General features: G+C 54.4%; 59 protein-coding genes (2 of these 59 cut by a window edge). 40 read left to right on the top strand and 19 right to left on the bottom strand.

Going from position 1 to position 56,276, the window contains the following annotated elements:
* The 3 genes in view from WC598_RS02760 to WC598_RS02770 are tightly spaced (at most 46 nt apart) and all read left to right on the top strand, a layout consistent with a single transcriptional unit that may run on beyond the window.
* On the top strand, positions 1–2,079 hold the 3' portion of the coding sequence (locus WC598_RS02760) for an Orn/Lys/Arg decarboxylase N-terminal domain-containing protein (RefSeq protein ID WP_372959938.1). It extends 228 nt beyond the left edge of the window; only the last 2,079 of its 2,307 coding nucleotides appear in the window; its start codon lies off the left edge, out of view; the stop codon is at positions 2,077–2,079.
* Entirely contained in the window at positions 2,076–3,509 is a 1,434-nt protein-coding gene (locus tag WC598_RS02765; RefSeq protein WP_372959939.1) for an amino acid permease, read from the top strand. Before WC598_RS02760 ends, WC598_RS02765 begins: the two co-directional genes overlap by 4 nt.
* Positions 3,510–3,555: 46 nt before the next feature.
* Positions 3,556–4,017, top strand: coding sequence for a hypothetical protein (locus tag WC598_RS02770; RefSeq protein ID WP_372959940.1), 462 nt, complete (start codon positions 3,556–3,558; stop codon positions 4,015–4,017).
* Between the two features lie 239 nt (positions 4,018–4,256).
* On the opposite strand, the gene WC598_RS02775 is transcribed toward WC598_RS02770, so the two are convergent.
* The 3 genes from WC598_RS02775 to WC598_RS02785 all read right to left on the bottom strand — a co-directional run bounded on the left by WC598_RS02775 (position 4,257) and on the right by WC598_RS02785 (position 7,102).
* A complete protein-coding gene (locus WC598_RS02775; RefSeq protein WP_372959941.1) occupies positions 4,257–5,426 on the bottom strand; it encodes a hypothetical protein in 1,170 nt (389 codons plus the stop codon).
* 81 nt (positions 5,427–5,507) lie between these two features.
* On the bottom strand, positions 5,508–6,395 hold the full coding sequence (locus WC598_RS02780) for a mechanosensitive ion channel family protein (protein ID WP_372959942.1): 888 nt from the start codon (positions 6,393–6,395) through the stop codon (positions 5,508–5,510).
* Positions 6,392–7,102, bottom strand: coding sequence for a DUF432 domain-containing protein (locus WC598_RS02785; RefSeq protein ID WP_372959943.1), 711 nt, complete (start codon positions 7,100–7,102; stop codon positions 6,392–6,394). Before WC598_RS02785 ends, WC598_RS02780 begins: the two co-directional genes overlap by 4 nt.
* Before the next feature lie 190 nt (positions 7,103–7,292).
* On the opposite strand from WC598_RS02785, the gene WC598_RS02790 reads away from it, so the two are divergent.
* Together WC598_RS02790 and WC598_RS02795 are read left to right on the top strand one after the other, a co-directional pair.
* Positions 7,293–7,871, top strand: a complete 579-nt coding sequence (locus tag WC598_RS02790; protein ID WP_372959944.1) for a hypothetical protein — start codon at positions 7,293–7,295, stop codon at positions 7,869–7,871.
* Positions 7,872–7,920: 49 nt separating this feature from the next.
* Positions 7,921–9,066 (top strand): geranylgeranyl reductase family protein, encoded by a 1,146-nt coding sequence (locus WC598_RS02795; protein ID WP_372959945.1) that lies wholly within the window; start codon positions 7,921–7,923, stop codon positions 9,064–9,066.
* 19 nt (positions 9,067–9,085) lie between these two features.
* Here the strand turns inward: WC598_RS02795 and WC598_RS02800 are convergent, their stop codons facing one another.
* From WC598_RS02800 to WC598_RS02810, 3 genes are all read right to left on the bottom strand, one after another.
* Complete coding sequence (locus WC598_RS02800; RefSeq protein ID WP_372959946.1) at positions 9,086–11,338, bottom strand: PAS domain S-box protein; 2,253 nt, start codon at positions 11,336–11,338, stop codon at positions 9,086–9,088.
* A gap of 409 nt (positions 11,339–11,747) precedes the next feature.
* Positions 11,748–12,428, bottom strand: coding sequence for a DedA family protein (locus tag WC598_RS02805; protein ID WP_372959947.1), 681 nt, complete (start codon positions 12,426–12,428; stop codon positions 11,748–11,750).
* Between the two features lie 163 nt (positions 12,429–12,591).
* Positions 12,592–15,177: a calcium-translocating P-type ATPase, PMCA-type gene (locus tag WC598_RS02810; protein WP_372959948.1), complete on the bottom strand. Its 2,586-nt coding sequence runs from the start codon at positions 15,175–15,177 to the stop codon at positions 12,592–12,594.
* 216 nt (positions 15,178–15,393) lie between these two features.
* Between WC598_RS02810 and WC598_RS02815 the strand changes: the two genes are divergently transcribed.
* From WC598_RS02815 to WC598_RS02865, 11 genes are all read left to right on the top strand, one after another.
* Complete coding sequence (locus WC598_RS02815) at positions 15,394–15,825, top strand: metal-dependent transcriptional regulator (protein WP_372959949.1); 432 nt, start codon at positions 15,394–15,396, stop codon at positions 15,823–15,825.
* Positions 15,826–15,882: 57 nt separating this feature from the next.
* Positions 15,883–16,698, top strand: a complete 816-nt coding sequence (gene cbiQ / locus WC598_RS02820) for a cobalt ECF transporter T component CbiQ (protein WP_372959950.1) — start codon at positions 15,883–15,885, stop codon at positions 16,696–16,698.
* Between the two features lie 4 nt (positions 16,699–16,702).
* Complete coding sequence (locus tag WC598_RS02825) at positions 16,703–17,611, top strand: energy-coupling factor ABC transporter ATP-binding protein (protein ID WP_372959951.1); 909 nt, start codon at positions 16,703–16,705, stop codon at positions 17,609–17,611.
* Positions 17,612–17,724: 113 nt separating this feature from the next.
* A complete protein-coding gene (locus WC598_RS02830; RefSeq protein ID WP_372959952.1) occupies positions 17,725–18,375 on the top strand; it encodes an energy-coupling factor ABC transporter permease in 651 nt (216 codons plus the stop codon).
* On the top strand, positions 18,372–18,653 hold the full coding sequence (locus WC598_RS02835; RefSeq protein ID WP_372959953.1) for a hypothetical protein: 282 nt from the start codon (positions 18,372–18,374) through the stop codon (positions 18,651–18,653). The genes WC598_RS02830 and WC598_RS02835 overlap by 4 nt, the downstream gene beginning before the upstream one ends.
* A gap of 261 nt (positions 18,654–18,914) precedes the next feature.
* A complete protein-coding gene (locus WC598_RS02840) occupies positions 18,915–20,390 on the top strand; it encodes an RNB domain-containing ribonuclease (protein WP_372959954.1) in 1,476 nt (491 codons plus the stop codon).
* Between the two features lie 262 nt (positions 20,391–20,652).
* A complete protein-coding gene (locus WC598_RS02845; RefSeq protein WP_372959955.1) occupies positions 20,653–21,261 on the top strand; it encodes a chemotaxis protein CheC in 609 nt (202 codons plus the stop codon).
* A 171-nt stretch (positions 21,262–21,432) separates the two neighbouring features.
* Positions 21,433–22,125 (top strand): energy-coupling factor ABC transporter permease, encoded by a 693-nt coding sequence (locus WC598_RS02850; RefSeq protein WP_372959956.1) that lies wholly within the window; start codon positions 21,433–21,435, stop codon positions 22,123–22,125.
* A complete protein-coding gene (locus WC598_RS02855) occupies positions 22,125–22,427 on the top strand; it encodes an energy-coupling factor ABC transporter substrate-binding protein (protein ID WP_372959957.1) in 303 nt (100 codons plus the stop codon). The genes WC598_RS02850 and WC598_RS02855 overlap by 1 nt, the downstream gene beginning before the upstream one ends.
* A gap of 28 nt (positions 22,428–22,455) precedes the next feature.
* Positions 22,456–23,244: a cobalt ECF transporter T component CbiQ gene (gene cbiQ, locus WC598_RS02860; protein WP_372959958.1), complete on the top strand. Its 789-nt coding sequence runs from the start codon at positions 22,456–22,458 to the stop codon at positions 23,242–23,244.
* A gap of 10 nt (positions 23,245–23,254) precedes the next feature.
* Entirely contained in the window at positions 23,255–24,439 is a 1,185-nt protein-coding gene (locus WC598_RS02865) for an energy-coupling factor ABC transporter ATP-binding protein (RefSeq protein ID WP_372959959.1), read from the top strand.
* A gap of 123 nt (positions 24,440–24,562) precedes the next feature.
* Here WC598_RS02865 and WC598_RS02870 read toward each other — a convergent pair whose 3' ends face one another.
* The 3 genes from WC598_RS02870 to WC598_RS02880 all read right to left on the bottom strand — a co-directional run bounded on the left by WC598_RS02870 (position 24,563) and on the right by WC598_RS02880 (position 26,340).
* Positions 24,563–25,276: a TMEM175 family protein gene (locus tag WC598_RS02870; protein ID WP_372959960.1), complete on the bottom strand. Its 714-nt coding sequence runs from the start codon at positions 25,274–25,276 to the stop codon at positions 24,563–24,565.
* A complete protein-coding gene (locus WC598_RS02875; RefSeq protein ID WP_372959961.1) occupies positions 25,273–25,923 on the bottom strand; it encodes a TMEM175 family protein in 651 nt (216 codons plus the stop codon). The genes WC598_RS02870 and WC598_RS02875 overlap by 4 nt, the downstream gene beginning before the upstream one ends.
* Positions 25,924–26,169: 246 nt before the next feature.
* Positions 26,170–26,340: a hypothetical protein gene (locus tag WC598_RS02880; RefSeq protein ID WP_372959962.1), complete on the bottom strand. Its 171-nt coding sequence runs from the start codon at positions 26,338–26,340 to the stop codon at positions 26,170–26,172.
* 164 nt (positions 26,341–26,504) lie between these two features.
* Between WC598_RS02880 and WC598_RS02885 the strand changes: the two genes are divergently transcribed.
* From WC598_RS02885 to WC598_RS02910, 6 genes are all read left to right on the top strand, one after another.
* A complete protein-coding gene (locus tag WC598_RS02885) occupies positions 26,505–26,657 on the top strand; it encodes a hypothetical protein (protein ID WP_372959963.1) in 153 nt (50 codons plus the stop codon).
* Positions 26,638–26,799: a DUF4405 domain-containing protein gene (locus WC598_RS02890; RefSeq protein ID WP_372959964.1), complete on the top strand. Its 162-nt coding sequence runs from the start codon at positions 26,638–26,640 to the stop codon at positions 26,797–26,799. Before WC598_RS02885 ends, WC598_RS02890 begins: the two co-directional genes overlap by 20 nt.
* 167 nt (positions 26,800–26,966) lie before the next feature.
* A complete protein-coding gene (modA, locus tag WC598_RS02895; RefSeq protein WP_372959965.1) occupies positions 26,967–27,809 on the top strand; it encodes a molybdate ABC transporter substrate-binding protein in 843 nt (280 codons plus the stop codon).
* A gap of 28 nt (positions 27,810–27,837) precedes the next feature.
* Complete coding sequence (gene tsaA, locus WC598_RS02900) at positions 27,838–28,341, top strand: tRNA (N6-threonylcarbamoyladenosine(37)-N6)-methyltransferase TrmO (RefSeq protein ID WP_372959966.1); 504 nt, start codon at positions 27,838–27,840, stop codon at positions 28,339–28,341.
* A 17-nt stretch (positions 28,342–28,358) separates the two neighbouring features.
* Positions 28,359–29,132, top strand: a complete 774-nt coding sequence (locus tag WC598_RS02905) for an ABC transporter permease (RefSeq protein ID WP_372959967.1) — start codon at positions 28,359–28,361, stop codon at positions 29,130–29,132.
* Between the two features lie 13 nt (positions 29,133–29,145).
* The gene (locus WC598_RS02910; RefSeq protein ID WP_372959968.1) at positions 29,146–30,225 is read left to right on the top strand and encodes an ATP-binding cassette domain-containing protein; all 1,080 of its coding nucleotides are present in this window, start codon (positions 29,146–29,148) and stop codon (positions 30,223–30,225) included.
* Positions 30,226–30,240: 15 nt separating this feature from the next.
* Here the strand turns inward: WC598_RS02910 and WC598_RS02915 are convergent, their stop codons facing one another.
* Positions 30,241–31,092, bottom strand: a complete 852-nt coding sequence (locus WC598_RS02915) for an MBL fold metallo-hydrolase (protein ID WP_372959969.1) — start codon at positions 31,090–31,092, stop codon at positions 30,241–30,243.
* A 955-nt stretch (positions 31,093–32,047) separates the two neighbouring features.
* Between WC598_RS02915 and WC598_RS02920 the strand changes: the two genes are divergently transcribed.
* The 7 genes from WC598_RS02920 to WC598_RS02950 all read left to right on the top strand — a co-directional run bounded on the left by WC598_RS02920 (position 32,048) and on the right by WC598_RS02950 (position 38,312).
* The gene (locus WC598_RS02920; protein WP_372959970.1) at positions 32,048–33,205 is read left to right on the top strand and encodes an iron ABC transporter substrate-binding protein; all 1,158 of its coding nucleotides are present in this window, start codon (positions 32,048–32,050) and stop codon (positions 33,203–33,205) included.
* Between the two features lie 10 nt (positions 33,206–33,215).
* Positions 33,216–34,262, top strand: coding sequence for a methyltransferase (locus tag WC598_RS02925; protein ID WP_372959971.1), 1,047 nt, complete (start codon positions 33,216–33,218; stop codon positions 34,260–34,262).
* A gap of 29 nt (positions 34,263–34,291) precedes the next feature.
* Positions 34,292–35,365 (top strand): FecCD family ABC transporter permease, encoded by a 1,074-nt coding sequence (locus WC598_RS02930; protein ID WP_372959972.1) that lies wholly within the window; start codon positions 34,292–34,294, stop codon positions 35,363–35,365.
* Between the two features lie 2 nt (positions 35,366–35,367).
* Positions 35,368–36,174: an ABC transporter ATP-binding protein gene (locus tag WC598_RS02935; protein WP_372959973.1), complete on the top strand. Its 807-nt coding sequence runs from the start codon at positions 35,368–35,370 to the stop codon at positions 36,172–36,174.
* Positions 36,175–36,298: 124 nt separating this feature from the next.
* Positions 36,299–36,913 (top strand): FmdE family protein, encoded by a 615-nt coding sequence (locus tag WC598_RS02940; RefSeq protein WP_372959974.1) that lies wholly within the window; start codon positions 36,299–36,301, stop codon positions 36,911–36,913.
* 395 nt (positions 36,914–37,308) lie between these two features.
* On the top strand, positions 37,309–38,001 hold the full coding sequence (locus WC598_RS02945) for an energy-coupling factor ABC transporter permease (RefSeq protein WP_372959975.1): 693 nt from the start codon (positions 37,309–37,311) through the stop codon (positions 37,999–38,001).
* Positions 38,001–38,312: an energy-coupling factor ABC transporter substrate-binding protein gene (locus tag WC598_RS02950; RefSeq protein ID WP_372959976.1), complete on the top strand. Its 312-nt coding sequence runs from the start codon at positions 38,001–38,003 to the stop codon at positions 38,310–38,312. Before WC598_RS02945 ends, WC598_RS02950 begins: the two co-directional genes overlap by 1 nt.
* Positions 38,313–38,797: 485 nt before the next feature.
* On the opposite strand, the gene WC598_RS02955 is transcribed toward WC598_RS02950, so the two are convergent.
* Positions 38,798–39,595: a winged helix-turn-helix transcriptional regulator gene (locus WC598_RS02955; RefSeq protein ID WP_372959977.1), complete on the bottom strand. Its 798-nt coding sequence runs from the start codon at positions 39,593–39,595 to the stop codon at positions 38,798–38,800.
* A 220-nt stretch (positions 39,596–39,815) separates the two neighbouring features.
* Here WC598_RS02955 and WC598_RS02960 point away from each other — a divergent pair, with 220 nt between their 5' ends.
* A complete protein-coding gene (locus WC598_RS02960; protein WP_372959978.1) occupies positions 39,816–40,148 on the top strand; it encodes a hypothetical protein in 333 nt (110 codons plus the stop codon).
* A gap of 250 nt (positions 40,149–40,398) precedes the next feature.
* On the opposite strand, the gene WC598_RS02965 is transcribed toward WC598_RS02960, so the two are convergent.
* The gene (locus WC598_RS02965; protein ID WP_372959979.1) at positions 40,399–42,945 is read right to left on the bottom strand and encodes a PAS domain S-box protein; all 2,547 of its coding nucleotides are present in this window, start codon (positions 42,943–42,945) and stop codon (positions 40,399–40,401) included.
* Between the two features lie 158 nt (positions 42,946–43,103).
* Here WC598_RS02965 and WC598_RS02970 point away from each other — a divergent pair, with 158 nt between their 5' ends.
* The 8 genes from WC598_RS02970 to WC598_RS03005 all read left to right on the top strand — a co-directional run bounded on the left by WC598_RS02970 (position 43,104) and on the right by WC598_RS03005 (position 48,591).
* On the top strand, positions 43,104–43,340 hold the full coding sequence (locus WC598_RS02970) for a hypothetical protein (RefSeq protein WP_372959980.1): 237 nt from the start codon (positions 43,104–43,106) through the stop codon (positions 43,338–43,340).
* A gap of 407 nt (positions 43,341–43,747) precedes the next feature.
* Complete coding sequence (locus WC598_RS02975; protein WP_372959981.1) at positions 43,748–44,107, top strand: DUF134 domain-containing protein; 360 nt, start codon at positions 43,748–43,750, stop codon at positions 44,105–44,107.
* Positions 44,108–44,216: 109 nt separating this feature from the next.
* The gene (locus tag WC598_RS02980; RefSeq protein ID WP_372959982.1) at positions 44,217–44,933 is read left to right on the top strand and encodes a DUF169 domain-containing protein; all 717 of its coding nucleotides are present in this window, start codon (positions 44,217–44,219) and stop codon (positions 44,931–44,933) included.
* A 177-nt stretch (positions 44,934–45,110) separates the two neighbouring features.
* Positions 45,111–45,257, top strand: a complete 147-nt coding sequence (locus tag WC598_RS02985) for a hypothetical protein (protein ID WP_372959983.1) — start codon at positions 45,111–45,113, stop codon at positions 45,255–45,257.
* A gap of 16 nt (positions 45,258–45,273) precedes the next feature.
* Positions 45,274–46,869, top strand: a complete 1,596-nt coding sequence (gene atwA, locus WC598_RS02990) for a methyl coenzyme M reductase system, component A2 (RefSeq protein WP_372959984.1) — start codon at positions 45,274–45,276, stop codon at positions 46,867–46,869.
* Positions 46,870–46,911: 42 nt separating this feature from the next.
* Positions 46,912–47,805, top strand: a complete 894-nt coding sequence (locus WC598_RS02995) for an Mrp/NBP35 family ATP-binding protein (protein ID WP_372959985.1) — start codon at positions 46,912–46,914, stop codon at positions 47,803–47,805.
* A gap of 38 nt (positions 47,806–47,843) precedes the next feature.
* Complete coding sequence (locus WC598_RS03000; protein WP_372959986.1) at positions 47,844–48,182, top strand: hypothetical protein; 339 nt, start codon at positions 47,844–47,846, stop codon at positions 48,180–48,182.
* Positions 48,183–48,252: 70 nt separating this feature from the next.
* Positions 48,253–48,591, top strand: coding sequence for a cupin domain-containing protein (locus WC598_RS03005; RefSeq protein WP_372959987.1), 339 nt, complete (start codon positions 48,253–48,255; stop codon positions 48,589–48,591).
* A 135-nt stretch (positions 48,592–48,726) separates the two neighbouring features.
* Here WC598_RS03005 and WC598_RS03010 read toward each other — a convergent pair whose 3' ends face one another.
* The 3 genes from WC598_RS03010 to WC598_RS03020 all read right to left on the bottom strand — a co-directional run bounded on the left by WC598_RS03010 (position 48,727) and on the right by WC598_RS03020 (position 50,147).
* Positions 48,727–48,912 carry a hypothetical protein gene (locus WC598_RS03010; protein WP_372959988.1) on the bottom strand — a complete coding sequence of 62 codons (186 nt, stop codon included), beginning with the start codon at positions 48,910–48,912 and terminating at the stop codon, positions 48,727–48,729.
* Between the two features lie 136 nt (positions 48,913–49,048).
* On the bottom strand, positions 49,049–49,648 hold the full coding sequence (locus tag WC598_RS03015) for a PDDEXK nuclease domain-containing protein (RefSeq protein WP_372960077.1): 600 nt from the start codon (positions 49,646–49,648) through the stop codon (positions 49,049–49,051).
* The gene (locus tag WC598_RS03020) at positions 49,542–50,147 is read right to left on the bottom strand and encodes a DUF1016 N-terminal domain-containing protein (protein WP_372959989.1); all 606 of its coding nucleotides are present in this window, start codon (positions 50,145–50,147) and stop codon (positions 49,542–49,544) included. Before WC598_RS03020 ends, WC598_RS03015 begins: the two co-directional genes overlap by 107 nt.
* Positions 50,148–50,646: 499 nt before the next feature.
* On the opposite strand from WC598_RS03020, the gene WC598_RS03025 reads away from it, so the two are divergent.
* Positions 50,647–51,447, top strand: coding sequence for a phospholipase D-like domain-containing protein (locus WC598_RS03025; protein ID WP_372959990.1), 801 nt, complete (start codon positions 50,647–50,649; stop codon positions 51,445–51,447).
* Between the two features lie 834 nt (positions 51,448–52,281).
* Here WC598_RS03025 and WC598_RS03030 read toward each other — a convergent pair.
* Positions 52,282–53,790 carry an ATP-binding protein gene (locus WC598_RS03030; protein ID WP_372959991.1) on the bottom strand — a complete coding sequence of 503 codons (1,509 nt, stop codon included), beginning with the start codon at positions 53,788–53,790 and terminating at the stop codon, positions 52,282–52,284.
* Positions 53,791–53,973: 183 nt separating this feature from the next.
* Here WC598_RS03030 and WC598_RS03035 point away from each other — a divergent pair, with 183 nt between their 5' ends.
* A complete protein-coding gene (locus WC598_RS03035; RefSeq protein WP_372959992.1) occupies positions 53,974–54,162 on the top strand; it encodes a hypothetical protein in 189 nt (62 codons plus the stop codon).
* A gap of 105 nt (positions 54,163–54,267) precedes the next feature.
* Here the strand turns inward: WC598_RS03035 and WC598_RS03040 are convergent, their stop codons facing one another.
* The 3 genes in view from WC598_RS03040 to WC598_RS03050 are tightly spaced (at most 48 nt apart) and all read right to left on the bottom strand, a layout consistent with a single transcriptional unit that may run on beyond the window.
* Positions 54,268–55,077 carry a hypothetical protein gene (locus WC598_RS03040; protein ID WP_372959993.1) on the bottom strand — a complete coding sequence of 270 codons (810 nt, stop codon included), beginning with the start codon at positions 55,075–55,077 and terminating at the stop codon, positions 54,268–54,270.
* A 48-nt stretch (positions 55,078–55,125) separates the two neighbouring features.
* The gene (locus WC598_RS03045; RefSeq protein ID WP_372959994.1) at positions 55,126–56,217 is read right to left on the bottom strand and encodes a HigA family addiction module antitoxin; all 1,092 of its coding nucleotides are present in this window, start codon (positions 56,215–56,217) and stop codon (positions 55,126–55,128) included.
* Position 56,218: 1 nt separating this feature from the next.
* A protein-coding gene (locus WC598_RS03050; protein WP_372959995.1) for a type II toxin-antitoxin system RelE/ParE family toxin crosses the window boundary here: on the bottom strand, positions 56,219–56,276 show its end. It continues 275 nt past the right edge of the window; the window shows 58 of its 333 coding nt (coding positions 276–333); its start codon lies beyond the right edge, outside the window — the gene reads right to left on this strand; the stop codon is at positions 56,219–56,221.

Here is a 56,276-nt window from a genome sequence, read left to right on the forward strand (position 1 = left end):
AAGGAGACTCTTGCGCTCATCCATCAAATCCGTGAGCAGAGCGAGCATATCCCGATCTTCCTCATGGCTGAACCCACGAGCGAGACTCCGGCATCCTTGACGGTCGACATGATCCGGGAGATCAGCGAGTATATCTACGTCATGGAAGATACTCCCGAATTTATTGCCGGGCGGATCACCGCTGCGGCCAGACGCTACCGGGAACGTCTCCTTCCGCCGTTTTTCGGGGAACTGGTGAAATTCTCAGATGATTTCGAATATTCCTGGCATACCCCGGGCCATGCCGGGGGAACCGCATTCCGCAAATCCGCGGCCGGCCGGCTCTTCCACGAGTTCTTCGGCGAACAGCTCTTCCGGTCCGATCTCTCCATATCGGTTGGCGAACTCGGCTCCCTCCTCGATCACTCGGGGCCGGTGGGTGAAGCGGAGCGGTATGCCGCGAAGGTGTTTGGCGCCGACATGACGTACTTTGTCACGAACGGGACGTCGACTGCCAACAAGATCGTGTACTTTGGCCGGGTCACCACGGACGATATCGTTCTCGTGGACCGGAACTGCCACAAGTCTGCCGAGCATGCCCTCACGATGACCCATTCCATTGCCGTGTACATGATCCCGACACGGAACCGGTACGGGATCATAGGCCCGATTCCGCCGCAGGAGATGACACAGGCCGCAATAAAGAAGAAGATCGCTCTCTGTCCGCTGGTAAAAACGCTCAAAAGCAAAAAGCCCGTCCATGCAGTTATCACCAACTCCACCTATGACGGGCTCTGTTACCATGCAACAACGGTAGAAGACCTGCTCGGGAAAAGTGTGGACACCATCCATTTCGATGAGGCGTGGTACGCGTATGCCCGGTTCAACCCGCTGTACAGGGACCGCTTTGCCATGCGGGACGGGGCAAAGGACGAGAACGGCCCCACCGTCTTTGCAACCCAGTCCACCCACAAACTGCTCGCCGCCCTCTCCCAGGCATCCATGATCCATATCCGGACCGGGCGGGTTCCCGTTGATCCCGGGCGGTTCAACGAAGGGTTCATGATGCACAGTTCCACCTCGCCGCTCTATACGATCATCGCATCCCTCGACGTATCGTCAAAGATGATGGATGGTGCGTCCGGCCGGCACCTTACCACCGAATCCATTGAAGAAGCGATCCGGTTCCGCCGCACCATGGCCCGGGTTGAGCGGGAGATTGTTTCAGGGAAGACCAAAAAGGACTGGTGGTTCTCCATGTGGCAGCCCGAGACGGTTGCGGATCCGAAAACAAAGAAGAAAGTTTCCTTTGCCGATGCATCGATCGACACCCTCCGGGACAATCCTTCCTGCTGGGTGCTCCACCCGGGCGATTCCTGGCACGGGTTTACCGGGCTTCCGGACAACTACTGCATGCTTGACCCGATCAAGGTCACCGTGCTCATGCCCGGTGTGAACCCGGACGGGTCGCTTGCAACGTGGGGTATTCCGGCAGCGGTCGTGGTCAAGTTCCTCGACACGCGGGGGATCATCAACGAGAAGTCCGGCGATTACAGCATCCTGTTCCTCTTCTCGATGGGGATAACAAAAGGAAAGTGGGGCACGCTTATTGCCGAACTCTTCGAGTTCAAACGGCTGTACGACGAGAATGCGCCGCTCGAAGAGGTATTCCCCGATCTCACGAAAAATTTCCCGGCAGTATATGCCGGAAAAACCCTCCGGGACCTGGTGGACGGGATGCATGCCTTCAAAAAGGATTCCGGGATGTGCGACCTGCTCCAGAAAGCCTTTGCACTCCTGCCGGAACCGGCAATGACCTATGCCGATACCTATTCCCGCCTGGTGCGGGGCGATGTTGAACACCTCCCCTTGAAAATGGCAAAGGACCGGATCATCGCAACGGGTATCGTTCCCTACCCGCCGGGGATCCCCCTGCTTGCCCCCGGTGAGCGGACTGGCAGGCTGGACGAACCGGTGCTCCAGTACCTCTCCTGTCTTGAGGCATTTGACAAACGGTTCCCGGGGTTCGAGCACGATACCCACGGGATAGAAAACGTGAACGGTGATTACATGATGTATTGTATCAAGGAGAAGAAATGAGCAACGAAGCAGTATCCGCAAACCCCCTTGCCTCGAAAAAAGTCCTGGGCCTCTTTGCCCTCGCCATGATCAACGTGGCCGCAGTCTTAAGCATCAGGAATTTCCCGTCAATGGCAATCTACGGATGGTCGTGTATTGGCTGGTATATCATCGGGGCGGTCCTCTTCCTCATCCCGATCTCCCTTGCGGGGGCAGAGCTCGCAACCGGCTGGCCGCAGGGAGGTGGTGTCTACGCCTGGGTGAAACAGGCATTCGGGGAGAAAGGCGGTTTTACCGCGCTCTTCTGTGAATGGTCGAACAACCTTGTCTGGTTCCCGACCGTGCTCTCGTTCATAGCATCAACGCTCGCCTTTGCGCTGACCCCTGCTCTTGCGAACAGTTCCTGGTACATGTTCACGGTGATGATGATCGCCTTCTGGGGCACGACCGCGATCGCTTACTTCGGTGAGGAAGTCTCAACGAAGTTCGGCAACGTGGGTGTAATCCTCGGGAGCATCATCCCGTCGATCCTCATAATCCTCCTCGGGCTCTGGTGGTTCGGGTCCGGTGCAACCATAGTCCTCCCGCCGCTGAGCCTTGGAGCGATGGTACCCGTGATCAATTCCTCGACCCTGCCGTTCTTTGCAACGATCATCCTCCTTTTTGCCGGTATGGAGATGGCAGGATTCCACGCGCTTGAGACCAAAAACCCGCAAAAGGATTTCCCAAAGGCAATGGCCCTGTCGGCAGTCATCATCGTGATCTGCACGGTCCTTGCAACGCTTGCGATTGCAGTTGTCATTCCCGCAGACCAGCTCAATCTCGCCTCCGGGGTCATGCAGGCAATCGAGTACTTCTTCAATGCAGCCGGGGTCTCCTGGCTTGTCGCCCCCATGGCGGTGCTGATCACCCTTGGCGGGGTTGTCTCGCTTGCAGCCTGGCTCATCGGTCCGGCCAAGGGGCTTGGCATTGTTGCTGAGGAAGGGAACATGCCCCCCATGTTCGACCGCACCAACAAGTACGGGGCACCGGTGGCGGTCCTCGTGATCCAGGCGCTGATTGGCTCGGCTATCTCGCTCCTGTATGTCTTCCTCCCGTCCGTCAACCAGGCCTACTGGATCCTCTCGGCAATGACGGTTGAACTTCTCTGTATTGTTTACATCCTCGTGTTTGCATCCGTGATCAAACTCCGGTACAGCCAGCCGGATACCCCGCGTCCGTTCAGGATCCCGGGAGGTATGGCCGGCGTCTGGATTGTCGGCGGGCTTGGGCTGTTTGGCACGGTCTTTGCCTTTATCGTCGGGCTCATGCCGCCGTCGTACTTTGCCACGGGAGGATTATCGTATGTCGGGGCTGTGCTGTTTGGGACATTCATCCTTGCCGTCCCGCCCCTGGTATTCCTGAAACTGAAAAAACCCGGCTGGCTGAAAACCCCGGGTGAGCGGAGGTAATTGAGATGACCATGCTTTGTCTCACACTCAACAATGGAGGGCAATTATGAGCGGAAGTATTACCCTTGAACACGGCCTGATGGTTTTTCTCGTCGTGATGTTCCTGATACCCTGCGGTATCATCATTCTTGTATCCCAGGAAGCAGCCTATTTCCCGGTTTCCGGTGAACCCGTCGTGGACGCTGCAAACCTGACCGGTATCACTATTACGAGCGTCAAGGCCACTCACTGGAACCTTACCGGTTCATCCGGGGGTAAGACCTATGTCCTTGCAGATACCAACGGAAATACCCTTACTCTCTCAACCCAGACGTTTGAAAGTGCAGAAGCCCGCGATGCCGCCATCCGGTTGTATAATTCACACCCGGTAGGCCGCGGCAAACCTGTGAGCAGTCTGCATATTGTCGGGCAGCAGCTGGTGTATGCCAACCCGGCGAACAGCCCGATTCTCGAGAAGATAGTACCGGTGTTAAAAGAGAAGGCCCGTGCGGTTCCAACCGGAACATAATTTTTTGTTTTACTGTTCTCTTGAGATAGCCTGATTTTTTCGTTCTTCAATGGTGTCCTTTTTCCCTGATTGTGTGACCCCCGGTCGGATACAAAAATTCAGGTTTTTTCCCAAACCGGGGGCCCGGATGATCCACTTCCTTTGGACATCCTCCGAAAACGGTCGGGAACTCAAAATCCCTGATGACCCCTGATGAGTATCTCCCATTAATATGCCCCGTTTTCCGGATCCAGCCCGGGTCAGGATTCCGGTTCCTGGATATAACCCCGGATTGCCGTCATTGTCGTGCTGTCCAGCAATACTGAGAAATCGAGATCAACCACATAGACCGGGAACGTTCCAAAGATGGTATTCTGTTTGACCTGGTAAATTCTGGATTCCAGCAGCAGGGTGGGTTTCTCATACGGGTTGATCAAAGCACCTGGTTTATCACCGGTGTGCTTCACCATGAGGCGGTTCAGGGAATTCTCCTTGTAATCCAGGAGACGACGGGCCATAAGCCGGCTGCTGGCGCCGTGGATAGAGCGGATGAGAAAATACTGGCTGACTGCGATAATAAAAATAAGGCCCGCAAGGTGCGCGAGTTCGGCAAGGGTGGATTTGGTCAGGAAGGCCCCTACCGTCATACCCGGCAGCAGGATGATCGTTACCAGGATCAGGATTACGACAAAGGCAAAGGCGCCCATGAATAAGGCCGAGATCAGGAGTGGCGGGATATTCCGGTCCGAAAGCCGGGTTTTCATTCCTTCAACATTTCTGGCAAAGGTATCCGAGAAGGGTTCGATCTTCCAGATCAGGAAGTAGAAGATTGCAATAACAATGCACTGGGAGATCACGATGAGCGCCCCGTCCATGGAGACATCCTTTATCTGGAACGCGATAAGGGTGAAGAAAATATCGATGGTGAAGATCATGCCGATGCCCAGGGAAAGGGCCCGGCTGTTGATAAAGAACGCATTGAGAAAGAGGCGGGTGAACCGGGTGGTTCCGGCTTTTATCCCGATGTCCTGAAGCCAGGAGAGATATTTTTTAAAATCTGCCTTGTGGATGCTTGCGTATTCGCGGCTGGTGGGGATGAGGAGCGAGATAAAATAGACCATGTTGAGGTAGAAACTGGCGGCAATGAACAGGACAAAGTAATCCATCCGGATGGCAAGAAACAGCGCGTTTATCAGCAGGCAGCAGAAAAGGATCACGCCGTGCAACGGGCCATGCGCCCCCTTTTTCATCAGGAGGTCACGGCTTTTTTGGACACGTACCAGTTCGTCTTTGATTGCCTGCTGGAGGGGATTCTCATCCAGTGCAGTTTTTTGTTGTTCTGATCCTGACACCGCTATTTCCTTTCGGGATTCTTCGGTCTCCCGTACACGGGATACAATACCCACGAGCAACAGGGAAATGAAGAGCATGTACCTGCCGCTGTGGTGGGGAGCTTCTCCCCCCGGTTTTCCCCGGTGTTCCGGATACCGATTGTCATGACTGACCCCGAATTATCGTGGTTTTTCTGTATGTTGTGGTTCCGTGCCGATCAACCTTACGGTGGTTTCTGGGAAGGGGATCTCGATACCCTCAGCTTCGAGCGCAGTTTTTATCCGGGGGAGGAACTCGGTTCTCAGTGAGAGATCGTCCTGGGTATTGGCCCAGACGGACGGCACCCAGAACCGGGCCTTGACCTGGATACTGCTCGGATCAATTCCGCTCACAAAAATTTCCGGTGCCGGGTTCTTCAGCACGAACGTATGGGATTCCACAATTTCCCTTATGATCGCAATTGCCAGATCCGCATTGTCCTCGTACCGGATCCCGGTCTCGTACGAATACCGTCGTGCAACGTGCGCGTGAAAGTTGGAGAGTGTGGTGCTGTAGAGCAGGTTGTTGGGTATCCGCTCGAGAACCCCGCTTGGCGTGCGGATAGTAATTGAGAGGAGGTGGACTGCAACGACCGTGCCGGAAACCTCGCCCACCTGGATGAAATCGCCGGCAGTGAAGGTATGTTCATAGAGAAGACCTACTCCCGCGGCAGCATTCCCGACAACCGCCGAGCTGGACATGGCAACAGCAATGATACACCCGACAAGAAGCAGAAAGACAATCGTCATACTCAGGTGGAAAATCCCTGGCAGTGCGAGGGCAAGGGCAACAAAGATGATGAGCACCCGGACTACCATTGTTGCAAGTCCGAGCTGGTCCTCCTTCAGCCGGTGACTGAACCGCAGTTTCATGAAATGGGCGACAACAAGACCGATAACATATGCTGCGGCAAACAGCAGGAGAACGAACACGAGATCTCCCCAGGTAAAATCCGAGGTGATGGCATCGGCGTTCTCCGTGACCTCGCTCATCGTAGAGGAGAGGTTAAGGTAATTCCCAAGAATCATATGACCCCCGATTCCATGTAGAATCCCTGTTCGGGAATGATAGGCAGTTTCCGGCTCGAATAGAGATCGATTCCCCGGTTCGGACAATCCGGTGGGGGTGTTTCCTCAAACGATGTGACGGCAATAGCGGATGAGATTATCTCCATGGTCACGTTCATGCCGACATGCGACCCGTAAAACAGTTTCATGGCATGGCACTCGAAGACTGCCCGCGACACTTCGACCGCCCCGGCATAGCGGTTCTTAATGGTAAGGGTCATAACGCCCTCGAAGTGTGGATCGGTTGAGGGGGGCTTCTGGTATATGTCGCTCTCATAATAGCGCGTGATGAGCCCGGTTACCGGCTTGCCGTACAGGGAATATTTTACCGGGTTTTTGGAGAAGATGTCGATAACTGACGTGTCCGTGCCGGTCAGGAGGAATACGCCGATCTCTACCGGGAATTTCAGGTTGACTGCCATGGATTCGCCGGGCTGCATGACAATTGTCGGGAAGACGATCTCGAGATGATGGGCGATCTCGATGGGGAGATTGACCGGCTCGACCGGGCTGATGGTTATGCCTGCTTCCGGACTGATTGCAAGGATCTTTTTGATCTTTTCGTTGCCGCACTGACGCTCGTACCGGGGAACCGGGCCGGACCGGTCGAGCGTGAGTGAGAAGTCTTTTTCAGTATAGGAAAAATCCCCGGGATGGTGTCCAAACACAAAAAGGGGTGGATCTGGTGGGCAATAAAGGTGACGTAACCGGTCCGGCACAGGGCCGGTATCCGGCAGGTTTGTCTCCCGCGTTCCTGATCGGATCCGGCTCTTCTCAACCGGATGAATTTTGTAGTTGTATCACAAAACAGGTATACAGAAGCGAAGATCTCGCTGATTTAAAAGTATAGGTGAAACTATGCTGGACACAAAAACGTCATGCCTCCTGCGAGGCATTTTAGGGGTAATTTTCGGGTTTCTTGCCCTGATGCTTCCGGATATCATCATTGGGGCATTCTATGGTTTTTTCTGGATACTGATAGGTCTCGGTATGGCGGTATTCCTGTTCCTGGCCATAACCTCCCGGAACGATGAGGCCACGATGTGGTTCGGCCTTGCCGCAGTCCTCCTTGTCCTTGGGGTAGTCTCCTTTGTCTTCCCGGGATTTGTTGCCCTCCTCTTCATCCTGATCGTGGCGGGTATTGCAATTTATAACGGGTTTAACGATATTACCATCGCCCTCACGCACCCGAAGACCAAATATATCCTCATTCCGGCAATGATCCTTACGGGTGTTGCTTTCCTTGCGGTGCTCTTCTATTACTTCCCGGGTTTTGAGAAGAACCTCTTCCTCTCGATTGTCGGAACCTTTGCTCTCATCTTCGGTCTCTACTCGATCGTCCTTGGTTACTATAAATCCGAAAGTTCGGATGAACCTGAACCGGCAGTACTTAAGAACGCTGTCTGCACGTTTGGCAAGAACAAAGAGAACAAATAACCGCCACCCGTTTTCCTTTTTCCCGTGGTGAATTTCTCGGCAGATACCTATGACGTATGATGTGGTGATTGCCGGTGCTGGGCCGGTGGGAAGTGCGGCCGCAGGAGAGTGTGCCCGTCTCGGTCTCTCCACGCTCTGCATTGAAGAGCACGGCACGATCGGCCACCCCGTCCAGTGTGCCGGCCTCCTCTCGAACGCTGCGTTCTCCGAGTGCCGCGTTTCGGAGCGTACCGTTCTGAACCGGGTAACGGGTGCCCGGATCTTTTCAGGAACCGGTCCTGGCCTCCTTATCGATGCCAAGAGGACCATGGCGTGCGTGGTGGACCGGTGCGCCCTTGACCGCGAGATGGCCGGGCACGCAGCCAACAGCGGGGTGGAGTTCCGGCTCAAAACCAGCGTCTGCGGGATCCGGGGCAACACCCTGCGGACCCGGGGTGTGTACGGCCCGGAAGAGATCCCGTTCCGTATCCTGATCGCGGCCGACGGTCCGCGGAGCAGCATCGCCCGGTATCTCGGGATGGAACGAGCCCGGATGTTCCTGGCAGGTATCCAGGTGGATATACCCCGTGCATCAGATCCCCGCTATGTTGAACTTTATCCCGATGCAGCGCCGGACTTTTTTGGCTGGGCAATACCGGCAACTCCTGACATAACCCGGATCGGCATGTGCACCGGTGCAGATATTCCTGCGAGGTTTGAAGCGTTTCAAAAAAAATTCGGAGAGAACTCGCTCCATCTCGTCACCGGCACGCTCCCGCTTGGCGTTATGCCCCGGACCTACGGCCACCGCACCCTCTTTGTCGGGGACGCGGCCGGTCTTGCAAAACCGACATCGGGGGGTGGGATCTATACCGGTGTCCGCTCTGCCCGCCACGCTGCTGCGGTGGCTGCCGAAGCCTGCGAATGCGATCGCTTTGACGATCCGGTTCTTGCCGGGTACGAGCGCCGCTGGCAGGCCGATTTCGGGAGCGAACTCGAGCTGGGCTTCCGGCTTCTTGGCATGCGGCAGCGCATGACCCCTGCGGATGTAAGAGATATCCTTGCAGCGCTCGACGACCCGGAGATCATCCGCACCATCGAAGAGTACGGGGACATGGACCGGCCCGGAACGGTGGTAAAAAAACTTCTCCTAAAACCCGGGATGCTCCGGCTCCTCGGGCCGTTACTTGCCACGGGGCTCCGGTCGTTTTTTTAAATCCGGCAGAGCACGTTTTTCATGCATCCTGGTGGATCAGGATGTGGCAGCGATCGCTCTTCTTGTTCCCGGGAAACCGGAATGCACCCTGGGGGACATGCAGTTCGAACCGGGCCCCCCTGCGGTACTCCCCGGTCTCCCGGATGGTGATTCCCGTAATCGAGAGGATCTCCTTGACCAGGAAGAGGCCCAGTCCGGTATTTTTACCAAATCCTTTCGTGAAGATCTTCTCCTTGTCAAACGGCGGGACGCCAATGCCGTTATCCTCGATGGTGATCAGTGCACATTCCTTGTTTTTGACAACGGAGATCCGGATCTTGGTGACAGAATCCCCGTGCTTGAGCGCATTCTCCACAAGATTGTAACATGCCCTCTCCAGGAGCGGGTCGGCAAAGATATCTATTCCCCCGGTATCCGACTGTACGCAGATCTTCTTGATGTCCACATGGGTGCAGGCATGGAAAAAGACCTCGTGGACATTCTGCCAGGAAGGTGCCGTTGCCCCGAGGTTCTGGTACAGCCGGGTGAACTCGATGTTCTCGCCGATGGTCCGCACCGTCTCCGTGATCTTCCGGAGATACATGGAATACTCCGGTTCGTCCGGCCGGTCTGCCACGAGATCGAGATATCCCCCGATGACTGTCAGCTTGTTCCGGATATCGTGCCGTGTAATATCCGAGAGCAGGTTGAGTTTCCGGTTTGAGAGCTGGAGGGCCTCCTGGGCCATCTGGATCTCTGATATATCATGGAAAATTCCCATGACACAACGCCGGTCTCCCTGGTAAATCGCGGTTGCGTTGATGATGACCGGCACCTCCCTGCCGTCCCGGTCAATGACCGGGATCATCTGCGACCCGGTCCCCATCTGGATAACCTGTTCATAATATTCCGAGAGGGAATCACGGACATCCTGGGGGTGGAGTTCAGTGTAGTGCATGCTGCGGATCTCTGCAAGGGTACGCCCGATCAGGTCCTGGGCTTTCTTGTTTGCATCGACCAGCAGATTGGTCTCTATGTCCGCAATGAAGATCGCATCGTTGGCATGATTCATGAGCCCCCGGTTCTTCTCATTTTCTATGATGAGTTCGCTCTCAACACGCTTCCGGTCGGTGATATCGATCGCGGTAAAGGTGATCCCGCGGGAGAGATCCCCGGGGATAAGGGGTGCGGAATTGAGCAGGATATCGAGAATGGTACCGTCATTGCGCTGCCAGCGGGTCTCGATCTTTGCATGGCCGCAGTTCCGGATCTGCCGGTCCCGCTCCCTTGTAACAAACTCATGCTCCTCATCGTCGGGGTAAATCATGCGGGAGTTCCTGCCAACCAGCTCCTCCTTTGTGTACCCGAGCATATCGCAGCAGTACTGGTTCACCTCGATGAAGAGCTGGTTGACCGAGACCCCGATCCCGCCCGGTGCTGCCGCAAAGACACTCCTGAGTTCTGCCTGGCGCTCCTGCAGGGAGACCTCGTTCTTCTTGCTCTCGGTGATGTCCCGGATGGATTCAATGGCACCGGTGACTTTGCCGTTCTTGTCATAGAGCAGGGATGCCTTTGCCTGGAAGATGATGGGCTTTTTTTGGGGGCATGGGGCGCTTGATTCCGCATATAGGACCCCGCCCTCTTTCTGGAGGATGATGTACCCGCTGTCCTCCACCTTCCCGACCGGTTCGAGAAGAAGGTCGATGAGCAGCGGGCGGCGTTCCGGGTAAAACGCATAGGAATATTCGTAGTTGCCTTTCCCGATCATGGATTCCGCCGGAATCCCGCTCATCTCCTCAAATGCCTTGTTCCATGCTATCACTTCTCCATCAGTATTGATAGCAAACGTTGCGTCCGGTAAAAAGTTGATGATGTCTGCAAGGCGCTGCTCGGAGTTGCGGAGTGCGTCAACTGCCCGCCTCCGGTCGAGTGCAATGAGGAGTTTGTGCCGAAGTTCGGCAAACTGGGCTTTGGGATCCCCGCCTTTCTGGAGATAAAAGTCAGCACCGTTGTTGATAGCCTCTATCACTACCTCTTCCCGCCCGCGCCCCGTGAAGAGTATGAACGGGATCCCGTTGTACGTTGTCCGGACCTGCTTGAGGAAATCAATCCCGTCCATCACCGGCATCTGGTAATCGGAGATGATGGCATCGAATGCCTGGCGGCTGAGCAGGTCGAGCCCTTCGGCGGCAGAAGATGCAACCGAGACAGAAAAATCTCCGCTCCTTTCGAGGAAAACCTTGCCAAGCTCAAGCAGCTCCGGCTCATCATCCACGTAGAGGAGCGTTATCATTCAATGTACGTTCTTGTGTGGCAATGGAAAAACCTAATTTTATTACCCGGTTTTATATTTTTTGTTATAATCGCGACAATGGATAATTCCCGGGGAACTCTGCGGTCTTTCTCCGGTATTTCCCGGCCGCTGCAATCCCTGCCGAAAACCGTTTTTTCGGGGGCGCGTAGACCGGTTAATCCGGATCGCCGTTACCTGACTGCCAGGTTGTCTAAACAAAAAAGAGTAAAAAAATTCAGCTCTGCTGTAAATCCGCATTTCATTTTGGTTGTCAAATCTCAAAAGAGGAAGGAGCATGACCCCCACACACTCCTGTGGGGGACGGCTGTCCGGGGGATATCCCCTTGACCCCGGGACAAATTTTTGTCTCCCCTCAGGTTTTGAACAGAGCCAAAATCCGAATCCCGGCTTAACCGGTTTTTTCCTTCATATCTGCGGATGGTTCAGCGCTGGCCCGTATGGAGCGGTACACGCCAATAATGATGGAAACTACCGCAAGAAGCGAGATCCCGATGATGGCGTAGATGATGTAACTGAAGTTCTGCTGGACAATCGGGATACGGCCAAAGAAGAAGCCGGCCAGGGTGAATGCGGTGATCCAGAGAATTCCCCCGACAAGGTTATACGTGATAAACCAGCGGTACGGCATCTTGCCGACCCCGGCAAGGAACGGGGCGAACGTTCTTATGAACGGGATGAACCGGGCAATGACAATGGTGAAACCGCCGTATTTTTCAAAATACTCGTGCGTCTTTTCCAGATGGTCTTTCTTGATGAAACTGTACTTCTGGTCAAGGAGCTTCAGGCCGACTTTGTTTCCTATCCAGTAGTTGAGCGAGTCACCCAGGACTGCAGCGATGATGAGCGATCCTATCAGGACCTCGGGGTTCAGGTAGCCGGCACCGGCAAGCGCCCCGGCAACGAAGAGGAGCGAATCGCCCGGCAGGTACGGCAGCACGACAAGCCCTGTCTCGCAGAAGATGATCAGGAACAGGATGAGGTACGTCCAGATGCCATAGGTTTCGATAATACCGGGCAGGTACTTGTCGAAATGGAGGACGAGATCAATGAACGGAAACAACAGATCCATTTCCGGGTATCTGGGTTTTTTTCGGGCATAAAGGCATCCCTGGAAAACAACCGGGCCCGGATGGTACCCGGGCCGTCCTGCAATGCAGCTGGCCGATGAAATGTTATTGGCCCATTATCACCATCCCTGATGGTCAATTACGGGTCTTAAAAAAAAGGGATGGTTATGCCGGCTGTGCAGTTTTCCGGGCGAACCAGGAGCGGTACGCAAGCCGGAGGATGAATCCGATGATCAGCACGGATGCGGATACAATAATGATCCGGATCCACTGCTCAGCCGAGAGCGGAACCGTTGCAAAGACTGCTCCGCCGTACTGGACGATTGCGATCTGGATGAGAACAATCGCGCCCATGACCCCGAAGAATGTCGGGTTGCCCCGGAAGAACGCGGGCATCTTTCCGTCCAGTGCCCGGCAGTTGATCCCGTTCCAGACCGCAGCCATGATGAATGCCGCAAAGAAGACCGTGCTCACTTCGGCAGGCGTGGAGCCCCCGAGGAAGCCGGTCTGTAACTGGAGGATACCTGCAATGATGAGGAATGCTGCGGTTACCGTGATCGAGAGCCACATGAACGGCGTGACGATCTTTGCATCCTGCGGGACCGGTTTATGGCTCATGAGCGCGCCGTGGGGAGCCTCCGAACAGAGCGCAAAGGCTGCAAGCGTATCCATGATGATGTTGATCCAGAGGATCTGGATGATGGTAAATGGCTCGGGAAGCCCGAGGAGCGGGGCTATAAAGACGAGGAGGCAGGCACAGAAGTTGATGGTGAGCTGGAAGAGGATGAACCGCTGGATGTTCTCGTAGAGCGACCTGCCCCACCAGACAGCACTCGTGATCGATGAAAATGAATCGTCGAGCAGGATGATGTCGCTTGCTTCCCTTGCAACTTCCGTTCCGGCAATGCCCATTGCAAGGCCGACATTTGCATGCTTGAGCGCCGGGGCATCGTTGGTCCCGTCACCGGTCACGGCAACAACCGCGCCGGTCTTCTGGAGCGCTTCGACAAGCAGGAGCTTGTCCATGGGTTCTGCCCGGGCCATCACGTCGAGGTTCCGGGCAGCCTCAACCTGCTCCTCTTTGGTAAGCACACGGAATGCTCCGCCGGTCATGACGGTTCCGTCCTTCAGGATCCCGGCTTCGCGGGCAATAGCCCGGGCGGTCTCGGGATTGTCCCCGGTGACCATCCGCACGCGGATGCCGGCGCTGTGGCAGGTTGCAACCGATTCAGCAATCTGGTCCCTGAGCGGATCGCGGATGCCGACAAACCCGTCCCAGGTAAGGCCGGTCTCGCTCTCGTCCCCGTTGAGGATCTCCTTGTGCGCAAACGAGAGGGTCCGCATTGCGCGTGAGGCAAGAGTGCTCACCCCGCCAAGGTCGGGTTTGTCGGCACAGAGCGCTGCAACGATCTCCGGGGCACCTTTGACGAGAAGGAACGACCGCTCTTTGAGATGGATGACGGTTGACATCCGCTTCCGGTTGCCGTCAAAGAGATACTGTTTGGTGACATGATTCTCGGATCTGATCTGCATGTAATCGAGCGACTCGGAACGGAGCCACCGGAGCAGGGCTCCTTCCGTGGAATTTCCGATAACGATGACCTTTCCCTCGCGCTCCTCAAGGTGTGCCGTCCCGTTCACGGCAGCATTGAGGGTGATCCATTCCGCAGGGGACAGAGGGATATCCCGGGGATTGACCGGTTTTCCGGTGGAGGATTCCGCGACTTCCATCTGGTTCTTTGTCAGCGTTCCGGTCTTGTCCGTGCAGATGGTGGTTGCCGACCCGATAGTCTCGCAGGCAATCATCCGGCGGACAAGGCAGTTGGCCCGGGTCATCTTGCGCATGGCAAGCGAGAGCGAGAGTGCAACACTCATGGGAAGGCCCTCAGGAACCGCTGCAACCACGATCACGACTGCGAGCATGAAGTACTGGAGGATATTGTTGGCAGTATCGAGGTTGAACCCGGTCACGTCGCCAACGAGGACGCCCCGGATAAAGAGCGTGGCACAGATGAGGATGGCCATCGCGTACCCGAATTTGCTGATAACACCGGCAAGCGACTCGAGTTTCTGTTCAAGCGGAGTTGCGGTGGCATGGTCGATTCCGAGGGAAGCCGCGATCACGCCCATCTGGGCCGAATCACCGACTGCTGCTGCGATCATATGCCCTTTGCCTGCCGTGACAAACGCTCCTTTCAGTACCTTATCCCGTTCCGCTTTCTGGACCGGCTCCGTCTCACCGGTGAAGGCCGATTCGTCGGAGCAGAGATCGTCGGATGCAAGGATCCAGCCGTCGGCGGGAATCGCATCGCCGGCTTCAAGAAGGATCAGGTCCCCGACAACGATCTCCCGCGAGGGGATGGAGGCGGGGTGGCCGTCCCTAATCACCTTGATCGCAACATCGTCCCGGTGTGCATTCAGGACATCGAACTCCTTACTGCTGCGGTACTCGTTGAAGAATGCGATACCGGTGGCAAGAAGGACAGCGATGATGATCCCGATAGTATCGAGTAGCCCGCTTCCCTTGAGCAGTGATACAATGGTCGAGACTGCGACTGCAAAGAGCAGGATCCGGATGATGGGGTCGTTGAATTTCTCCAGGTACTGTTTCCAGAGCGGTTCGCGCACCGGGGGAGTCATGGCATTAGCGCCATGCGTTGCGCGGAGCCGTTCAGCATCCTTTGAGGCAATACCGGCAGTTCCCGTGAGGGTGGCCAGTTCTTCGATGGGGATTATTACGGGTTCTTTCATATAATTTCCACGCGGGACAAAAATCTGAAGTAGTATTGGGTTTTTGGGGATTATATCTGTTCGGCGGAACTCCGTTTCCTCCGGTACCGGTCAAAAGATCCGGTGCCGGCGATAAGCGGGCGTATTGTTGTTCTATGTCATGATTGCCCCTCGCGAGCCCTTCAAAATTTGGGATCATACCAAACATTCATGTGGAACGCCGGACAACCTGATTCCATGGAAATCCGTGACGGTCTTGGTCTCTCTCCCCGGAAAGCCGCTTATATCCGGTACATCCACGAGAAAGGCGGTCAGGTCAGGACCAATGAGATCGCAGCACGTTTTTGCGTGGACCCGTCCACCGTTACGAAAACGATTGCTGAGCTTGTCGAGAGCGATCTGCTCACCCACACCCCGTATTACGGAGTCCGCCTTTCCGAGTCAGGCCGGTGTTATGCCGGGTTCCTGGTAAAGCGTCACCGCATTCTCTCCCTCATCTTCACGCACTACGGCCTCTCGGATGAGCAGGCCTGTGAGGAAGTCTCGCGCTTCGAGAGTTTCGTATCCAAGACTGCCATTGACCGGATGTGCAATGCCATGGGGCACCCGCGACAGGGTGTCTGCGGTGAGATCACTCACGACACCGGGTGCCTGGATCATGTACGGTAATCGCTTTTCCCGGGCCATCGTCAATACAGTGTATCCAGAACCGCGAGGCAGCAGATCATGAGTTCCGCAGCATTCTCCCCCCACATACCCGACCTCGACCTCATCACGTACTATGCCGAGAAACAGGCCTCGTTCTTTTCCCGGGTGAGCCCGTGGACAAAGTTCGGCTGCCTGATCTTTATCGTGCTTGCCATCACGCTCACCCGCAACCCTGCGATCCTGCTTGGGATGTATATCGTTGTCGTATCCCTGTATGTGTCTGCCGGCCTGCCGGTAAAAAAACTCGTTGCCTGGTATGCCCTTCCCCTCCTCTTTGTACTCTCGCTCATAGGTCTCATGATCTGGAGCGAACCCGGCGTGCCGCTCGCGTCCATAACCCTTGCGGGCTTCACCCTCACCCTCACGGACAATGGCCTCCTGCTCCTCGCAACCCTGACGCTCAAGGCGTTCATCTCGGTAACCTTCTCGCTCTTCTTCTTAATGACCACGCGGTACCAGCACTTTGCTGCCATGATCTCGCGCATCTTTCCCACGCCGCTCGACCAGATCTTCCTCATGGCGTACCGCTTCCTCTTCCTCACGCTGTCTATGACGGCGTCGGTCCTCAAGTCGGTCCGCTCCCGGGGCGGAGGGCTTCTCCACAGCGTACGGATGCAGGGCCGGCTCTTTGCCGGTGTCTTTGCGCACGTCTTTATCCGGTCCTTCGAGCGCGGGGAACGGGTTCACAAGGCCATGACCGCCCGGGGATATACCGGGTCGTATGCCTCGTACGGCGAGGTACCCCGCCCGGCGCTTTCGGGGATTACTCTCCTCGTTGTTCTTGCCATTGTATCTGCAGCCCTCGTGATCACATCGCCCTACCGGGGGTGGTAATTGCATGGAAGCCCCCGACAAGATCCCGATGGCCCTGGCTCATCACTGCCCTCCCTTTGACCCGGAGAACGAACTGATCCATGTTGACTGTGCAAGCCATATCTATCCCGACGGGAGCGTGGGAATTCACGAGATGTGTTTCTCGGTAAGGAAGCACGAGATCGTGGCACTTTGCGGCCCCAATGGATCGGGCAAGTCCACGCTGATCGAGCACCTCAACGGCCTGCTCCGGCCAACCCAGGGCCGGGTCTGGGTGAACGGGAAGTCCATATCGGAAGGCGAGCAGGCCAATCTCTGGAAAGAGGTTGGTCTCGTCTTCCAGCAATCCGACGACCAGCTCTTCGCCCCGACCGTGCTCGATGACGTGATGTTCGGGCCGCTGAACATGGGAATGCCTGTGCGGGATGCATCAACCCGCGCCCTCCAGGCCCTGGAGACGGTCGGGGCCGGGGATCTTGCAGCCCGGCTGCCCAATTACCTGAGCGGCGGCCAGAAACGGCTCATCTCCATTGCCGGCATCCTTGCCATGCAGCCGCTGGTCATTGCCATGGACGAACCGACCTCCGACCTGGACCCGGTCCATACCGGCATGGTCGAGTCGATCATCCTGGACCTGCGGGACCGTCAGGGCATATCGGTAGTGATCGCCACTCACGACCTGGACCTGGCAGCCCGGATCGCGGACCGGGTCTGCCTGGTGCAAAACGGGGCGGTATATGCTCAGGGAACCCCGCAGGAGATCTTCTACAACCCGAAGCTTGTACAGGATGCGGGCCTCTCTCTCCCCTCAACGGTTGGGACCTACCTGGACTTCTGTACCGCTGCGAAAACTGCGCCTATCGATCGTCCGGTCCGGCGCGAGGAACTGACAGAGGCGCTCCTGAAGATTCGGGCCCGGAACCCTGCAGAGTAATGTTTGGCCTCACCCCAAAAATCCCGTAACCTTGATATCCGCTCCCGAGAGATGATTGGAACAGATATCCCGGCGGGCAGTGTCCCGTCCGGGTTCATGAGGTCTCCCCGGTCATGGCGCACATACATCTTGAGGACGGCTCCTTTTCCCTCCTGTGGGTGATCGTCTGGTGGGCGTCTGCCCTGCTCCTCCTTGGGATCGCGTTGTACTTCCTGCGCACCTCCAAAAAGCCGGACCCCCGGCGCATCACGATTGCCGCGTTCTGCACTGCGGCCGCGTTTGCAGTCTTCCAGGTCGACATCCCCATTGCCGGCGGTGTCCACATCAACTTAACCCCGCTCATCGGCATCCTGACCGGCCCCATCATCGGGTCGCTCATCGTCTTTATCAGCAACATCCTCTCTGCTGCTATCGGCCATGGCGGCTGGGGGATGATCGGGGCTAACACGCTCGTCAATTTCTCAGAAGTGGTTGTCGCGTACGGGGTTTTCCGCCTCTTAAAGCGCTGGATACCCGACCTCTTCTCGCGGGCAGGCATCGCCACTATCATCGGGCTTTTTGTAGGGAACTGCGTGATGATCGGCATCATTCTCGTCTCCGGTATCCAGGGCGTAACACAGGGAACGTCCCAGATGCTTCCGGGGCTCTCTCTTATCTTTGCCATCAACATGGGAGTAGCCGTTATCGAGGCCTTCGTGACCGGTCTCGTTGTCGCCTATATGGGCCGGGTCCGTCCCGACCTGCTGGACGGGGAGAAAAAATGAGCGGACCCGGTGAATCCGGCACGCGGTACGGGATGGCACTCTTCCTCCTGCTTGCAATAGCAATGGTTGCAATTGCCGTGATAGCGGCGGGAGTGACCGGCCCGATGGGTATCGAGGAGCGTTTCAACTCTGCAGTTGGCATTCACGGGGATCCAGGGATTATCCATGAAGAGGAAGGATCCGAATTCTCCATCGAAGGGCATCCCCTGTTCTATGCAATCCTCCTTGCAGTTCTTGTCATCGCATGTTTCTTTCTGTATCGCAAATACCATATCTGACCGGAACCTCAGGGGTGACCGTATGTTCCGGTGTTCTGCCAATTGCCGGACACGTGCTCTCTCTTTCTGGGCAGATCCTGATACAACGGGCTTGACCCTTCTTTCCCTGTTGGCCGTGGCATTCCCGTGAGAGTCACCCATTCACTTCCTGCCGGATGAACAAGCAAAAAACCAAGGACCGACAATACCCTTTGCCCCTTTTACCCCGCTGTCCGCAATCCACGGGTTATTTAAGCCATCGGATAAATCACTCCTCTGATCATGAAACGACACCGCACCGTGGATCTCAGGGCCATTGCCAGGTCGGCTATGGAGAAATACGGCTTTAAGCCGGATTTCCCGGAAGCCGTTGTGAGAGACGTCGATGCCATCCGGGAGACCGCCCCTTCGGACAACGGGGAGGCTCTCGACCTGCGCCCGCTTCTCTGGTCCTCCATTGACAACAGCGATTCCATGGACCTCGACCAGATCGAATACTGCGAACAGAACCCGGACGGATCGGTCCATGTCCGGGTGGCTATCGCGGACGTTGACGCGTATGTCCCGAAGAACTCCAAAGCGGACCGGTATGCTGCCCACAATGGTACCTCGGTGTATCTTGACGTTGAGACCTACCCGCTCTTTCCGGACCGGCTCTCCAAGGGGATCACCTCACTCCTGCCGGGCCGTGACCACCGGGCGATTGTTATCTCATATACGGTCCTCCCCGACGGAAGGTTCGAGCCTGAACTTGTGTACCGTGCCCTGGTGCGCAACAAGGCAAAACTGGTGTACGAGGAAGTTGGTGACTGGCTGTCCGGGACCGGCACAATCCCGGGGGCTGTCCGGGACACCCCCGGTATGGAAGAGCAGGTCCGGTTGCAGGATAAGACTGCCCGGCTGCTGAAGGAGAGGCGGCTCGCGGATGGAGCGCTCGATCTCGATACTATTGAGCCAAAAGCCGTGATCGAGAACGGGAATGTCCGGGAGATTATCGTTATAAAAAAGAATCCGGCCCGGAGCATCATCGAGGAGTTCATGGTGGCGGCAAACGGGACCATGGTCCGGTTCCTTGCACGTGCGGGTATTCCCATGATCCAGCGCATTGTGCGGGTGCCCAAATACTGGGACGAGATCGTGCTCACTGCCGCGACCTGTGGCGAGCACCTCCCGGCTTCACCGGATGTGAAGGCACTCTCCGGGTTCCTTTTCCGGCAAAAAGCTGCGGACCCGGCCCGGTTCCCCGATCTCTCGCTCACGATCATCAAGCTTCTCGGCCCCGGGGAGTACCTGGCGCTCGATCCCGGCATGCCGCCAACCGGCCACTTCTCGATGGCAGTCACTGACTACACCCACTCAACTGCCCCCAACCGGCGCTACGTGGACCTCATCAACCAGCGACTGGTCAAAAGCGTGCTCGACCATGTCCAGAGCCCGTATTCCTCCGATGACCTGGCAGAGGGTTCGGCCTGGCTGACCGACCGGGAGAGATCTTCCAAGAAAGCCGAGCGGTTCATGCGGAAAGCGGCCGCGGCGGTCCTCCTCCAGGACCGGATCGGGGATACGTTCGATGCGATGGTGACCGGAGCTTCGGAAAAGGGCGTGTACGTCCGGCTTCTCGATCCGCCTGCCGAAGGAAAAGTTTTCGGGAACGTGCACGGGCTTCGGGTTGGCATGAAGATCCGTGTCCGCCTGTTAAAGACCGATCCGTACAGCGGGTTCATCGACTTCGAACCTGCGGGGAGCAGGGCGCAATAACCGTCAGCGTTTTTCTCTCCCTCTCACGAATCGTTTTTTACCCGGCCGCCAGGGTCGGGAAAGAGCGATCTTCTTCAGCCGCCAAATCCCCGGCGCTTCCATCCGCGGGATCGCTCCTTCCTACGCCAAAGTATAAATGATACGGAAATACATCCCCACATACATATCTTTCCCGGGTTGCACGGGTAACCCGGGTACTCTTTGGGAGATGCAATACCCTGAAGGGTGATGCCGGTTCCCCCCCGGGGGAGTGAGGTGCAGGATGGAGTTTACCGAAATTCAGATGGATGCGATGAGGGAGCTCTCGAATATCGGGGCAGCCCATTCGGCAACAACTCTCTCGCAGATGCTCGATACCCAGATAGGTATGAGCGTGCCGGAGATCAATATTGTTGATATATCGCAGGTGGGTGAGTTCCTCACCGATGAACTGACCACGCTTGTCATCTTTGAACTCCAGGGGGATATCCCGCACGGGGGTTTCCTGGTCCTGCATTTCCCAAGGGATTCGGCACTCCGGACTGCAAACATCCTCCAGGGCTCCGAACAGACCGAGCATCCGTTCAACGAGATGGACCAGAGCGCGATCCTTGAAGTGGGAAACATCATGGTCTCCTCGTTTTTGAGCGCAGCATCCGATCTGCTCGGGTTCATGATGCTCCCCTCACCCCCGGTCCTGGTCTTCGACATGGCCCATGCAGCCATCACGTCGCTCATTGCCCAGATGACCGTTGAAGTCGATGACGTGATCCTCTTCCGGGTCAAACTCACTTCAGAAGAGCACAATATCTCCGGTAACATCCTCATCTTTTTGGAGGTCTCGGCGCTCCAGAAAGTTGCAGCCCGGCTTGAGGAACTGACAAAACAATAACCATCCACTCTTCAGGATCCGCGGGCCTGCATCCATTGCGAGATGCACGGTCCGTTCTTTTTGGGCCGGAATTCCCACTCGTCTCTCTTCAGATCTCGATGAGTCGCTGGTCATGCAGGGCCAAAGCAACATTTATTTAACTAAAACAAGTAAAGTTGTTTCCGAGTTACTATGCATATTATGGAAGGTTTCCTGCCCTGGCAGTGGTGTATCGTCTGGTGGCTTATCGCCCTCCCCTGCCTGGCCTATGGTGTCTGGCGATTAAAAAAAGTCATTGACGCAGATCGCGAGGCGCTGCCCCTTCTTGGTGTCACCGGTGGGTTCATCTTTATCCTCTCCTCCTTAAAACTCCCGTCGGTTACCGGCAGCTGTTCGCACCCGACCGGTACCGGGCTCTCCGCGATCTGTTTCGGGCCGTGGATCACGTCGGTGATCTGCGCGATAGTTCTCCTCTTCCAGAGCCTGTTCCTGGCCCACGGGGGGCTTTCCGTCCTTGGGGCGAACATCGTCTCGATGGGCATTGTCGGCCCGATGGTCGGGTATGCCATCTACCGGCTGCTCCGTGACACTTCCGTGAGCATTTACATCACGGTCTTCCTTGCCACAGCGCTTGCGGATATGTTCACTTACGTTACCACGTCGCTCGAACTGGCCCTGGCATATCCCGCTGAAGTCGGCGGCTTTGCGAGCTCGTTTGTGCTGTTCCTTGCCATCTTTGCCGTTACGCAGGTGCCGCTTGCGATCGTTGAAGGAATTGTACTTGCGCTGGTCTTCAAGTACATCATCGCCCTCAAGCCCGATATCCTGATCCGGATGAAGATCTTCTCCGAGACGCAGATCAACAAAGCCCGTGGGGAAGCCTGATGGCGAAGAAGTACACGCTTGAAATCCTTGCCATTGTTGCCATCCTCGTATTCTGCGGGCTCTTCCTCTACACCAGCTCGACTCTCCAGGGGGCCGAGTTTGCCGGATCCGACAACGTGGGCTCGGGTAAGATTGCCGAATTATCCGGTAAACCGGTTGAGAGTTTTTCACCCCTTATTCCCCAGTACGAGCCGCCCAGCGGCGAGATCGAGTCCTGCCTCTTTGCCCTCCAGGCGGCCTTTGGCGGGATCATGATAGGCGGCGTGTTCGGGTACTGGATCGGCCAGAAGAAGAAAGCCTAATCGCTCCCTGAGGGAAATGAATTGATCCATGTTTGAGGAACTGCTGGAGGATGTTGCCCAGAATAACGGCCTGCGCGAGGTCAATACGACCGTCAAGCTCGCAGCAGGCCTTGGCGCAATCATCCTCTGCCTTCTCTCGACCGGGTATCTTGCCCCGCTCCTGATTGCCCTGATCCTGTCCGGTGCAATCCTCCTGCTCGCCCGGGTTGACGTAAGGACCTATGCCGAATTATTTTTTGTCCCGCTCTGGTTTGCCGCGCTCAGTGCGGCAGTTATCGTCCTGATCTCGGGAGGGAACCAGGTCTTCTGGAGCTGGAACCCCCTGCCGTTCCTGTCGCTCTCCGTCTCCCGCGAGAGCATCAACATGGGTTTTTTTATCCTCTGCCGGGTGATTGGCGGGATGTCGGCCCTCCTCTTCATTGCGCTGACAACGCCCATGACCGACCTCTTTGTCGTGATGCGGAAATGCCGCGTTCCGGACTGCGTGATCGACCTTGCCATGATCATCTACCGCACGATCTTCATCCTCATGGACCAGGTGCAGCAGATCTACCGGGCGCAGGTGATGCGCCTTGGGTATTCGGGCTGGCGCGAATCGATCCGGACCTTTTCCTCGATGTGCGGGGCGGCCTTTATTGCAAGCTGGGATGCCGGCGATGACCTGATCCGGGCCATGGATGCCCGGTGTTTTGACGGGAAGTTTGCCCTTCTCGGCGAGAACCGTCCGGCCGGGGTCCGGTCGGTTGCGGCCCTCTGCCTCTTCCTGCTCGCCGGGTCGGCAGCCGTGTATGTGTCGCAGGAGATGACGTTATTATAGGAGATCTGTTATGAGCCGTATCGTTCTTGAAGCACGGGATGTCAGGTACCAGTACCCCCGGAGCCGCGAGGCCATTACCGGGATCAGTTTCCATGTACGGCGGGGCGAGAAGATTGCGCTCGTTGGCCCAAACGGCGCCGGTAAATCCACGCTCCTACAGATGTTCAACGGTATGATCCGCCCGACTTCAGGGATCCTGCTCTTCGACAACGAGCCGGTCCGGTACGATACCCGCTCGCTCCGCCAGATCCGGCGCCGGGTCGGCTTCCTGCTCCAGAACCCGGACCGCCAGATCATTGCGCCGACCGTGTACCAGGATGTGGCATTTGGCCCGACCAACCTCGGGTACGACGAGGCAGCCGTGAAAGCGGCGGTGGAAGTCGCCCTCCGTCAGGTTGGTCTCGAGGGATTCGAGCGGCGGCCCCCCCACCATCTCTCGGGCGGGGAGAAGAAGCGGGTGGCAATCGCCGGCGTGCTCGCAATGGACCCGGACGTGCTCGTCTTCGATGAGCCGACAACGGGGCTCGACCCGTCCGGTTCCGAAGATCTCATGGAACTGCTCGACGAGCTGAACCATGCCGGCAAGACTATCATCATCTCCACCCACGATGTGGAGCTGGCGTACCCGTGGGCGGACCGGGTCATCCTCCTGGCCGACGGCCGGATTATCCGGGAGGATGTGCCGGATGTGGCGTTCGGGAACCCGACCTATGTCCGCATGGCGCACCTCTCGGTCCCGACCCTGCTCGAACTTTCCGTTGAGCTGGAAAAACGCGGGTTTACGATTCCGAAACGCAAGCCGCGGAGCGTGCTCGACATGGTGCATATCATCGAGAACCACCTTCATGGCTCCTGCGGGCACCCGTCGCCCGGTACGATCACGGTCTGCAACGTGGACGAGGGCGATACCGGAACCCTTGCGTCATGGGTGAAGGCCCGCACCATAGTGGTCGGGGCAATGGGTACGCGGGCAAAACAGTGCGCCGAACGGGAAGCTTTGCCCCTTGAGTTCACCTACGGGGTCATCGACAAATGCATCCTCCGGGCGCTGCGGGGTAAGGACTCGCTGATCCTCACCACCGGCAGCATGGTGGGCCGGGTGGCAGTCCGGGTGGAGGCGTACGCAAAGGAGAGCGGCACTACCATCCGCGTAGTCAGCCTGGATCCCGACGGGCAGCCTTCGCAGAACGGATGAGCAACCGTGCAGAGAAACCACGTATTCCCTGTCAGAAAATCCCGTGGGGATCAGTCACCATTTCTGATAGTTCTGATACCTGCGCTGAATATCCGGTTTTTGTCGCTGCTCTCGTCCCTTCTCTCATTCTGTCTCCTCACTCACCGGTGCCGGCTCCACCGCAGTTCTGGGATCCCGTGAAAGGAAGACAAAGAGGATCACGGGGATCATGTAGAGGTACATAGCAGGAACCTTCGAGAACGAGACCGTCCAGCCGTCAAGGATCATTCCCACAACCGCCATTGCCGGGAAGAGCAGCATGCGCAGCGAGAGGTTCCGGACAATCGCGGGGTCGAGTGCGGGAACACAGAGCAGGGATGACCGGGATACGTACCGCCAGAGGCCGAAGATCAGTATACCCGAGACGAAGATATTTGCATGGAAGATCACGCCGTACGGGATCGGTTCTGATGAGAGGGAATAGAGGAGCGATGTTAACGGTATGAAGAGGATCGAGAGAAGGAACAGAAACGTCAGGCCGACCATGATCCGGTCGATGATCCGGTTGTGGCCCATGATCTCGAAGAACTGGATATAGAAGAACGCGATGACGATGAAGAGGAAGAGGAAATAAAGCCCGTCGTTGATGATGTTTCCGATATAGGAGCCAAAGAAGACCACTTCATTTGCAGGAACGCTTGCCGGGAGTTGTATGTTGTTCCGAACGATCAGGGTCATGGCAAATGCAAAGACACCGTTGACAAGAATCTCGAACATGTCCTTTGGAACTATTCCGTCTACTGCCCCTTTTGGCGTGCCTGTTTCCGGTATAGGAATTGCATCCACCTCATCCGTCATGACATTTCCCCCAGGAACTTCTTTACCCGTCCGGTATTACCAATCGCGATGAGGATGAGGGCAAGGATGGTTGCAATGTAGATATACTGGGAACAGGGGATATCGAAGTAGATCATCAGTAATCCTGCGAGAGCCGTTATGGGGATGACGAGAACGTTCGCACTGGTTGCGGTCCGGTCACCGGCCGTAACCGCGGGACCGACCAGCGCCGGGTTCCTGATGCAGTGCAGCCATTCAAGGGCGATCACGATCCCGATTGCGAGCATGTTCAGGTGGAAGAGGTAGAAGACCTCCGGGACGCTGGAGAACAACAGGGCATGCTGGCTCGTGATCGGGATGAAGATGATGAACATCAGGAGAGCGAAGTGGAGGTACAGGTACATCCGGTCGAAGAGACGGTACTGGTGAAAGACATGGAACGCGACTATCCAGATTATGGCGAGGATTAAAAAGACGTTGAGAAAATTGAGGAGGACCGGAGCCTGTCCCATCCCGAAATCGTGCGCAGTGGCATTTGCCACCCAGTCCTGGTAGGTGGGAAAACGGATGAGCTTGAAGAGCAGGAAAAAGGCAAAGACAAAGATCGTATTGGTGAGTCGCCCGATATTGGTCTTCGTCACCGGCCCTTCAGCATCAGTTCCCGGCATATCGTCTTATTTCTCTATCGTTCCGGATGAAATAAGGATCGCGATCAGCGGGCCTCCTGAAGATCATCCGCGGGGTGCCTGGTGCAAACCGGCCGGATGCCCCCCTCCCCGGGAGGTGTTCGCATGCCGCGAGGGGCTACAGGAAAAACCGGCAGTTTCCGGAGTAGTTTTTAAAAAAAGGATATCCTGCCAGCTGATACCGGCATTTCAGGAACAAAATAGTTCCTGCCTGTAGTCCTGGATCCCTTAATGGCAGACCCCGTTCCAGCATCCGTTAACCGGTGTGGGGAGTGCCGCCTGCAGGGGAAGATCGACTGCGAAATACCATGCAAATGCCACGATTGCTCCAAGAATTGCCAGTCCTATGACGAACAATACGAGGTTCTTCATCGGGTCTGAAGGTTGTGCTCCGGTCATGATGTCACCTTGTTATAATAACAGAAATGTCGGCTCGCAATATATCGTTTCGCGTGCCGGGACAATTCTTCTCCTGCGTACGATCGTTGTTCTCATACCGGGATCCGGCATCCCCCGGTGCGTTTATTGCCCGGAACTCCGTATGTGTGCCGTAAGGGATTCTCATGAAACGCATCACCATCAATGCAATCATCGATATCGGCTGCCTGATCGCATTCATCCCCTCGCTGTTTACCGGGGGTCTTGTACTTTTTCCTCCCCTCCGGTGGGGGAAAAGGCGGCAGCTGGGTTACGTGGATGGGAATAACCCGGCATGACTGGGTCCTGTATCATGATATTGCAAGTTTTGCCTTTGCCATCCTGCTCGTCCTCCACCTGCTCCTGCACTGGAAGTTTTTCCGGCATATCGGCAGGCGCCTCAAACCGGAGGGAACGGATCCGGAACCCTGTTCTCCATGAGATGGTTCTTTCCGGGTCTGGCTGACCCTCTCACCCCGGAAAAAAATTCGTGAATCCGGGCATTCTCCCCTCCGGGTGAAAATATCCGGTTCGTGTTTACATTATTTATTTTATATTTCATCAATAGAAATTACAATTAATTAACTATAATAAGAAATACTACCCATATGAGCGATATGAAAATCCCACGATTTGTGATTATCTGTACTCTCCTTATCGCCTGTACACTATTCGCAGCAGGCTGCACTTCAGCGTCGAATCCGGGAGCCCAGCCCGCAACGGTCACAACTCCAGCCGGCACTCAAAATACCCTCCTCATATTTGCCGGTGCCGGGCTCAAAGCCCCCCTTGATGAGATCGGGCCGGCCTTTTCGCAGAAATACGGCATTCCGGTCCAGTATAATTACGGCGGTGCAGGCACCCTTGTCACCCAGATGAACTTAACCCGGAAGGGCGACGTCTTCATCCCCGGTTCAACGGTTGAATTCCAGACCGCAAAAGACCAGGGCCTGGTCAATACGAACCAGCTGGTTGCGTATCATGTCCCCACGATCGCTGTCCAGAAAGGCAACCCGAAGAATATCACGAGCCTCAAGGATTTCGCCCGGCCCGGCCTGAAGGTAGCCCTTGGTGACGCCAATGCCACTGCTATCGGGAAAGCCGGTGCAAAAATGTTCAAACAACTCAACATCACCGCAGCCGTCGAGAAGAACGTGGTTACCCGAACCCCGACCATCAACGAGCTGACCGTGATCATGAACCTCGGGCAGGCGGATGCGGCGCTCCTGACCCTGGACCAGATCGATTCTGCCAAGGTGGATGTAGTTGTCATCCCGGTCAAGGAGAATGCTGTCCTGATCACCCCGATCGGTGCGACAACGTACTCGCAGAATACCGATGCGGCAAACACGTTCGTTGCCTATGTCGCCTCGGATGAAGGAAAGGCATACTTTGCAAAGCACGGGTTCCCGATCTACCCGGACCCGGTATATGCCGGTGTCAAGCCATGAACGCACCCGGTGTAAGGAGAGATCTTCTGTGACAGAGTTCATACCTGTCGGGATCGCCCGCTCCCGGCTCTCAACCGCCGGGGCCCCGCCATTCCAGAGCGTATTCTCTTCGGAGGAAGGCGAGATCGAGGTATTCCCGGAATTCCAGGCAGGACTTAAGAATATCGAGGGCTTCTCCCACCTCATCATCCTTTCCTGTTTCGACCGGGCAGAACGGCGTTCACTTACGGAACAGCCGCTCCTGGATGCAGAAATGGATCATGGGATCTTTGCCTGCCGGCACTTCAACCGCCCCAATCCGATCGGGATCTCGTACGTTGCCCTGACAAAGGTGAACGGATGTACCCTTTCTGTCAGGGGCCTGGATCTCCTCAACGGCACGCCAATCCTTGATATCAAGCCCTATGTCCCGGCCTTTGACAGTATTCCCGGGGCCCGGTCCGGCTGGGTATCCGAGGAACATATCCGGCGCATACGCGAAACAAGCCTCTGTGCCGGCCAGGATCCGGGTCAAAAACGCCGGCAGGGATAACCCCGGGATGATGGCAGATGCGAAAGATCTCTCTTGCCATCACCCTCATCCTGTTTTTCGTCATCAGTGCAACCCTTCTCTGCCTGATCCTCTATTCCCCGCTTCCGGTTCTTGCCCAAAGCCTTCTGAATCCTGAGATCCAGTTCGCGATACTGTTAAGCCTGGTCACGAGCGTGATATCCACGCTCATCTGCATTGCGGTTGCCATCCCGGTCTCCTATGCTCTTGCCCGGTACCCGTTTACGGGAAAACGGATCGCAACCCTTGTCCTGACCATTCCCTTGACGCTTCCCCCGCTGGTTGCCGGTATCGCGCTCCTTCTCTTCTTTGGCACGACCCCGTGGGGCAAGGCCCTTGAGAGCGCCGGGTTTTCCGTGATCTTCACCCCGCTTGGGATCATTGTTGCCGAGGTTTTTGTGAACCTTCCCTACCTGATCCGCATCCTGCGATCCACGTTCTCTGCGGTGAACCCGCGTTTCGAGTACGTTGCAAAGACGCTCGGGTGCACGGATACCGGCGCTTTTTTCCAGGTCACCCTGCCGATGGCCCGCCCCGGTCTCATTGCCGGTGCGGTCATCACGTGGTCGAAGGCAATGGGGGAGTTCGGGGCGGTGCTGATGCTTGCCGGTGCAACGACCCTGAGGACCGAGACGCTGCCGATTGCGCTCTACCTGAATATATCCGGAGGGAACCTGGATCTCGCCGTAGCTGCTGCAACCATCCTGATCCTGATCTCCCTTGTCACCCTGTGTGCGGTGGAATACCTGGACCGGGATGTACATGTCTTTTAGGAGATGACCCTCGGTGTTGCGCATTGAATCCCTGTCCATAACCTTAGGCGAATTCACCGTACGGGACGTGTCGCTCGAGATCCATAGCGGCGAATATTTCATTATTCTCGGCCCTACCGGGGCAGGAAAAACGGTTCTTCTGGAGACCATAGCCGGGATCCATACGTCGGATACCGGCAGAATAATTCTTGGCGGAAAAGAGATAACCTCGACAGAACCGCGTTTGCGCACTATCGGGATGGTATACCAGGACTACATGCTCTTTCCTCACCTCACGGTCAAGGACAATATTGCATTCGGGCTGCGCCAAAAAAAGATGCCCGCAGACGAGCAGCATGTGCTCGTCGAGGAGATGTGTTCACTCCTGGCTATTGCTCACCTGTCACACCGGTATCCCGGGACACTGAGCGGCGGCGAGCAGCAGCGGGTTGCCCTTGCCCGGGCCCTTGTCCTTAAACCGGCAATCCTGCTCCTTGACGAACCCATGAGCGCCCTTGATGGCTGTACGAGAGAGCGGATGCGCTCGGAACTGTCCCGGATCCGAACGCTCACCGGTACTACCATCATCCAGATCACCCACCATTTCGATGATGTCTTTGCGCTTGCTGACCGGATCGCGATCATGCGGGAGGGACGGATCGTCCAGGCCGGGGAAACCGCAGATGTCTTCCTGCATCCGGCCGATACCTTTGTTGCAGAGTTCCTTGGTATCGGCAACATTATCCGGGGAACCTCTTCCAAATCCGAAAACATCACCCGGATCACGCCGGCATCCGGCCCGTCATTCGTTGCCGCGTCCGGTATTGTCGGGGACGTTGTTGCAACCCTGCATGCCGAGGACATTATCCTGTCCGAAGAGCCGTTTGCCTCCAGTGCCCGCAACTGCCTGCCGGGAACAGTTGTTGAGATCATCCCATCCGGAAGTACCGTCCGGGTCATTCTTGATGCCGGGTTCCCGCTCACAGCGCTCCTGACCCGCGAGAGCTGCCGCGACCTGCAGCTTGAACCGGGATGTCGGGTCTATGCAACTTTCAAGGCATCGGCAGTCCACGTGATTGCGGTTACCCCGGACAGGGACGGACCGGGCCGGTAACACGCTGGAACCGATTTACCATGCGAATTTCATCCCGACGCCGACTTCCTGCATCGGGCAGTACTCCGTAAGGGCCTGTTTTGCCGGAAGCGATGTGCAGTGACCGGCATGCAGGGCGCTGAGGTGGAGCCGGTTGAGGTACTTCCCGGTCTTCTGCATTCGCTTTGGACTAGGTGTCAGTAGGTGGAGTCCTCCGATGATATCAGCAACCCTCCGCTCTCCGCAGACTTCGCGGGCATATTCCGTGATGTTGCAGATCCCCGCGTGCGAGCAGCCCGTGATGATGACGAGTCCTTCTGCTGAACGGAACGCGAGAGCCGTGTCATCGGGCAGGGTATCCGGTTCAATTTTTCCGTCAGGACAATGAACCGTCCGCTTCTCCGGGTCGGCCTGCTCGAAGGGAAATCTTCGCGGGATCTCTCCGAGAAAGACCAGGTCATCCGTGATCCAGACGGGTTTTGCGGAGAGGCTGATCGAAAACTGCCGGCCTGCTTCCTCCCTGCTCAGAGCTGAGCCGTTCATAGTCCCGTTTTTTTCTTTCTGCCAGAAGCAGCGGGGATGGGCGATGAGTGCCGGCACCCGGGATTGTTTTCCTTCCGGCGCTGTACCGGCAAGGTGCACGGCAAGCGGGGCCAGTCCCCCGGTGTGATCGCTATGCCCGTGCGAGAGGATGAGGAAGTCCAGGTTTCGCAGGCTGATTCCCATCTTCTCTGCATTGGTTAAGAAGAGCCCGGACAGGCCGGTATCGAAGAGGATCTTTTTCCCGCCGGTTTCAAGGAGGAACGAGAGCCCGGCCTCGGCAGTGAAATTACGGTCCGCCGGGGCAGTATTATCAACAAGGATCGTAAGGGAGAGCCGGGGAGTCATGGAAGAATATCACTCATAAAAGGGATGAGCCTTTTCTTTTTCAAAGATTATTGATGTTCCTGGTGGTGATGATGGTAGTCCGGCGCTGAATCCTGGTATGGTTCACTGATACCCTTTTTCCCGGAGGGTCTGACACCTGAAGGAAAATACGCCCTATACGGGCTCTGTTTCCCCTTTTCAGATCCCGGCCCCCGCGGGAAAACCCCGTAAAATGCCCCGTTTTGGTCATCATTCAAAAGAACGATATTTCGGAGTTATTTTGCCAAAATACGGCTGGAATCCACCTCATACAACGGGGCATATCATTCGTAGAATCGAGGTTGATTTTTATCGGTAATTTACTCCAACCGGGCACCGGAAACCTTGCCGGAACGTGGGATATGAAGGTCATATAGTATGAATAAAATAAAAAAACCGGTGGTATGAATGATTCCCGGTATTCCCGATTTGTGATCGTCCTTATGTTCTCTCACCTGCCGAATGATTCGGAACGGGGAACCCGGTCCCCCACGGATCTGCAACCCGTTTTTGTCCCTCCGTTTCCGCTGTAATATGGCTACATATGACCTCTCGTTTTCCGACGTAAAAACATGAAAAAAACATGATAACTCTCCCTCTTTTTCGGGTAATATGACCTCCCGGATCCGGAAAATGTGCAATCGGGACCATGTACGGGCTCCGATTGGCCTGTCCTGGAAATCCCCCTTTTTTATGAGGGTGACGCCCGTCCGGTAAGTCCAATCTCCGTGATCCTGGGAATCGCCATCAAATAAAACCGGGGCGGGTCCGGGGATTGCCCGGAGACAAACCACATCGCGGTACCGGGTCTCACTCCACGCCGCAAGGGGCGCCCTGATAACCATCCGGTTGTTATCATGTTTTGATAAATTTGTAACGTTAAATACAAAATAGTAATTTTTTTATAAGATTTGATGCTACTTAGATCGAAATTCGTATGAAGAATATTATGATAACCCCCCTGATAATTCTGGCAATTCTCGCCCTTCTCCTCGTATCTGCAGGATGTACCGTACAGAGCACTCCCCAGACCACTGCAATTTCCCCTTCTAAAAATCCCATGCAGGTGGATTCCGGGACAATTACCCTCACCGATATGGCCAACCGGACCGTTGAAGTCAAAAATAACCCCCAGCGAATTATCGGTGTGGGAGCCGGTGCCCTGCGGATGATTGCGTATCTCCAGGCTGCGGACCGTGTCGTCGGCGTGGATGATCGGGAACAGAAAAAGTACAATACCTCGGGCTTCGGGATGCCGTCCGGTATCGACAAGCCGTACAATCTTGCAAACCCGGAGCTTTCAACAAAGCCATTCATCGGAGGTAAAACGGGCGACCCGGAACTGATCGCAGCCCAGAACCCGGATGTGGTCTTTTACACGTTCACCACGGGTAAGGATGCCCAGACCCTCCAGGAAAAAAGCGGCCGGCCAGTGGTAGCCCTGACTACCGGAGATCTCGGCAGGAACAAGGAGGTCTTCTACCAGTCGCTCAAACTCATGGCAAAAATCCTTGGCAAAGATGAACGGGCGGAGACAGTAACGACCTACATCGACGCGACCATAAAGGATCTCAATGATCGGACAAAGAATATTCCGGCAGATAAACGACCCCGGGTGTATGTCGGCGGCATTGCCTACAACGGAGCACACGGTTTCCTCTCAACCGACCCCGGCTACTCCCCGCTGCTGATGGTAAACGGCAACAATGTTGCAGCATCGGTAGGAACGAACGGCCAGATGATGATCGACAAGGAAAAACTGCTTGAGTGGAATCCCGATGTCATTTTTGTGGATGAAGCGAGTTATGCCCTCGTCACCGAAGATCTCAACGACCCGGTCTACCAGTCACTTACGGCAGTAAAAACCGGACGTGTGTACGGTGTGATGCCCTACAACTGGTATGCCAACAATTATGACACCGTCCTTGCGGATGCATATTATGTCGGAAAGACGCTCTATCCCGATCAGTTTGCCGATGTGGACCCTGCACAGAAAGCTGATGAGATCTATCTGATGCTTGATGGAAAGGCGGTATATAGTGACATGAAGACACTCTTCGGTGGCTTCGTACCATTCTCAACGCTGGTGAAGTGAGGATGCGGCGATGTGCGACAATACGCTCCCGGTTCCTGATCTTTCGGCAGTGCCGGGCATATCCCCGGCAAACCCGCTCTCCTTCCTCGACCCGGCGCTTGCGGGAGTGCGCCAGTACCATGCGGTGATGGCAGCCCTCGATCTCGGGCTGTTCAAGGTTCTCCGTGAGCCCAAGACCGGGCCGGAATGTGCCTTGGCACTGGGATGCAGGCCGGAGATTGTCACGCTCATCTGCGAGGGGCTGGTCTCCCTTGGTCTGCTGGAAAAGACAAAGGAACAGTACCGCGACAGCGGGATCACGCTGGAGTTACTGGTTGAGGATGCCCCGTTTTCTCAGCAGCATGCAATCGTATTCCAGCGGAAACTGGCCGGGTTCTGGGCGGATCTCCCCCGGATTGCCAGAGACGGCCCGGTAACCTGCGACCGTGCGCAGATGTTCCGGGATGTTATCATCCCCTCCATGGCGGAGCATTGCCGGTGCGGGCTCCTCCGGCAGGTGACTGCACGCGTCGAGGCGGTCCCGGAATTTTCCTCTGCAAAAAAGCTGCTTGACCTGGGCGGGGGTCACGGCCTGTACTCAATTGCATTCTGCCAGAAAAATCCCGACCTGCATGCCGTTGTTTTCGATCTTCCTCCCGTAACGGGAGTCACACGGGACTTCATCAGCCGGTACCGTGCTGACCGGGTAAGTGTCCTTTCAGGAGATTTCTTCAAAGATCCCATAGGAAGCGGATATGATATCATCTTCTCATCATCAAATCCGGGGGGCAGGGTACCAGAGCTGATCCCAAAAATTGCCGATGCCATAAGACCGGGTGGCCTGTTCATCAACAAACAGGCAACCGATGATGCAGCGTTCGATCCCTGGCTCAGTCTTGAATGGAATCTCTGGACCTTTAAAGGCGTACAGAAACAGGCAGCCCGGTACGTCTTTGCCAACAGCGTACCGGTTGCGGAATATAACCGGTTGCTGTCAGTCCACGGTTTTGTTGTGCGGGAAATTGTTCCGATCGATGCACAATCGGCCATGACCATTGCCGAGAAGGTAACGTCATGACCATTCGGCCGTTTGGGCGGACGTGAACTATGCATCTTGATATCAGTGCCGTGAAAGAACCCGGGGCATATACTGGCTATATCCGGAAAAAGATCCTGTTCCTCAGCACGTGTACAATTGTCCTGGTCCTTCTGGCATTCATTTCTGTTGGGGTGGGAAGTGTCATGATCCCCTTCTCCGATGTGGTCCAGACGCTGGTTTATCCCTCAACAGGAAATGCCGAGATGATCATCTGGAACATCCGGCTTCCCCGGGTAATCGCCGCGACAGTATGCGGTATCGGTCTTGCAGCCGCCGGCGTTGTCATGCAGTCTGTGTTGCGCAACCCGCTGAGTTCTCCGTACACGCTGGGAGTTTCCCAGGCAGCGGCATTCGGGGCTGCTGTTGCCATCACCATGTTCGGTGCAGGTACAATCGGACGCCTTATATCGGACGCAATTGTGGTCAACAACCCGTACCTTGTAACGATATGTGCATTCCTGTCATCGCTGGTGGCAACCTCGGTAATCCTGCTGGTGGCAAAATACCGGAGCACGACTCCTGAAGTGATGATCCTTGTGGGAGTCGCGCTTGCCGCGCTGTTCACTGCAGGCACAACGTTCCTCCAGTATTTCTCCAGCGCTGAACAGATAGCTGCGATTGTATTCTGGACGTTCGGCGATGTGGGGCGGGCAACATGGAGCGATCTTCTGATCATTGTTGCCGTTATCACACCCTGCGTTGTCTATTTCACGATAAAACGCTGGGACTACAATGCGCTTGACAGCGGGGATGAAACGGCAAAGAGCCTCGGGGTCAATGCAGAACGCATCAGGACCGTGGCAATGTTCCTCTCATCATTAATAGCGGCAGTCGTAGTCTCGTTCCTCGGCATTATCGGATTCATCGGTCTTGTCAGTCCTCATTTAGTGCGGCGCATCATCGGAGACGATCAGCGTTTCCTCTTTCCCGGCTCCTGTATTGTCGGGGGGATCATCCTTCTCGGTGCGGATACCGTAGCCCGTATCATCATCGCACCCGCGGTGCTCCCGGCAGGTGTGCTCACCGCATTTCTCGGAGCCCCGCTTTTCATGTACCTGCTGATACGGGGGAAATCGTTATGATCATGAGCGTACAGGATCTCTCGTTCCGGTACAATAGTCAAACGGTTCTCAGGGATATCCGGTGCGAAGCCCGGCCGGATGAGATTGTGGCAATCCTCGGGCCGAACGGAGCCGGTAAAACCACCCTCTTACGTTGCATGAATGCAATGCTCCAACCAAATACCGGTGCAGTTATGCTCGGAGACCGGGACATACTTTCCTTATCCCGGATGGAGATCGCCCGGTCGATCGCCCATGTCCCGCAACACATCGAACCCCCGCGGGTAACTGCGTTCGATGCGATCCTGCTCGGCCGGCGCCCGTGGATTGGCCTGAATGTGCACAAGGATGATATCTTGAAAGTCCAGGCGATTATCGAACAGCTCCACTTGTCCGCTCTTGCGCTCCGGCATGTGGATGCAATGAGTGGCGGGGAGCTCCAGAAGATTGTCATTGCCCGTGCGCTGGTGCAGGAGCCCCGGGTCCTGCTGCTTGATGAACCTACCAGCAGCCTTGACCTGAAGAACCAGCACGAGATTATGCGGTTCATCCGCTCGGTTGTCCACATTCACCATCTCACGGCCCTTATGACCATGCACGATCTCAATCTCGCGCTGCACTACGCCGACCGTTTTGTCCTGCTCAAAGAGGGCATGGTCTATGCAGCGGGGGGTGAAGAGGTGATCACGCCGGAACTGATCGAAGAGGTGTACGGTGTACCGGTAGCGATCCAGCGCTGGGGTGGGAGGAATGTGGTTGTCCCGCATGCGGATACCGGGGATGTTCCGGAATCACCGGGGATTTCCAAAAGGACGGTGATCGGCATGTGAATCCCCGGATTTCTCTAAAAATCGCCTCAAATTTTCAAACAATCTTTTTAATCCCATTTTCCTGAAAGTAAAAGAGAACAAAGTAATTCACGCAAAAAAAAGAACAGACTAATCAGATGATCCTATGACTCAATCCATAAAATCCTATGACGAAGCCGTAGCATTTCACGGGCATGCCTGCCCGGGGCTTGCACTCGGTTACCGTGCAGCAGAGTACGCGATGGATGCCCTCAGGGCCGGCCGCTCCGATGACGAAGAACTTGTCTGTATTGTCGAGAACGATGCCTGCGGGGTTGATGCGATCCAGCTGGTTGCGGGCTGCTCGGTGGGAAAAGGCAACCTGATCCTGCAGGACTTCGGTAAACACGCCTACACGTTCATTGACCGGAAATATAACCGCGCTATCCGCCTGGTCCAGAGACCGGAACCGGTTGTCCAGCGCATTGACCCGGTGGCATCAGCACTCCGGGAAAAAGTGATGGCCGGAACTGCAACACCCGCTGAACAGATGGAGTTCCACGAGCGACAGGCTGGAGTCATCGACACGATCCTCCGGATGCCGGTTGAGGAATTGTTCCTTGTTGGGGAAGTCAAACCGGAAATTCCCGTGCGGGCAAAGATCTTCGCTTCTGTTCAATGTGCAAGCTGTGGCGAGATGGTTGCCGAACACCGGGCCCGGGTCCGGGACGGGAAATTTGTCTGCATACCCTGTGCCGGGGAGTACGGCAGAGGGTGGTGAAAGGATCCCCTCTGTTGGGAAATCGGTATGCCGCCAGGAGGGTCTGAACGTTTAAGGAAAATAAGCCCAATACGGGTTCCGATTCGCATTTTCTGGGATCGTCCCCTTCTGGAAAACCCCGTAAAACGGCCGGTTTCGGTTTGTGTGGAAAATACGTCAAATTTAACCCTGTATTAGTAAAATACGAGCGGAAACGACCCCTTATAATGGCTATTAATGGCCCTGGAATCGGGACCGGTATTCCCCGGACTTATGCCCCATCCGGCACATGGAACTCCTGCCGGAACGCGAATATGAAGGCCGGTTTTTTTCTGACCCCTCGTAAAATCTTCAATCCCTGAACAACTAAGCAAATTTTATTTAGTTAAAGCAAGTTAAGTTGATCCTGTATTATCATGCACATCATGGAAGGATTTCTACCGTGGCAGTGGTGCGTGATCTGGTGGATCATAGCACTGCCCTGCCTTATGTTCGGAATATGGCAACTGAAAAAAGTTCTGGATGCAGATCGGGAGGCACTTCCCCTGCTTGGCGTGACGGGCGGTTTTATTTTCATCCTGTCATCATTAAAACTCCCGTCAGTCACGGGCAGTTGTTCCCACCCTACCGGGACCGGGCTCTCGACGATCTCGTTTGGACCCTGGATCACGGCAGTAGTCTGTGCAATTGTTCTCCTGTTCCAGAGCCTGTTCCTTGCCCATGGCGGGCTTTCGGTTCTCGGAGCCAACATCGTTTCCATGGGAATTGTCGGACCCCTTGTTGGGTATTGCATATACCGGTTACTCCGGGACACTTCGGTAAATGTCTACATTACCGTATTTCTCGTAACCGCTCTTGCTGATATGTTTACCTACGTAACAACGTCGCTGGAGCTGGCGCTTGCCTACCCCGCAGAGACCGGAGGTTTTGCCACGTCATTCATCCTGTTCATGGGCATATTCGCAGTAACGCAGATCCCTCTTGCGATTGTCGAAGGCGTTGTCCTGACACTTGTATTCAAATACATCGTGGCGCTTAAGCCCGATATCCTGATCCGACTGGGAATATTCTCCGAAAAGAAGATCGAAGCTGCACGGAGTGAGATCTGATGGCATACAAGTACCTGCTTGAGATTCTCACCGGGATTGCAATTGTTGCATTCTGCGCATTGTTCCTGTACACGAGCGCTACCATGAGCGGGGCGGAATTTGCCGGTTCTGACAATGTTGGTTCAGGACTTATCGCAAAACTCTCGGGTATCCCCCTGGAAAATTTCCAGCCCCTGGTTCCCCAGTGGGAACCCCCAAGCGGGGAAATTGAAGCCTGCCTCTTTGCCCTTCAGGCAGCAGTGGGCGGGATTCTGGTTGGAGGTGTATTTGGTTTCTGGTTTGGCCAGGCACACGGGAGGAAGGTCTCATAACCTGATTCCTCAATTTTCATCATCTTATTTCCTATGGATCTCTTCAGGATCATGGGTGGGAATAACCCGGCACGATGGGGTTCTTTATCCCAATATAACGAGTTTTGCCTTTTTCTGTCTTGCTCATCATCCGCCTGCTCCTGCATTGGAAATATTTCCGGACTATCAAAACGTGTTTCCGGGCATCTGAAAAATAGCTGTGTGATCTGCCGGAATAATCCGGACAAGTATTTTTTGAGTTACCCGAAGTCATTTCAGCCAGATCTATTTGAATCCATTAATATCTCTGATTTTTTCCCATGCGTCAGCTGCTTTCTTCCGGAAGAACCCAGGTCTTCCCTTAAAACAGGAACACGAGACTTTTGTGAACCCGGGTTTTGTGGAGCAAGTAACCCCGTCTTAACCTGATAATCGCACTATTCCAGAAAAAACCGTTAGTATTCAGTTAAAAAAAAAGGAGTATGCAGGTTGTGGGACGGCAAAAGTTATGTGTTTACTAACGTACTGCCCGATTCCTGCACCGGGTAATAATGAACGCGGCGACCGTCGCGGACTTCGGTCACGACGCCTTCGCCAATCAGCCGTTGGGTCCAGCGGGTAATGGAGGGACCGGCAAGCCCCAGATCGGCAGCAATCTCCCCCCGGGTGATACCGGGGTTCTCCCCGATGACCGTGAGGATCCGGCAGGTTGTAGGATGTCGGCGGTAGAGGATCCGCTGCTGGTCCGCCGGGTTATACCTCCCGTGATTCTCAAAAAAATGGTACCCCCCGCCCTGCTCCCTACAGGCAATCTTTTTCATATGCATAAGGTATCCCAGGTGATAGCGCAGGGTATGAAGATTGATACCGGTCAGGGTGGCAAGTGCCGGGATCTCGATGCCGGGGTTCATGAGAATCGTGGTGTAAATGAGCTGGCGTTTCTCGTGTTCGAGAATATTTTTCCCAGACAGCCTGCGGTATCCGTGGAACCGTATCGCGCGAACCGGTGTATTCCAGTCAAACGGGTCACGCTGGAGTTCCTGCTGTACCTGCGACCCTTCAGGACGTTCGTGACCATGACGGGCACCTGGTGTAGATGGCATTGCAGTGCCTGCTCCCCGCATCATACCATTTCTGGCATCAGGCATCGCACCGGCCATGCCGTGTCCGTTCCGGCATGCGAAGCACTCTCCGCTGCCATCCGTGGATTGCACAACACCAACAGAGCTGCCGCTGTATGGCGCCAGAGGAAGCACAATGAGCGCAAGCATAAGAAGAGCAAGTACGAAGATTACGGATTTCATTGTTGCTCAGGACATGGTACTGATGTGATATATAAGACGAGAGAATGAGGCAGTAAACCGGCGACAGAACCGTTTTTTATCCCCTCCCTCCAAAACGCAAACATGTAGCTGTGTGTCCGAGAAATGGTTTATCTTCTCCTGTTGACCGATGATGCAGGACCGGCAGATAGCAGAATTATGAAAATTTCTGCGGGCCGGCAACTAATGGAGGAAATCAACCATGATAAAAAAACTTGTAATCTGTGCGATTCTCGCACTCGTCCTCGTACCTGCTACCGTCATGGCAGCAGGATTCGGAGGGCAGAACAACGGTTCGACTCCCGGGCAGGGGCAGTACCTGCAGGATGGCCAGAACTGCGCGAACCAGTCATGTGCAGCAGGATCGGGAAGCCAGATCCAGTGCCGTAATGGCGGACAGCAGAACGGAGAAAACTGCACTTGTGGTTCCCAGGACGGCCAGTGTACGAACGGACAGAAACACACCGGGTCCATGGGCCGTCTTCACGATGGTGCCTGCACCGGATGCAAAAATGGTGCAGTAACAACGCCCTGAACATTGTTCCGGAAATCCGGACCCCCCATTTTTCCCTGGAATGCGTCGGTCTTTCGTGCCTGCGAATCGCAGGGGTAATGGATGCGACCAAGATCCTTTCTTCTTATGGCCCTGACGACTTCAGGGATATCGAGTACCGGAGAATGACCGGTACAGACAGAAAATGAGATTATCCGTTTGGAAATTCAACCCGGGTAATTCCAACCGGTTGAACCTCCGGGTCCGTTCCGGTACGGATGAGAGGGAATCGTTATGAACTGCCGGTTCGTCGCCAGGTTCCGTCAGGCACATGAATCTCAAACCGGGCCCCTTTTCCCGGTTCCCCGGTTTCTGTAATCGTTATGCCGGTGATCGAGAGGATCTCGCGGGAGAGGAAAAGCCCGAGGCCGGTGTGTTTTCCAAAGCCCCGTTCAAAGAGCCGTCTCTTATCCTCAGCGGTTATTCCAAGACCATCATCTTCAACAGAGACCGTTAAATTCTGGCCGAATATCTGGTGGGAGAACCGGATCGTGGTCATAGCCGGGCCCCCGTAATGAAGAGCATTGTCAATGAGATTGTAGAACACTTTCTCAAAAAGCGGATCGGTAAAAATCTCCAGACCGGCAATCTCATCAACAACCCTGATATCCCTCATCGGAAGTGCTCCAACTGCTGATTTCAGGCAGGATGAAAGATTCTGCCAGACCGGTTCTTTCACACCGAGGTTCTGGTATTCTCTGGTGAAGACTATCTGGTGCTCAATCGCACTCGCCGCGCGGTCAGCCTTGAGGAGGTATTCAGAAACCTCTGCAGCATTATCAAGGGATTCTTTCGAGAGTTCAAGGAATGCTTTTAAGGAGAATAACTGGTTGTTGATATCGTGCCTTGTGATACTGGAGAGGAGGTTGAGTTTCTTGTTCACCTCGCGGAGGGCAGTCTCCATCTGTTTCCGCTCGGATATGTCCCGGATGATCCCGACAAGGAATTCCTCGCCGTCCCCATTGATGTACAGGGATTTCTTGGTGACAATCGTGTGTCTGTTACCCTGCGAGTCAGTCAGGAATTCCTCGCTCTCGTTGTTCATACGGGAGCTGAATACCACCTCATCGTTTTTGCGATAAATGTCTGCCTCGTCTTTGGGAAAGAAATCATAATCGGTTTTTCCCTGGAGTTCTTCACGGCTGTGGCCGACGAACCTGCAGAATCCGTCATTCAGTGTCACAAAACAATGCCCACGATCCTTGACAAAGACCGGATCGGAGATAGTGTTGATGATGGCATCGAGATAGTTCTTCGACTCCCGCAAGGCCCGGGCTATCGTTTTCTGGTGAGTGACATCCCGGAGCGATTCAATTGCTCCAACCGTCTCCCTGTTATGGTTGAAAAGGGGCGTTGCTGTAACCCAGAAATCGATCCGTGTGCCATCCGGTCGTACGGTCTGAACCTCGGAAAATATCGTGTGCCCCTGACGATGGCAATTCGGGTACCTTTGCTTTATCTCATCCTGCTGATCATGCAGCACCAGGTCTATCAGAACCGGCCGGGATGTTCCATAGAACCAGACCGCGTAGGCATAATCTCCTTTACCGAGAATTGAGGCCGCGGGTATCCCTGTCAGTTTCTCCATGGCATGGTTCCATGCAACGAGCTTCCCACCTTTGTCGATAACCATCGTGGGATCAGGAAGAAAACCGATGATGTCGGAGAGGCGCCGGTTGGCATCCCGCAGGTCATATTCCACGCGCTTGCGGCTGGTAATGTCCCGGTTGCTGGCCCGCCTGCCAATGAATTTCCCCTGGGCATCGTAAATCGGCGTACAGACATGGCCGATCCAGCGAATATCCCCGTTCCGATGAATGATGCGGAAATCAACAACGCCGGGCTGCTGCCTTGTCAGCCCCTGCGACATGTGGTGATCGAGCGCGTGGATATCATCGGGATGAATGATCTTTTTGATCAGATCCTTGTCCTGTGCAAAATCCCGCCAGGTGTACCCGGTGATTCGTTCGCAGGAGGGCGTGGTATAACGGATAGTTTCGTCCGGTGCTATCCAGTATTCCCAATCATAGGTATAGTCCGCAAGCATCCGGTATTTTTCCTCGCTCTCGCGAAGGGCATCTTCTGCTTTTCTCCGCTCCGTGATGTCCCGCCCGATAACCTGAATACCGGTAATGTTCCCTGCATGGATGATGGGGGAACCCTTGAATTCAATGATGGCATAATCCCCCTCCTTTTTCATCATGCGGAGTATGATCTCTTCGGGAGCAGAGTCTCGGGCAATATGCAGGACTGCATTCTGCAGCACACCGATATCATCCGGATGAATGAATGACTGGGGCATCCTGCCGGTAATTTCCGCGGGATCGTATCCCAATCTCCGGACCGATGGGGACACGTACAGCGCTCGTCCTTCAGAATCTGTGAGCAGGATGATATCGGAACTCCGTTCAGCCACACCCCGAAACTGCCGCTCACTCTCCTGTATCCTCAGGGCAAGGAACGAGACCACCGCGGCAATCAGGATAAACAGTACGATCCGTCCTGCCGCAAAAAGAAGTTGTCCGGGAAAGACCGGATTCAGGATGAATGTCATGCCGCAGTACATGGCCGAGAGTGCGCAGGTGAAGATTACTCCCCGGCGGGGGAAGAAATATGCCGTGAGGATGATGGGAATATAGAAGAGATGCGGAAGGACATTGGTGATCCCGATAGTGAGCCCGTAGCCGTTCAGAACCAGGACTCCTGCTGAGATGGCAGCGATGATACCCGCGAGGAACGCTGGTCTTTTCTGCAGGGTTGGGATGAGAGACTGGTTCATGGGATATCACTTCAAGGTCCTGATGCCAATGGTCTGTTATTGACAACGGGAATAAAAAACTTGTCCCGTCTTTATACTAACTGTCAGGGTGCAATCCTTTAAATGATTTATGCGCATATGAGTAAATATCGTACGACAACCGTACGGTTGGTGAACATATGCCCAAAAATACCCACCCCGCATCCAGCGATTCCATAAAATCCAGCACTGAAAAGAAATCCACGACCCTCCACACCTGCGCATGTGGTGAAACCCATGAGAATCATGAAGAGGGCATAAGCCACCGGGATGAATGCACGTCTCCCCAAAAATTCGGCAACTCCTGCTGCTGCGGATCCGGTACGGCCGCAAAAGAGGCCCGTACCCGCTGCGGCCACGGGCCCCGGTGCCAGTAAGAATCACCACTCTCTTTTCCCTTGCCACAAATGAATCTGCCATGACCCGACATCCGGAATTCCCTGAACTGCTGGAGCGGTATATGGAGGATTCCGGCCGGTCTGAACAATGGCTCACGGTGCAGGAGATCCGTACCTATTTTCATCTGGGAGAATCCGACGGACCGGCAATTTCCGGCTTCTTGAGTAAAATCAATCACGGGCCGTTCGTATCCTGCCGGTACAGGGTGGCACGCATGGAAAAATTCCAGGACACACGTCCACCCTACCGGATCATCAAGAAATATCTTGTACAGGAACGTCCGGTCCAAAGACCGCATCATGGCACCGATGTAAAGGAATCCGCCCGATAGGCCCGGCAAGCATGTTATACTATTCCGGATACAGTATATAATCAGGAACCGGCTATGGCAGCGGACGAAACCACGGAGGGAACGGAGTGCCCGCGACGGGGAAGGCCACGGCTCAGGCGCACGATTGCCGGTAACCCGGAATCCCGCTGCTACAAGCCCTGCTGTTGTCCTGAACTGGAGGGACAGGGCATCTCATTGCAGCCCGATGAGATTGAACTGATCCGGCTCATCGACCTTGAAGGGCTTGAACAGGAAGAGGCGGCGGAAAAACTCGGGGTCTCGCGCAAGACCGCGTGGCGCGATCTTCATGAGGCAAGGCGCAAAATTGCCGATGCACTCGTCAACGGTAAAGGTATCGAGATGGCCGGCTGCACCAAAGCGGCGGAAGGCCGGTGCCCGAAGTGCCCGCGGTAAGATTTTTTTTTCATCTGAAGCAGCTGTTATTGTCCATTTACCAATGTTTAAGTATTTTCGCTCATATGGGTAATTACCGCTCCTGATACGAGGAGCACGAGGCAGAAATATGAGCAACGAACCTATGAAAATCCCTGTGAATTATGTCGAGGCATCGGAAACCCTCAAAAACGTTTTGGGCCTGAAAGGTTCCCCGGTGGCTGTCAAGTTCGCAACAAGTAAGGAAGAGATTCCGGCAGGCATGGATGAACTCGACAGGATCATAAGGCACTGCACCATGGTGAACCTTGCCCGGAGCGAGGGAAAAATATTCTATGCACCTGCCGGAAAACACGAATGTAATGGCGGGGCCTGGGCACTGGGTCTCAAAGAGATAACGCCAACATTAAAGACCGGCGACTTTTACTTCAAACTCGGAAAATACGACAGCGCTGCGGCCTGCAAACGGACCATCGACAGGGTTCCCCACCTTGGCTCCGGGGATACGTATGCAACCCTGTATTCCCCGCTCGAAAAGACGCCGTTCACCCCGCACGTCATTATGATCGTGACGACCCCCCGGAACATGCTCAAACTTGCCCAGAGTACACTCTTCCGGCTGGGCGGGAGGATTTCGGCTGAATTCTCCGGGATCCAGTCAGTCTGTTCCGATGCAACTGCCCAGACCTACTTAACCGGGCATGCAAATTTCTCGCTCGGGTGTGACGGTTCGCGAAAATTCTCCGGGATTACTGATGACGAAATGGTGATGGGATTCCCGGCCGAGATGCTTCCCGAGATCACCGCAGCGCTGAAGATCGTAGTTGGTGCGCCGGGTTCAAAATAGATCGTATCGGACCCGTGTCGTAGCGGAAGAGGAAACGCCGGCGTGCCGGAGCCAAAGGTGGCGTCCGGGAGATGCACATCCGGAGTTCTTCTTCAGAGTTCTTTTTTTGTACCGGATCCTTAAATCTTTATGCTCATATGCGTAATAATTCCATATGAGCAATCATGAGGGTTTTCCATGCCGAACTTTGACGGGAACGGGCCGCTGAAACGGGGCCGGGTAATCGGGCGGGGTCGCGGGCCCTGCACACCGGGTGACACGGGATGCGGGCGCCGTATCCTCAACGAAGAATCCTCTGAGAAGAACGAGAAACGGACTGAATAGTAAGGGACAATACATCATGCCACAACCATTCATCAGCGTCAACGATCTCTGCATGGATTTTGAGGACACGCGGGTTTTAAAAAACGTATCCTTCGAGATCCCTGAAGGAGAGATCATGGGTGTCATCGGCAGGAGCGGGGCCGGCAAAAGCGTACTTATGCACCTGCTCCGGGGTGTTGAACAGCCCCCGACGAAAGGCTCCATTGTCTACCACATGGCAGCCTGTAACCGCTGCGCCTTCATGGACGTCCAGAGCCGGGCCGGTCAGAAATGTCCCGAATGCGGCGGCGAGCTCGCTGCTGTGGATGTTGATCTCTGGGACGAGACCTCTAATGGCATGAAGTCCCGGGTCATGAGCCGGACCGCCATCATGTTCCAGCGGACCTTCGCTCTTTACGGCGATGACCGGGTGATCGAGAACGTTCTGCACGCACTCGATGACATCCGCTACCCGCAGGAGCTTGCGATCAACCGGGCTGCCGACCTGATCGACCAGGTCCGGCTCTCGCACCGGATGATGCATATCGCCCGCGACCTGTCCGGCGGCGAGAAACAGCGGGTCGTGCTCGCCCGGCAGCTGGCTAAGAACCCGGCCATGCTCTTTGCCGACGAACCCACCGGAACGCTCGACCCGGAGACTGCCCGGCTCGTGCACGGTATGCTTACCGGGGCTGCGAAAAAGAACGCCATGGGCATGGTCGTCACCTCGCACTTCTCGCAGGTGATCGAGGACATGGCGAACCGTGCGATGCTGCTCGTGGATGGCGAGATCGCAGCCATCGGATCGCCAAAGACGGTCATCCGTGCGTTTGCGAAAGACTATCACGAGATCGAGGAGCAAATCCCGGTGGAACTGGGGGAGAAGATCCTCTCTGCCCGGGACGTGACCAAGCGCTACATCTCGGTGGACCGGGGCGTGGTGAAAGCCGTGAACCTGGCAACCTTCGATGTGGCAAAGAAGGAGATCTTCGGCATTATCGGGAGGAGCGGGGCCGGTAAGACCACCCTTTCCCGGATCATCTCCGGCATCATCGAGCCCACGAGCGGCGAGATGAACGTCCTGATTGGCGACGACTGGGTGGATATGACAAAGCCCGGCATCGACCAGCGGGGCCGGGCCAAGGAGTACATCGGGCTTTTGCACCAGGAGTACGATCTCTTCCCCCACCGGACCGTGCTTGACAACCTCACCGATTCGATTGGGCTGGAATTCCCGAAGGAGCTCGCGATAAGAAAAGCGGTTGTAACGCTCCGGATGGCCGGGTTCACGGAAGAAAAATCCCGGGAGATCCTGAACCGGTTCCCCGGCGAACTCTCGGACGGCGAACGGCACCGGGTTGCCCTTGCCCAGGTGCTTATCCGGGAACCCCGCCTCGTGATCCTCGATGAGCCGACCGGCACGATGGACCCCATAACAAAACAGGATGTGAAACATTCGATCCTGCATGCCCGCGACGAGATGGACGAGACGTTCATCATTGTCTCGCACGACATGGACTTCGTGCGCGACATCTGCGACCGGCTGGCCCTGATGCGGGGCGGCAAAATCATCGACATCGGCCCGACCGCAGCCATCCTCGCGCAGGTCACCGAAGAAGAGAAGTGCGACTGATACCGGGAGACGAGATCTCCCCATTTTTCCGGATAGGATACTATGACTGCAAAACCCGCAAAGAAAGAAGAAGCCTGCGATGAGAACTGCACCGACAACTGCGATACCTGCCCGTCCGCACAACCCCACGCACCCCCAAAAGGGCTGCCCCCGAAAGCAAAGATCGACGTAAAGCACGTCATCCTTGTCTTAAGCGGGAAAGGCGGGGTTGGAAAATCCACGGTCTCGGTGAACCTTGCCTCTGCACTTGCTTCGCATGGCAGCAGGGTCGGCCTCCTCGACCTCGACTTCCACGGACCCAACATTCCCAAGATGCTGGGCATCGAAGACCAGAGGCCGGCGGTTCTTGCACATGCCATCGAGCCGGTCCATGTGACCGGTAATCTCTCTGTGATCTCAATGGCATTCCTGCTCCCGGACACGAGCACGCCGGTGGTCTGGAGGGGGCCGATGAAGATGACGGCCATCCAGCAGTTCCTTTCGGAAGTGCACTGGGGTGCCCTCGATTACCTTGTCGTGGATCTCCCTCCGGGAACCGGGGACGAGGCGCTCACGATTGCCCAGCTGGCCCCGAACGTCCGGGGAGCAGTCATCGTGACCACTCCCCAGGATGTTGCGGTCATGGACGCGATGCGGGCGGCAAAGTTCATTGAGAAACTGGGACTGCCGGTCATCGGGGTCATCGAGAACATGAGCGGGATGGCCTGTCCCCACTGCGGGGAGATCGTCAACCTCTTCGGGGCCGGTGGTGGAAAGAAGGCAGCAGAGGATCTCGCTGTCCCCTTCCTCGGAGCCATTCCCCTTGACCCGGCAATGGTAAAAGCCGGCGACGAGGGCCGCCCGTATATCCTCCGTCATGCAGATTCCCCCACGTGGCGGGCGGTGGATGCCGTTATGAAGAACCTGGTCACCGAAATTGAGACCGATCCGGCGTAACTGCCGTATCCCCGGCCAAAAATGTTCGCTCGCAACCCATGATGAGAAAATATAACGGCATACCGGAACTGCTGGAGCAGTTCATGGAGGAGCAGGCCGCTGAGGCGCAGTGGGTAACCGTTCAGGAGCTGCGGGACCGGTTCAGCCTGACCCGCTACCAGTGCAACACCGTTTCCGGCTTCCTGCGCCGGCTTAAGTATTCGTCATTCGTGCAGTTCCCGTATATCGTGGTGCGGATCGAGACGGTGGATACTGCCCGGGTTTCGGATCCCCGGCGATGCCGGTATCTTGTGACCCGGAAGAACGGAAAACCAGTAAGGCTTCCGGAACTACTGCCCCTGGCCATGCCGGCACGGCAAAAGGCAGCCCGGCCGTGAATCCGGGTAAGGGTGCGGATACTCTTATCTCTCTCCCGCGCAATGGACGCATATACCGGATGGTGGAAAAATGAAAATTACTGATGTAGCAACCGTAGTGTCGGGCCCGAACCCGCACCATGTGGACGCCCGGAAGATCTATGATACGCCCCACGCCATGGCAGTTGTCATCACGCTTCAGCCCGGCGAGGCCCTGAAGAAACATATCACGCCGGTCGATGTCTTCTTTTACGTGCTGGAAGGTACAGGCATTGTCGAGATCGGGGATGAGAAGAAGACGGTTGGAAAGGACATGCTGGTTGAGAGCCCGGCAAAAATTCCCCACACATGGAAAAACGAGAGTACGTCGGTGTTCCGGGTGCTTGTTGTCAAGGTGCCAAAACCAACCGAAGAGACAAAACTGCTCTGAGACTTACCGGGGTGGTCCGGGTAAGGAGAGATAAGGCCTTTACCGGGCCCGGGTCAGAAATTGAAGAGATGATGCATGATGGTATTGCATTCATCCGCAAGGCACGGGAAAATTTCTCCCGTCTCACCTTTTGATTCATGTCTTTGATACGGTGGCAATTTTGCCGGATTTTATGACCGGTGAAATTTTCCGGCCGGTTGACCGGAACGCCGGGTGATCGATCGTTATGAGCAGATCGGATTCCTGGAGAGATGAGGGAATCTTTGAAGAGATAAATGCCACAATAACATCCTGTTCACCTTCATGGATTATAAGTGCCATCCGGAGCTTTGAACCGGAAAGATCGGAAAAAAGGGAAATGGACGAGAACAATTTTTGATTTCATTTGTACCGCACTTTCAGGTCCGATACGGTGTAAAGGTCAGGTTCAATGTTGGGGAGGTTCCGTGAGAGTGTATCATGGATCCACGGAATACTTACCCGAAAGTTCATTTTCCAGTTCTTCAATAGTCGGCAGACTTCCCCGCAGCTGCTCCGGAAGCGATGCCATAATGCTGGTACGCCATTCTGATACCCCTATTGGTTTCCCCATATCACGCAGGGCATACTCGACCGTCAGATTTTTTTTGGTTTTGCATAACACGAGACCGATCGATGGCAGGTCCCCCGGTTGGCGCAACCGATCATCCACGACAGACAGATAGAAATTCATTTTTCCGGCATGTTCCGGAGTGAACTCTTCCATCTTAAGATCGATCACAACAAAACACCGAAGTTTGAGATGATAAAAGAGGAGATCGATGTAATAATCGCCACCCTCAATCTCAAGCAGGAATTGTCGACCGACAAAAGAGAATCCCACCCCCAGCTCAAGAAGGAATTTCTGGATGTGATCCATCAGGCCCTGTTCGAGATCCCGCTCCCGTGCCGATGAATCAAGCGTCAGGAAATTAAAAATATAAGGATCTTTGAGCGTCTGCTTTGGCGAGGTCTGACTGAGGTGCAGGAAGCGTATCTGAAAAATTCGTAATTGCTTTACCCTGTCGCGTATAGAGATCCGATTCTATCTGGTGATGGAGAATCGCACGCGACCATCCATGCTCGATTGCCTGACAGGTATACCATACCCGCTGTGCAGGATCTTTTACTTTCTCTATATGGACTACGTTGTGACCCCACGGGATATGCAGGACCGATTCTGGCAGAGAACTGTCGGTTTGTCCCACAGCCTGTGGGACAATTGCCGGGGTTACAGAATATGCTGCATAGAATGCCCGCATGCGGTACAGGTTAGTCCGCGAAAACCCCCCGGTGCCGGGAAATTCCGACTGGAGATCCCGGGCGAGAGTGTCGATGACCTTCGCACCCCAGCTACCGGCATCAACTTTTCCCCCGATTTCCCGTCCGATATGCCAGTAGAGAAGGATCAGTTCACGGTTAACGGATACCGCGGCTTTGATCTGCGCTGACCGGATACGATTCTTCAGGTTGTGAATAAATTCCGGGTAGCCTTCAGGGAGATTCGCTGGTGACGTTGTTGTGGTCCTGGCTTTCATTGGTGAATCCACTTCCTTATCCAGTGAGTCGGTACTCGTGAGGATAAGGAACCCGGTTGACGGGGTGAAAGTGCGGGGAAAAATTGGTGAGAATTATTTGCAGAACAAACCCGCGGGTTCAACACCGGTGGGGCGGCCGGGCAGGTACTGGCAGGGCTTCATTGCACCATTTTTCGTAATTGGGGGATGCCGAGATGTGTGATCCGGGGTGCGGGGAGGGGACACTCAAGTGGGGCTTTCGTGCATGATGAGCGGGTTACGATCCGGGACCGGCTGGTGTGGGCCGGGTTTTGCATTGCGATTTTGGTTATTGCGGGGTTACCCCCCGGGGGGATGAGAGGATGGACGCTCATTGGGGCTGACGCCCCAGCCGCGTGGGCTGGCCCCATAAGGTTCTATAAATAAAAAATAGGTCGAAATACATTAAGCCAAAACAAATTCAGAATGTTAAATCCAAAAGAATATCGATCAGTATATTCAACGCCTGTTCTGGTACCACATGGCAAAATTTTTAGACGGCCCCGGTGTTCAGGCATCGTTGACTGAACTGATAAAAAATACCGATAAGGAATTGTTCATCATCTCGCCCTATCTCAAAATTTCCACGATGATGAAAAATTATCTTACCAGTATTGACAGGAAAAATATTCCCATCACGATAACATACCGCCCCCCGGATTCAAACATCAATGACGGTGATCTTTCTTTTTTTCAGGATCTGAATCATCTCAAATTATACCAGTGCGAGAACCTCCATACAAAGTGTTTCATCAATGAAAATGTGGGCATCATCACCTCAATGAATCTCCACGAACACTCCCAGACTCACAACTGGGAGATGGGAATAAAATTTTCACGGAAGGATGATCCGGAAATCTTCGCTGACGTAACAAAAGAATTGCGGACTATGGGCACGCAGATGAAACTTCAGACGCTCCCAAAAAAGGTTGCTGAACCTCAACAAAAATATCATGCGGAATCATCTTCAAAGACCCCCTATAAACCCCCTCATAAAGCAGCATACAAACCAACGGAAGCCCCTAGTAAAGGACTGATCACAAAAATTCTTGACACCGTTACCGGGGAGTCTGCATATTGTATCCGGTGCGGCAAGGGCCTCCCAAAATTTGATTTGCAAAAGCCGTATTGCGATAAATGTTATGCAAGCTGGGCCCGGTACAAGAATATAAAATACAAGGAAAAGTTCTGCCACGGATGCGGATTGGATGATACCAAGAGCGTAATTTCATTTGAAAAGCCTACCTGCAAGAGTTGTTTTACGGAATATTTCAGGAAATGAGGCACGACGGGTCTATTCGAAATTGTTCCGGAACGGTCACGCCCGATACTGAGGGTAGGGACAATTATTTTTTGATCCTGCGTTTTGTTGGAGCGGGATCCGGGGGAGGCCGGGTTCTGTATCGCGGTTTTGGCTGTTGCGGGGTTGCCCCCGGGGGAGATGAATCCGAATGGCATCATCTCACAATCGGGATGGAAATATGCCCGATACGGCCCCCGTTTCCTCTCCCCGTACCAAACCCCCTCCCGGAAACGCCCGTAAATCGCCCGGATTTAGTTCCCATCAAAAATACGCCCAAATTGCACCCTGTTTCCAAAAATACGGCTGGAATCGACCTCGTCTTTTGGCCCTTACTGTACATAGAATCGATGTCCTTTTTACCCGTATTTACGTCCATCCGGCACCCGGGACTGCCAAAAGAACGTGGAATATGAGGGTCATATATTATGATGTCGATGAAAAGAACCGGAAAAATTACGGGAATAGGGTTACCGTCTCATATCCACAATACTGTCCCGGAGTTTCTGGATAACAACAAGCTTGTCGTTCACTTGTTTCCTCTTCTCCTTCTCAATCATTTTCTTGTAGGGTGAAAATAAAAACGTGCTCTCGATATTCCAATCTCAAGGTAATATCAAGTGAGGTCTGTCCCTTCCCCCTACGGGGATTGAGCTTGATGCATGTCTCATATGTCCCATCCGGGTTCCATTTTTTCCCGTCCTGATAATGCCGACTGAGGTCTGGCCCCTTAGGCCCCTTTATGGCCCCTTTCCTCTTCGGTTTTTCGATTATTTTCAAACCGGTTTTTTAGAATCTTCGGTGTAAGGAAATTTATTATGGCCCCTTAGGCCCCTTTGAGGCCCCTTTGCTCAATGTATAATATGTGCCTTTTCCTGTAACACTTCCGGGCTTTTCGAATATTCCCTTATCCAGAAGTTCTTTCAGATCGCGGCTGGCTTCCCGCTTCAGAACTGCAGTCACGTTCTGATATTCTGTATTCGTTATTCGTCCCTTCTCCTTCACAAATCTGACGGCTTTAATCTGGCGTTCTGATAGTCCAAATTCCGCCAGCACGGTTTCTGTCAGCCAGTTCCGCCAGAGTGTGACAACAAATTCCCCGCCGCTCTGAAAAAATTCGGGTTCCGGAAGCCCCGCATCCCTGCATCCGGTTGTCATCTGGATTGTCCCGTATCCGATCTTCTCGATATAGTGGGTGAGATAAAGAGGAAGAGCGATCCGGTGATTGCGTGGCCGGGAGCTGTGTTTGATTTTCAGGTCTTCGAACGTAAGGTCCGGAGGAAGGCTGCCGGGATTTCGTACTTCAATCCGATCTGAAAAGACACTCACCTGCACACTTGCAGCCGAGGTATAATCCCGGTGAGCAACGGCATTGACAACCGCTTCCTGAATTACTTCTTTTGGGATCTCGTACCTTGTTTCACTGACCGGTGCTGAATCGCGGGGAGGAACAATACGATTGATTTTTGAGAGAATGAAATCTGTTGCCTGGTCTGCCTGATCGAAAAGTGAACCGGTGAATATCTGGTAAGAAGGTATCGGCTTTGCAACAACTGTTCCGTGATAGTGCATGCATTTGATCTCTGATGTCGGGATAAACTTACGGGGTTTGACGCCGAACAGGAGAATTGCCGCATTGGTGGGCTTGTTCCCCTCCAGTAAATCCAGATGTTTTAGTACTTGTTCAGTCGGGGTTCCGGCATTGAGGGGGAACCCCCGTTCCTTTTTTGCAACAGGGATAAACCATGCAACTTTTTCATCGGAGATATCCGTGAGCGTTGATCCGGGGCAGGCGGATTCATCGAATGGTGTGCATGAAATAATTTTGCTGTCACACAGGAACTGGACTAATGCAGCATACAACTCTTTTTTCAATTCGTCAATCGTGGTGAAACGCCGTCGCACAACATGAGGTGTTGCCCTTCTGATGAGGCTCTGCATCTTTGAATGACGCTTGCTGTCATCTTTACCCTTCACAAAAATTAACCGGTATTTGCTCTTCTCTGTTGCCCGCCCGAATTCACGTTCTACCGGGGAAATACCCTGTTTGTTCTCAGGGCCGTATTCGGTACCAAAAATTCCCAGGTATATGGAGCACCGGTCTACTTCGTCCAGATACAGTTCGTCAGGTTTTCGGTCGAGTGCCGGTAGATCCTCAAAGAGGAATGGTTCAAAATAAATTCGGAGCAACGGATCCGTTTTGATGTAATCACGGATTGCCGCCCGCTCCTCATTCAGTTCCTTTTGCACACTGCTGACAAATATGCCGATTGTTGTTATCGTCCTGCTTGTTGTTGCCATCATTGTCATGCTCGTGCGTGTCATCAACGGGGATCAGAGAATCCTGCTCAGGTGAATGAAAGATATTGAGTGGCTGAGGTAAATATGCTTTTTAATATAATGTGCGATTTCATCATCACGCTCCATGTTCCCCGTCTTCAGTAAATACTAAGCCCGGGGTCTTACCGGTGTTTCTCAAAACCGATCCGAAATTTTCCTGAGGCAGAGATGACCGTCCCGCCAGTCCTTCTTTCGCACGAGAGTACAGAACATTGTACGCCGCAGTATAGTCCCGATGCGGTGATCGCCTGCATGGGTACGATCAACCTCGAACCGGTTAGCAACAGCCGGGAGATCCCGGACGTGCCGGCAGCGAGGCATTCCACAACTCCGGCGAATGGGCTTGCAGCTGCGTGAATGCGGATGGGGGGAAGTGTTGGGGGTGGGGGGATGAGAGGATGGACGCTCATTGGGGCTGCCGCCCCAGCCGCGTGGGCTGGCCCCGGATTATCCGGGATCTAGCTAAAATGGAATTTCTCCCTCTTTCCATTCTTCATCAAAACTAGCAAAGACGCAACCGTCAAGTTCAACCGGTAAAATACTACATCTGCTACTTAATTCCTGTAGCTTGTCGAGAATACTATCATACCAGTATGGAGTCGACAGACGAGTATTGATTATCTTTCTTTCAAGAGAACCAATGTGTACTCCATCCAGATATAAGGGAAATTGATTTGCGATAATCCAGTTTATGAACCGGCTGTCAATTGGTATTTCGTACCGCGTCAATCCTAAAAGCTGGAGATAGTTCCTTGATTGTTTTGGCCCAATTCCCTTAAAATAAAAGGTAAAGTTATTGGCGACTTCTCGCTCAATACTTTTGTGCGAAAGCTGAGGTTTTATTTTCCGTTGTTCCCTTAAAGGCTGAAGCCATCTGTCAATTTTCTCCCAGCCTCCATCTTTTTCTAGCCACGTTAGATTATGTGCAGCGAAGTTTGCGATTTTATTTTTGTACTGAATACTAGGATTTGTACCAATTTGGTTTCGGATATAATCCTCAACGTTTGATTGTTGAACGCAGATATCATACGTGAGAGGATAGGGTTTCTGATTCTGGAAACGTGCGATAGGGGAATTCGGCCCGGATTTTTGGCGAGTCGATAAGAGGCAGTCAAACATACATTCCCAGATGACCTCCCGATTAATTTCTGGAGGTGGAAAAGAGATATTATCCTTGACTCTTTTTCTTGCATATATTTTTGATTCATTTTGTTTGATGAAGTCAGATGTTTTCTTGACATCGTCCTGAGATATTTCCCAAATGAGAGGCACCGTTTCACCACAGTATCAGAATAAGTCTCAATAGCAATTCGAAGAGGGTTAAGGTTGGGTGTGAGAATGATAACTCTCTTTCAACTTGTTCAAATGAGTATATTTGATAATTCCTTCGTGTTGCAATCGTCCGACAACAATACCTGGGTGAATCTTGATCTTTGAAGCAAATTCCAAGACTGATTTCTCACTTTTTAATTTTTTCAATTCGTTCGAATATTTGGGGGGAATCAGGAACTCGCTTGCCCATTTATCCGCATCACGTTCTTCTTTCAGGTCCACTCTTTTTCCGTCAATCTCGTCAAGAAAAATTTCTTTTTTATCCTGTTTTAAAAGGTGAGCTATCTCATGGAAAAAAGTGAACCAGATTCGATCATTTGTCTTGCCATAGAGAGATAACTGGATTATTGGTTGATTGGGTTTCAACCACCGGGCAATACCACTCACATGTGCCCGGGGAATAGACGGGATGATTACTAAAATTACACCGGACTTCAAACATATTTCTTTCAAAGTTTCTTCAATCTCATTAAAGTGAGAAAGAGTAAGTGGTCGAATAGTTTCTAAAGATTCTTCAAAAGTGCTTTTATTGAATTTTGGACTGTCGATCTTTTCCGCTTCAATTTCCCCCAGTCGGATCCAAGACGAAATCGCACCGAAATCACTCTGATCAGCCCGGGTGCATCTGAATGATCCAGACATTTTCGCAGTATGTGCTTCCCATGCGGCGGGAGATGCTACCTTGAATAATCGTAAAAGATCATCGACAATTTCAGCGAAGTATTTTTTAGCTACTCTTCGAGTCGGAATATATCCATGTTCCATCAAATCATGGATTGGCAATTTTTTTGCCCATTCACCCCATGATTCAAGGCGCTTGGTTTCATGTAACCTGGCGAGATTCTGTTGATATTGTTCCTCCCGGTTCAACCAGAATTCCGCTGTACTGCCGAGCACACGTTCGAGTTTCAGAGCGGTATCTCTTGTTATGGGTGTTTTTGCTTTGATGATTTCATTGACATGTTTCTGAGACAACTCCATCCTCATAGCAAATTCAGCTTGCGTCCAACCGCGTTCTTCTAAGAGATCGGTGATGGTCTCTCCGGGTAATGAGACCCAATCCGGCGTGAAACGCTTCATTTTAATAGTCATGGTAATTTCCGATATATTCAATGGTGACTTTGTTCACTTTGGACCAG

Source organism: Methanoregula sp. (assembly GCF_041645475.1).
Taxonomy (GTDB): Archaea; Halobacteriota; Methanomicrobia; order Methanomicrobiales; family Methanospirillaceae; genus Methanoregula.

What these genes read in the sequence shown, in the direction of transcription:
- WC598_RS02925 (WP_372959971.1), top strand. Translation starts at nt 33,216, where the DNA reads ATGTGCGACAATACGCTCCCGGTTCCTGATCTTTCGGCAGTGCCGGGC.
- cbiQ (WP_372959950.1), top strand. Translation starts at nt 15,883, where the DNA reads ATGAGTTCCGCAGCATTCTCCCCCCACATACCCGACCTCGACCTCATC.
- WC598_RS02835 (WP_372959953.1), top strand. Translation starts at nt 18,372, where the DNA reads ATGAGCGGACCCGGTGAATCCGGCACGCGGTACGGGATGGCACTCTTC.
- cbiQ (WP_372959958.1), top strand. Translation starts at nt 22,456, where the DNA reads ATGTTTGAGGAACTGCTGGAGGATGTTGCCCAGAATAACGGCCTGCGC.
- WC598_RS03000 (WP_372959986.1), top strand. Translation starts at nt 47,844, where the DNA reads ATGATGAGAAAATATAACGGCATACCGGAACTGCTGGAGCAGTTCATG.
- WC598_RS02930 (WP_372959972.1), top strand. Translation starts at nt 34,292, where the DNA reads ATGCATCTTGATATCAGTGCCGTGAAAGAACCCGGGGCATATACTGGC.
- WC598_RS02985 (WP_372959983.1), top strand. Translation starts at nt 45,111, where the DNA reads ATGCCGAACTTTGACGGGAACGGGCCGCTGAAACGGGGCCGGGTAATC.
- WC598_RS02960 (WP_372959978.1), top strand. Translation starts at nt 39,816, where the DNA reads ATGATAAAAAAACTTGTAATCTGTGCGATTCTCGCACTCGTCCTCGTA.
- WC598_RS02840 (WP_372959954.1), top strand. Translation starts at nt 18,915, where the DNA reads ATGAAACGACACCGCACCGTGGATCTCAGGGCCATTGCCAGGTCGGCT.
- WC598_RS02975 (WP_372959981.1), top strand. Translation starts at nt 43,748, where the DNA reads ATGGCAGCGGACGAAACCACGGAGGGAACGGAGTGCCCGCGACGGGGA.
- WC598_RS02995 (WP_372959985.1), top strand. Translation starts at nt 46,912, where the DNA reads ATGACTGCAAAACCCGCAAAGAAAGAAGAAGCCTGCGATGAGAACTGC.
- WC598_RS02845 (WP_372959955.1), top strand. Translation starts at nt 20,653, where the DNA reads ATGGAGTTTACCGAAATTCAGATGGATGCGATGAGGGAGCTCTCGAAT.
- WC598_RS02955 (WP_372959977.1), bottom strand. Translation starts at nt 39,595, where the DNA reads ATGAAATCCGTAATCTTCGTACTTGCTCTTCTTATGCTTGCGCTCATT.
- WC598_RS03010 (WP_372959988.1), bottom strand. Translation starts at nt 48,912, where the DNA reads ATGGCACTTATAATCCATGAAGGTGAACAGGATGTTATTGTGGCATTT.
- WC598_RS02890 (WP_372959964.1), top strand. Translation starts at nt 26,638, where the DNA reads ATGGGAATAACCCGGCATGACTGGGTCCTGTATCATGATATTGCAAGT.
- modA (WP_372959965.1), top strand. Translation starts at nt 26,967, where the DNA reads ATGAGCGATATGAAAATCCCACGATTTGTGATTATCTGTACTCTCCTT.
- WC598_RS02805 (WP_372959947.1), bottom strand. Translation starts at nt 12,428, where the DNA reads ATGGATCTGTTGTTTCCGTTCATTGATCTCGTCCTCCATTTCGACAAG.
- WC598_RS02830 (WP_372959952.1), top strand. Translation starts at nt 17,725, where the DNA reads ATGGCGCACATACATCTTGAGGACGGCTCCTTTTCCCTCCTGTGGGTG.
- WC598_RS02940 (WP_372959974.1), top strand. Translation starts at nt 36,299, where the DNA reads ATGACTCAATCCATAAAATCCTATGACGAAGCCGTAGCATTTCACGGG.
- WC598_RS02880 (WP_372959962.1), bottom strand. Translation starts at nt 26,340, where the DNA reads ATGACCGGAGCACAACCTTCAGACCCGATGAAGAACCTCGTATTGTTC.
- WC598_RS02875 (WP_372959961.1), bottom strand. Translation starts at nt 25,923, where the DNA reads ATGCCGGGAACTGATGCTGAAGGGCCGGTGACGAAGACCAATATCGGG.
- WC598_RS02905 (WP_372959967.1), top strand. Translation starts at nt 28,359, where the DNA reads ATGCGAAAGATCTCTCTTGCCATCACCCTCATCCTGTTTTTCGTCATC.
- WC598_RS02980 (WP_372959982.1), top strand. Translation starts at nt 44,217, where the DNA reads ATGAGCAACGAACCTATGAAAATCCCTGTGAATTATGTCGAGGCATCG.
- WC598_RS02775 (WP_372959941.1), bottom strand. Translation starts at nt 5,426, where the DNA reads ATGCTCTTCATTTCCCTGTTGCTCGTGGGTATTGTATCCCGTGTACGG.
- WC598_RS02780 (WP_372959942.1), bottom strand. Translation starts at nt 6,395, where the DNA reads ATGATTCTTGGGAATTACCTTAACCTCTCCTCTACGATGAGCGAGGTC.
- WC598_RS02965 (WP_372959979.1), bottom strand. Translation starts at nt 42,945, where the DNA reads ATGAACCAGTCTCTCATCCCAACCCTGCAGAAAAGACCAGCGTTCCTC.
- WC598_RS02970 (WP_372959980.1), top strand. Translation starts at nt 43,104, where the DNA reads ATGCCCAAAAATACCCACCCCGCATCCAGCGATTCCATAAAATCCAGC.
- atwA (WP_372959984.1), top strand. Translation starts at nt 45,274, where the DNA reads ATGCCACAACCATTCATCAGCGTCAACGATCTCTGCATGGATTTTGAG.
- WC598_RS03005 (WP_372959987.1), top strand. Translation starts at nt 48,253, where the DNA reads ATGAAAATTACTGATGTAGCAACCGTAGTGTCGGGCCCGAACCCGCAC.
- WC598_RS02795 (WP_372959945.1), top strand. Translation starts at nt 7,921, where the DNA reads ATGACGTATGATGTGGTGATTGCCGGTGCTGGGCCGGTGGGAAGTGCG.
- WC598_RS02885 (WP_372959963.1), top strand. Translation starts at nt 26,505, where the DNA reads ATGAAACGCATCACCATCAATGCAATCATCGATATCGGCTGCCTGATC.
- WC598_RS02870 (WP_372959960.1), bottom strand. Translation starts at nt 25,276, where the DNA reads ATGACGGATGAGGTGGATGCAATTCCTATACCGGAAACAGGCACGCCA.
- WC598_RS02765 (WP_372959939.1), top strand. Translation starts at nt 2,076, where the DNA reads ATGAGCAACGAAGCAGTATCCGCAAACCCCCTTGCCTCGAAAAAAGTC.
- WC598_RS02945 (WP_372959975.1), top strand. Translation starts at nt 37,309, where the DNA reads ATGCACATCATGGAAGGATTTCTACCGTGGCAGTGGTGCGTGATCTGG.
- WC598_RS02865 (WP_372959959.1), top strand. Translation starts at nt 23,255, where the DNA reads ATGAGCCGTATCGTTCTTGAAGCACGGGATGTCAGGTACCAGTACCCC.
- WC598_RS02935 (WP_372959973.1), top strand. Translation starts at nt 35,368, where the DNA reads ATGAGCGTACAGGATCTCTCGTTCCGGTACAATAGTCAAACGGTTCTC.
- WC598_RS03045 (WP_372959994.1), bottom strand. Translation starts at nt 56,217, where the DNA reads ATGAAGCGTTTCACGCCGGATTGGGTCTCATTACCCGGAGAGACCATC.
- WC598_RS02800 (WP_372959946.1), bottom strand. Translation starts at nt 11,338, where the DNA reads ATGATAACGCTCCTCTACGTGGATGATGAGCCGGAGCTGCTTGAGCTT.
- WC598_RS03020 (WP_372959989.1), bottom strand. Translation starts at nt 50,147, where the DNA reads ATGAAAGCCAGGACCACAACAACGTCACCAGCGAATCTCCCTGAAGGC.
- WC598_RS02815 (WP_372959949.1), top strand. Translation starts at nt 15,394, where the DNA reads ATGGAAATCCGTGACGGTCTTGGTCTCTCTCCCCGGAAAGCCGCTTAT.
- WC598_RS02790 (WP_372959944.1), top strand. Translation starts at nt 7,293, where the DNA reads ATGCTGGACACAAAAACGTCATGCCTCCTGCGAGGCATTTTAGGGGTA.
- WC598_RS02855 (WP_372959957.1), top strand. Translation starts at nt 22,125, where the DNA reads ATGGCGAAGAAGTACACGCTTGAAATCCTTGCCATTGTTGCCATCCTC.
- WC598_RS02850 (WP_372959956.1), top strand. Translation starts at nt 21,433, where the DNA reads ATGCATATTATGGAAGGTTTCCTGCCCTGGCAGTGGTGTATCGTCTGG.
- WC598_RS02825 (WP_372959951.1), top strand. Translation starts at nt 16,703, where the DNA reads ATGGAAGCCCCCGACAAGATCCCGATGGCCCTGGCTCATCACTGCCCT.
- WC598_RS02920 (WP_372959970.1), top strand. Translation starts at nt 32,048, where the DNA reads ATGAAGAATATTATGATAACCCCCCTGATAATTCTGGCAATTCTCGCC.
- WC598_RS02950 (WP_372959976.1), top strand. Translation starts at nt 38,001, where the DNA reads ATGGCATACAAGTACCTGCTTGAGATTCTCACCGGGATTGCAATTGTT.
- WC598_RS02810 (WP_372959948.1), bottom strand. Translation starts at nt 15,177, where the DNA reads ATGAAAGAACCCGTAATAATCCCCATCGAAGAACTGGCCACCCTCACG.
- WC598_RS02915 (WP_372959969.1), bottom strand. Translation starts at nt 31,092, where the DNA reads ATGACTCCCCGGCTCTCCCTTACGATCCTTGTTGATAATACTGCCCCG.
- WC598_RS02770 (WP_372959940.1), top strand. Translation starts at nt 3,556, where the DNA reads ATGAGCGGAAGTATTACCCTTGAACACGGCCTGATGGTTTTTCTCGTC.
- WC598_RS03030 (WP_372959991.1), bottom strand. Translation starts at nt 53,790, where the DNA reads ATGACACGCACGAGCATGACAATGATGGCAACAACAAGCAGGACGATA.
- WC598_RS03035 (WP_372959992.1), top strand. Translation starts at nt 53,974, where the DNA reads ATGACCGTCCCGCCAGTCCTTCTTTCGCACGAGAGTACAGAACATTGT.
- WC598_RS03025 (WP_372959990.1), top strand. Translation starts at nt 50,647, where the DNA reads ATGGCAAAATTTTTAGACGGCCCCGGTGTTCAGGCATCGTTGACTGAA.